This is a genomic window from Actinomycetospora chlora, assembly GCF_039542135.1.
GTDB classification, from domain to species: domain Bacteria; phylum Actinomycetota; class Actinomycetes; order Mycobacteriales; family Pseudonocardiaceae; genus Actinomycetospora; species Actinomycetospora chlora.
Window position 1 is genome coordinate 1 of the sequence record NZ_BAABHO010000003.1, and the last position, 56,628, is coordinate 56,628.

Sequence of the window (56,628 nt, forward strand, 5' to 3'; positions counted from 1 at the left end):
GCGGCGGCGGTCGCCGACGCGGCGGCCGACCCGCCGGCCGAGGTGCCCGAGCCGGCCGGGGACGCCGCTGCGGCGCCCGCCGAGGTGTCCGAGGTCGCCGAGGACGCGGGGGCCGTCGCGGCCGCCCCCGAGTCGGAGGCGGCCGACGAGGCCGCCGAGGAGGCCGCCGACGCCGACGGGAGCGACGAGGGCGACGAGGGCGACGAGGGCGACGAGGGCGACGACGCCCCGGCCGGTGCCGCGCAGGCCACCGCGGCGGCCGGGGACGGGACGCCCGCGGCGGAGCCCGTCGAGGAGCCGCCGGCCGAGCCCGCCGAGCCCGTCGGGGCGGCTGAGCCCGGGCCCGAGGCCGAGCCCGCCGAGGACGCCGAGCCCGCCGAGCCCGCCGAGGACGCCGAACCCGCCGCCGCGACGGAGACCACCGACGGTGGCGACGAGGAGGAGGCGGGCGAGGAGGTCCCGGGGACGGCCGACGAGCCCGCCGCCGACCCGGCGGACGCGGTCGTCGAGAACGCACCGGAGGCCGCGGCCGCCGGTCCCGGCACGCCCGGCGAGGAGGCCGAGGCCGCCGAAGAGGACGGCGCGGCGGAGGCCGCGGAGCCCGCGGAGGAACCGGCCGCCGAGGAGCACGCCCCGGACGACGGCGGCCCGGGACCGTCGCGGAACGGCCCCGCCCGGGGGACCACCCCCGACGACGGCGGCGGCTCGGGGCCGTCGCGGGCGGTCCCGGCGGCGCGCGTGCCCGCGCCGTCGGACGCCGAGACGACGATGGTCGGGCCGCGGGTGTCGGCGAGCGAGGACGTCACGCGCACGGTGCGCCGTCCTCCACCCCCGCCCCCGCGGGCGGCCCCGCCGGGCCGCTGGACGCCTCCGCGCGGGGCGCCCGCACCCGTGCGGCCCCCGGCACCCCCGCGTCCCGCGGCCGCCGCCGGACCGGCCGGCACCGGCCAGCGGCTGGCGGCCGATCCCGGCCCGCTGCCGTTCACGCCCTCGGCGGCGCCCCCGCCGGCGCCGCGGCGCTCGCCGTGGGTGCTGGTGGCGGTGGTGGCGCTGCTGGTGCTCATGGCCGCGGTCGGCGCGGTCGGGGCGTACGCCCTGACGCGGTCGCTGGCCGGGCAGGGCCCGCTGACGGCGTCGCTGGCCCCGGCCGGGCCCGAGGTCGCGGGGACGGTGCTCGTCGCCCACGCCGACACCGACCAGCGCTACAGCGGCACCGGTCTGGGCTTCAGCGCGCTCGTGCCCGCGGGCTGGCAGCAGTTCCGGCTCGAGCAGCCCGGCGGCGACATCTCCGTACGCTTCGTGTCCCCCGACGCCGCGCGCGAGCTGCGCGTCGACCGCGTCACCGGCTTCTACCCCTCACAGCGCGCCACCGACTACGCCGCCCTGCTCGGGCGCCCCGCGAACCTCGGGGTCGACACCAGCACGGTCGGGCCGCTGGAGGCCGTCGGCGCGGCGGCGCCGGGCGGGGAGCCGCCGCAGCAGGTCGTCTACCGCACCACCTCGGGCGGCGACGCCCGCACCACCTGGACCCGCCTGGTGCCCTCGGGCACCGACCTGTGGGTCGTGCGCCTGACCGCCCCGACCGGCGACGACGCCGGTGCCCTCGAGCAGTACCGCGCCGTGGCCGACAGCTTCGCCGCCCCACCACCCGGAGGACCGCGGTGACCGATCTCGAGCTCGTCGCCCCCGTGCCGCCCTCGCCCGAGGAGGCGGCCGCGGAGCTGGCGAAGCGCACCGGCGCGCTGACCCACGACGTCGCCGTCGTGCTCGGCTCGGGCTGGCGCCCCGCCGCCGACTCGTTCGGGCCGCCCGTCGTCGAGATCCCGGTGTCGGACCTGCCCGGCTTCACCCCGCCCGGCGCGCCCGACCACGCCGGGGTGGCCCGGTCCGTGGAGGTGGGCGGGCACCGCGTGCTGGTGCTGCTCGGGCGCACGCACCTCTACGAGGGCCACGGGCCGGCGCAGGTGGTGCACCCCGTGCGCACGGCGTGCGCCGCCGGCGCGCGGACGGTGGTGCTCACCAACGCCGCCGGCGGCATCGACCCGTCGTACGCCGTCGGGCAGCCGGTGCTCGTCGCCGACCACCTCAACCTGACCGCCTGCTCGCCGCTGGTGGGGCCCGCGTTCGTCGACCTCACCGACGCCTACGACCCGGGGCTGCGGGCGCTGGCCCGGGAGATCGACCCGGAGCTCGCCGAGGGCGTCTACGCGGGCCTGCCCGGCCCGCACTTCGAGACCCCGGCCGAGATCCGCATGCTGCGCACGCTCGGCGCCGACCTGGTGGGCATGTCGACGGTGCTGGAGACGATCGCGGCCCGCGCGGCGGGGGCACGGGTGGCGGCGGTGGCGCTCGTCAGCAACCCGGCGGCCGGCACCGTCGACGCCCCGATCGACCACCTGTCGGTGATCGACGCCGTGCACGCCTCGGCGGCCCGTACCGGCGACCTGCTCCACCGCCTCGTCGCCGCCGTCGTGGAGGACCAGGGACGGTGACGCGGCTGCTCGTCGTGCACCACACGCCGTCGCCGACGCTGCACGAGCTGCTCGCCGCGGTGCTCGAGGGCGCGGGGACCGACGAGGTCCCCGGTGACGTCGAGGTGCTCAGCCGGCCCGCGCTGACCGCCGGCGCTGCGGACGCGCTGGCGTGCGACGCGATCGTGCTCGGCACCCCGGCCAACATCGGGACGATGTCCGGGGCGCTAAAGCACTTCCTCGACCAGGCCTACTACCCGTGCCTCGACCAGACCGCGGGGCGGCCGTTCGGGCTCTACGTGCACGGCGGGTCGGACGTCGCGGGCGCCGTGCGGGACGTCCTGCGGATCACCGGCGCGCTGGGCTGGGAGCAGGCGGCCGAGGTGTGCGCGGTGACCGGCCCGGTCGGCGCCGCGGAGCGCGCGGCGGCGTGGGAGCTGGGGGCCACGGTGGCGCTGCGGGCGGTCGAGGGCTGAGCGCGGGCATGCCGCCGCGCCCGCGGGTGTTGGGTGGGGGCATGACATCGCGAGTCGTGCAGTACCGCCGCTTCGGCGGGCCGGAGGTCCTGGAGGTCACCGAGCGCGAGGACCCGGTCCCCGGTGCGGGGCAGGTGCGCCTGGCCGTGCGCGCCGCGGCGGTGAACCCGCTGGACTGGAAGCTGCGGCTGGGGGCCATGGCGAAGGGCGACGCGCCGCCGGAGCCCCGGGTGCCGGGGTTCGACGTCGCCGGCGTCGTGGAGGCGGTCGGCGAGGGCGTGACGGCGTTCGCCGTCGGCGACGAGGTGGCCGGCAGGTCGACCGGCGGCGCCTACGCGGAGAAGGCGCTCGCCGACGCGCGCGCGCTCGTGGCCAAGCCGACCGCCGTGTCGTGGGAGACCGCGGCGTCGCTGCCGGTGGTGACGACGACGGCCTACCGCGTGCTCGACCTGCTCGGGCTCGGCGAGGGCGACCACACCGGCACGACCCTCGTCGTCGACGGCGCGTCCGGCGGCGTCGGCGTGTACGCCGTGCAGCTCGCCGTGGCGCGCGGCGCCACGGTCGTCGGCACCGCGGGCCCGGCCCACCAGGAGGACGTCCGCGCCCTCGGGGCGACGCCGGTGGTCTACGGCGACGGCCTGGTCGACCGTGTGCGGGCCGTGGCGCCGCAGGGCGTCGACGTCGCGCTGGAGACCGCGGGCAAGGGCGCGCTGCGCGACCTCGTCGAGCTGACCGGCTCGCCGGACAAGGTCATCACGATCGCGGACTACCCGGGCTCGCAGGAGCTCGGCGTCGTGTTCTCCTCCGGCGGCGACCCCGACGAGGAGGCCCGCGCGCTCACCGACGCCCTCGCGCGCGTCGCCGACGGCCGCTACCGCACCACCGCGGTCGTCACCTACGCGCTCGACGAGGCCGGCCGGGCCCAGGAGGACAACCAGCACGGCCGGGTCTCCGGCAAGCTCGTCCTGGTCCCCTGATGCCGATGTGAGTAGTTGGGGCCCCGATAGGGGCCCCAACTACTCACGGAGGCGGAGGGCGGCGTCGTAGAGCGCCTTCGTCGAGACGCCGTGGGCGGTGGCGACGTCGCGGGCCGCGTCCTTGAGACGGCGGCCGCCGGCCACCAGCCCGAGCACCTCGGCCGCGAGGTCCTCGGGGGCCGGCGTCACCGGCGTCGCGGGGCCGAGCACGACCGTCACCTCGCCGAGGACGTCGCGCCCGGCGGCCCACGCGGCGAGGTCCGCCAGCGGCCCGCGCACGACCTCCTCGTGGGTCTTGGTCAGCTCGCGGCAGACCGCGCCCGCCCGCTCGCCGCCGAGCTCCTCGACCGCGACGCCCAGCAGCGACGCCAGCCGCCGCGGCGACTCGAAGAACACCGCGGTGCGGGGCTCGGTCGCGAGCGCCCGCAGCCACGTGCGCCGGCGCCCGTCGGCCCGGGGCGCGAAGCCCTCGAAGCAGAAGCGGTCGGTCGGCAGGCCGGAGACGGCCAGGGCCGCCAGCACCGCCGACGGCCCGGGCAGGCAGCGCACGGGCAGCCCGGCCTCGACGCAGGCCACGACCAGCCGGTAGCCCGGGTCGGACACCACGGGCATCCCGCCGTCGCTGACCACCAGCACGGTCGACCCCTCGCGCACCGCCGCGACCAGCCCCGGGACGCGGGCGGCCTCCACGTCGTCGTAGTAGCTGACGACCCGGCCGCCCACCGTGACGCCGAGCGCGGCGGCGAGCCGCGCCAGCCGACGGGTGTCCTCCGCGGCGACGACGTCGGCGCCCGCGAGGGCGTCGCGCAGCCGCGCGGAGGCGTCCCCGGGGTCACCGAGCGGGACACCGGCCAGCAGAAGCACCCCGTGGGACGGCCCGGACACGGCCCGAACCCTACGATCGGTCCCCGTGACGGCCACCATCGCGCGCCCGGCACCCCCGCCGGCCGCCCTCCCGGCGCCGCGGGATGCGCCGGCCGTGGCGCAGCTGCTCGGTCGGCCGATGCCCACCGACCGGCTCCGCGCCGGGATCGTCACGCTCGTCCTGACGCTCGTCGGCGGCGTCGTGCGGTTCTGGGGGCTGGGCTGGCCCACCGACCAGGGCACCCCGATCTTCGACGAGAAGCACTACGTGCCGCAGACGTGGCAGGTGCTGCGCAACGGCGGGTACGAGGACAACCCCGGCTACGAGCTCGTCGTGCACCCGCCGCTGTCCAAGCAGCTCATGGCCGTCGGACAGTGGATCTTCGGGTACGACCCCGTCGGCTGGCGCGTGGCCTCGGCCCTGGCCGGGACCCTGTGCATCCTGCTGATCATCCGGATCGCCCGGCGGCTCACCCGGTCGACGCTGCTCGGCGGGCTCGCCGGCGTGCTGCTCATCGCCGACGGCGTCAGCCACGTCTCGTCCCGCGTCGGGATGATCGACATCTTCCCGGCGCTGTTCGTGCTGGCCGCGTTCGCGGCGCTGCTGGTCGACCGCGACGACGTGCGCTCCCGGCTCGCCGTCGTGGTGGCCGAGGGCCGCATCGGCGCGAGCGTCTACGGCCCGCGGCTGGGCGTGCGCTGGTGGCGGCTCGTCGCCGGCGTCTGCATCGGGCTCGCGCTCGCGGCCAAGTGGTCGGGGCTGTACTACATCCTGTTCTTCGGCGCCCTGCTCATCGGCTTCGACGCGGCCGCCCGCCGCGCGGCCGGGGTGGCGCGGCCGTTCGTCGGGACGCTGGTGCGCGACGTCGCCCCGGCGGTCTGGGCGTTCGTGGCGGTGCCGGTCCTGTGCTACCTGGCCAGCTGGCTGCCCTGGATCGCGAGCGAGACCGGCACCGACCGCCACGCCGTCGGCCAGCAGCTCCCCGTCGGCGGCATCCTGCCGGACTGGCTGCGCGGGCTCGCCTACTACAGCACCAAGGTGCTGGAGTTCCACGCCACGCTCGACACCCCCCGCGGCAACCCGCACCCCTGGGAGTCGAAGCCCTGGACGTGGCCGATGGGGCTGCGCCCGATGCTCTACTACTACGAGTCGGGCACCGGCGACCTCGGCTGCGGCGGCCCGTCGTGCGTCTCGGCGGTGATGCTCATCGGCACCCCGGCGCTGTGGTGGGTCTCGATCCCGGCGCTGGGCTGGTCGATCTGGCGCGTGGTGACGACGTTCGACTGGCGCCACGCCGCGGTGCTCGTCGGCTACGGCGCGGGCTTCCTGCCGTGGTTCACCAACATCGACCGGCAGATGTACTTCTTCTACATGACACCGGTGGCGCCGTTCCTCGTGCTCGCCGTCGTGCTCGCCCTCGGGGAGTTCCTCGGGCGGCGGGAGCAGGGGCTGGAGCGGCGCCGCACCGGCACGCTCGTCGTCGGCGTCTACACCGGGCTCGTCGTGGCGAACTTCGCGTGGCTGTGGCCGGTCCTGGTCGGCACGTGGATCACCGTCGACCGGTGGAACGCGGAGCTGTGGCTGCCGTCCTGGCGGTGACCAGCAGCACGACCGAGAGCGCGAGCAGCCACACGCACCAGACGACGTAGCCGACGAAGTTCGTCAGGCGGGCGAGGTCGACGCCGAGCGGGACGAGCACGCCGGTGGCGACGAGCGCCGCCGCGGCGTACCCGGACCAGCGCAGCCACCCGGTGCACCCGGCCGCGACGAGCACCGTGAACGCCGCGGTCAGCGCGTAGCCGAGCGTCTCGCCGACCACCTGCCCCAGCCAGAAGCCCAGGAGCTCGAACGTGTGCCGGGCGGCGGACGTCGGGTCGGCGCTCAGCGAGGGCACGACCAGCACCCACCGGGACAGCCCGATCACCTGGACGGCGGCGGCCGCGATCCCGAGGCCGGTGATCCAGCGCCCGCGCGTGCCGCCCGCGAGCCGGCCGAGGGCGACGGCGGCGGGCCCGAGCAGGGCGGCCCCGACGACGAGGACGGCGAACCAGCTGGTCACGGCCCCGACGTGCGCGCGGTGCAGCGCGAGGACGTCCCCGGTCGGCTCCGCGAGGATCTGCGGGTAGGCGAACACCGCGCCGAGCGCGGTGAACCCGGCGGCCGCGAGGAGGGCGGCGGCACTCAGCGAGGCCGCGGCGAGGCGGCGGTCGCGGACGGCGCCGGTCGGGGCGGGGGCGGTGGCAGTGGTCATCGGTGGCTCCCTGCGGGTCGGTGGTGCCGACGAGCCTCGCGAGGGGCGCTGACGGAACGCTGACGGTCCTACGCTCGGCGCGTGCTCGAGGTCGCCCTGCTCGGACCCGTGCGGGTGCTCCGCGACGGGGAGCCGGTCGCCGTCCCGGCGGGGCGCACCACCGAGGTCCTGGTGCGCCTCGCGCTGGAGGCCGGGCGCACGGTGCGCGCCGAGCAGATCCTCGACGAGCTCTGGGACGGCGGGAGTGAGGGCCGCAACACGCTGCAGTCCAAGGTCTCGCAGCTGCGCCGCGCGCTCGGCGGCCCCGACGTCGTCGTCCACGACCGGGGCGGCTACCGCCTCGCGGTCGACCCGCACGGCATCGACGTCGGCACGGTCGAGCACCTCGTCGACGAGGTCGCCGCTGCCCGCCGGGCCGGGGACGCGGAGGGCGTCCGCGACCGGGCCGCCGCGGCGCTGGCCCTGTTCCGCGGCGAGGTCCTGCAGGACGCCGGCGACGGGACGTGGCTGGCCCCGCACCGCCGCCGCTTCACCGAGCTGCGGCTCGTGCTCACCGAGGACCACCTCGCGGCCCGGGTCGCGCTCGGGGGCGGCAGCGACGTCGTCGCCGAGCTGGAGGCGCTCACCGCCGAGCACCCGCTGCGCGAGGGGCTGTGGGCCTCGCTCGTCACCGCGCTCTACCGGGCCGGGCGGCAGGCCGACGCCCTCGCCGCCTACGCGCAGGTCCGCCGCCGGCTCGCGGCCGACCTCGGCCTCGACCCGGGCCCGGGACTGCGGCGCCTCGAGGAGCGCATCCTCGCCCAGAGTGCCGCGCTGGCCGGCGTCGACGCGATCGCCGCGTCCGACCTGCGCCCGGGCAACCTGCCGCCCGCCGGGCCCCCGTTGGTCGGCCGGGACCCCGAGCGGCGGGCGCTGCGCGACCTGCTCGCCGGGCACCGCCTCGTCACGGTGGTCGGGACGGCGGGGGTGGGCAAGACGCGGACGGCGCTGGAGGTGGCCCGCGGGCTCGAGCTGCCGGGCGGGGCGTGGCTGGTGCGGCTCGACGGGGCCGGGGCGGTCCCGCGGGCGGTGGCCGAGGCGCTCGGCGTCACCGGCGGCGAGGACGCCCTGCGGGAGCGGTGCGCGGGCGCGGCGTCGCTGCTGCTGCTCGACAACGCCGAGCACGTCGCGGACGACGTCGCCGACCTGGTCGCGCGGCTGCTCGCGGGGGCGCCGCCGCTGCGCGTGCTGGTCACCAGCCAGGTGCCGCTCGGCGTCGACGGGGAGGCCGTGCTCGCCCTGGAGCCCCTGCCCGCGGCCGACGCGGCGGCGCTGTTCGCCGCCCGTGCGGCCCGGCTGCCGCGGCCCGTCACCGTCGACCCGGCCGCCGTCACCGACGTGTGCCGCCGGCTCGACGGCCTGCCGCTGGCCGTCGAGCTCGCCGCGGCCCGGCTCACGACGCTGTCGGTGCCCGAGCTGACCCGCCGCCTGGACGACGCCGTCGGGGGGCGGTTCGCCCTGCTGCGCGACCCCACGAGCCGCGCGCCCGCCCGCCGGCGGGCCCTCGACGCCGCGATCGCCTGGAGCCACGACCTGCTCGACGACGCCGACCGCCGCGGCCTGTGGGGGCTGGCGGTGTTCGCCGAGGGCGCGCCGCTGGCGGCCGCCGAGCACGTCCTCGCGGCGCTGGGCGTGGCGGCTCCCGTCGACGTCGTGGGGCGGCTGGTGCACCGGTCGCTGGTGACCGCCGACGTCGACAGCGACGTCCGCTACCGCCTGCTCGACAGCATCCGCGCCTACGCCCTCGACCGGCTGGCCGACGCCGGGCTCGAGCACGCGGCCCGCGATGCGCACGCCGCGTGGTTCGCCGACGCGGCCGACCACCAGGCGCGCACCGTCCGCGGGCCCGGCCAGGCCGCGTGCCTCGCCCTCGTCCGCGCCGAGCGCGCGGAGATGGACGCGGCGCTGGCCTGGTGCGCGGTGCACGACCCGGCCCGCGGTGTCCGGACCGCGGCCGGCTTCGGCTGGACGTGGGTGGTGCTCGGCGACGGCGCGGCCGGCGCGGCCCGCCTGCGCGGGGCCCTCGCGGCGGACCCGTCGTCACCCCGCGCGCTCGACGTGCTGCTCCTGGCGGGCTGGCTCGAGGCCTCGGCCGGCGACCTCGACCGCGCGGAGGCCGACCTCGACCGGGCCGCCGGCCTCGCCACCGGCGACCGCGTCACCGACCTGCGCCGGCACCGCGCCTTCCTGCGCATCCAGCAGGGCCGGCCGCACGAGGTCCTCGCCGAGGCCGGCGCGGCGACCGACGCGGCGCGGCGGGAGGGCCGGACGTGGGAGACCGCCGCGGCCCTCCTGCTGGGGGCCTACGGGTCGATCGTGCTCGGCGACCCCGCGACGGCGCAGGACGCGGCCACCGAGGCGCTGGGGCTGCTCACCCCGCTCGACGACGCGTGGGGGCTGGTGCACGCGCGGGGGATGCTCGGGGCGATCGCGCAGGCCCAGGGCCGCTGGGACGCGGCCGCCGGCGCCCTCGCCGAGGCCGCCGACGCCTCCGAGCGCTCCGGGTTCCTCGGCCAGGCCGCGCTGCACCGCACCCGCCTGGGCCGGGTCGAGCAGCAGCGCGGCGACCACGCCGCCGCCCTCGCCGTCCTCGACCGGGCGCTCGCCGCCGCTCGCCGCAGCGGCGACCCGCGCGTGGCCGCGACCGCGCGGACCACCCTCGCGCGCGTCCTGCACGACACCGGCGACGACGTCGTCGCCCTCGCCCTGCTCGAGCAGGCCGACCGGTGGTACCGCGAGGCCGGCGGCGGCGAGGGCGCGCTGCTGGCCCGCGGGCTGCTCGCCGTGCTCACCGGCGCCGGGCCCGACGTGCTCGACGACCTCCGCGCGCAGGCCCGGGCCGCGGGCGACATCGAGGCGCTGGCGGTGCTCTACCGCGACCCCTCGTAGGCGTCGCGGAACGCGGGGACGGCGTCGGCGCCGCGGACGGCGTCCGGGCTGATGACCTCCTCGACCGCGCGGCCGCGCAGCACCTGCTTGATCGGGCGCTCCAGCTTCTTGCCCGTCAGCGTGCGCGGCACCGCCGGCACCGCCGCGACGAGGTCCGGCACGTGCCGGGGCGAGAGGTTGCGCCGCAGGCCCGACGCGATGCGCCCGCGCAGGTCGTCGTCCAGCTCGGCGCCGTCGGCCAGCTCGACGAACAGCAGCAGCTCCCCCGACCCGCCGGCGTCGTCCTCGAGGTGCACCACGAGCGAGTCGACCACCTCCGGCATGTCCTCGACGACGTCGTAGAACTCCGCGGTGCCCAGGCGCACGCCGCCGCGGTTGAGCGTCGCGTCCGAGCGGCCGGTGATGACGCAGCTGCCGCGCTCGGTGAAGCGCACCCAGTCGCCGTGCCGCCACACGCCCGGGTAGGTGTCGAAGTACGCCTCGCGGTAGCGCTCGCCGTCCGGGTCGTTCCAGAACCCGACGGGCATCGACGGCATCGGCGCGCGCACGACGAGCTCGCCGAGCTGCTCGACGACGGCGTTCCCGTCCTCGTCGAACGCAGCGACGTCGTGCCCCAGCCCCGCGCCGGACATCTCCCCGCGCCACACCGGCAGCCACGGCCCGCCGCCGACGAAGCCGCTGCACACGTCGGTGCCGCCGCTGAACGGGTTGAGGACGACGTCCGGGCCGAGGTGCTCGTAGACCCAGTCGAAGGCCTCGGGCGGCAGCGGCGCGCCGGTGGTGCCCAGCTGGCGCAGCTCGGGCCAGCGCGGCGGGACGATGCCCTCCTTGCGGCACGACATGAGGTAGCCGGGGCTCGCGCCGAGGAGCTTGACGCCGGTCTCGGCCGCGAGCCGCCACTGCGCCTCGAGGTCGGGCCACAGCGGGTTGCCGTCCAAGAGCACGATCGCGCCGCGGTGCAGCAGCACCGAGATGGTGATGTTCCACATCGCCCAGGCCGTGGTGGTGAACCACAGCGTGCGGTCCCCGGGCTGGATGTCGAAGTGCAGGCCGAACAGCCGCAGGTGCTCGAGCAGGATACCGCCGTGGCCGTGGACGATCGCCTTCGGCAGCCCCGTCGTGCCCGAGGAGAACAGCACGTAGAGCGGGTGGTCGAAGGGCAGGTCGACGAACTCGAGCGGGCCCGGCTCGGCGAGCAGCTCGTCCCAGGCCATGGCGTCCGGCACCGGGTGGGGCCCGTAGTCCAGCCCGACGACGTGCCGGACGGTCGGCAGCCCCGCGCGGATGCGGGCGAGCTCCTCGCGCTGGTCGATCTCCTTGTCGCCGTACCGGTACGACGCCACGGCGAGCAGCACCGTCGGCTCCAGCTGGCCGAGCCGGTCGACGACACTGCGGGCCCCGAACTCCGGCGCGCACGCGCCCCAGATCGCCCCCAGGCTGGCCGCCGCCAGGAACACCACGATCGTCTCCGGCACGTGGGGCAGGTAGCCGACGACGCGGTCGCCCTCCCCGACCCCGAGGCGCACCAGCCCGGCGCGGGCGCGGGCCACCTGATCGCGCAGCTCACCGAACGTCATCTCGCTCGCCCCGCGCGTCTGGGAGCGGGCGATGATCGCGGGGCGGTCGGTGTCCTCGTCGGTGCCGAGCATGTGGGCGGCGTAGTTGACCCGCGCGCCCGGGAACCACTGCGCGCCCGGCATCGCCGACGACCCGAGCACCCGCTCGTAGCCGCCGGGCACGCCGTAGAAGTCCCAGATGGAGCCCCAGAACGCCTCGGGGTCGTCGACCGACCAGCGCCACATCGCCGGGTAGTCCCCGAAGTCCAGCCCCCGCGCCGCCAGGTAGTCGCGGTACGCGCCGATGCCCGTTCCCTCGATCGGGCCCGCCGGGCGCATCAGCGTGGGGTCAGCGGCAGCGCTCATGGCCTGCAGATCGTGCCGTGACCACGGTCTCACCGCGAGGACTTCCCGCGCGTTCGCGATGTGTCCAGGACGCACGAACGCCCGAGCCGACGGCTCGGGCGTCCGGAGTGGGGTGGAGCTGAGGGGAATCGAACCCCTGACCTACTCGATGCGAACGAGTCGCGCTACCAACTGCGCCACAGCCCCTGGTGCGGCGCCAACTCTAGCAACGCCGTCGATCGTGCTCCCGAGGCGGGTCAGGCGCCCGCCGCGCGCCGGTAACCGTAGGTGCGCTCGCCGTCGAGGTCGTGGAACGCGGGGTCGTCGTCGGAGTCGTCGACCAGCTCGAGGTCCGCGGGCACCGGCGGCGGGGGCGTGCGCGGCGCCGCCCAGCGGGGCGCGTCGTCCTCCTCCTCGTATGCCTCGGCGGGGTCGTCGTCGGCGTCGTACTCGGCCTCGATCCAGTCGCGGTGGGCCGCCATGCGGGCGTCGTGCTCGGCCTGCCGGGCCCGGCGGGCCTCGAGCGCGCGGCGCTCGCCGGACAGCCGGGCCGCCCGCCGGGCGCGCACCTCCTCCTCGATGCGCGTCTGGCGGCGCAGGAAGACGAGGTAGCCGACGAGCACGACGTCCGCGGCGACGTGCAGCCACCACATCGCGCTCGAGATCACCAGCGCCGCGAGCGCCGAGAGCACCGCGACCGCGATGAGGCCGAGCGCGATCCGCTGGCGGAACGCGTACCGCGCGTGCGCCGCGGCCGCCGCCGCGTCGGGGTCGAAGCCCCCGCGGCCGGGACGGTAGGGGCGCAGCTCCCGGCCGGCGGGCTCGTCGTCGAGGTCCTCGTCGAGGTCGTCGTAGGCCTCGTCGTCGTACTCGTCGTAGGCTTCGTCGTCGAACTCGTCCTCGTACTCGTCGTCGAGCCCGTCCTCGAGGTCCTCCTCGCCGCGCGGCGCGGGGCGCGCGAGCACCCGCTCCCGGCCGACCGGCCGGCGCGCGTCGGGGGCGAGCTGCTCGTCGGTGAGCGCGTCGGTGTCGGCACGGTCGTCGACGTCGTCGAGGTCCCCGTCGAGGTCGTCGAGGTCGTCGAGGTCGGCGCGCTCGGCGTCGAGGTCGAGCTCGGCGTCCACGGCCTCGGGGGTCTCGTCGGCGCGCTCCGCGAGGGTCGTGCCCGCCGATCCCCCGACCGCTCCGACCGCGGCGCCCCCGGCCCGTCCCTGCGTCTGCGCAGTCGCCACGGCGACCTCCTCCATCAGGGGTGCGCCGACCGTCCGCGGCAGCACCCGGGCGCTCAGATCGGCCTCCGCGGGACGCGGGACCATCTGGCGGCGGCGGGCGACGACGGGCACGAGCACGACCAGCCACGCCAGGACCAGGGCCGCGAACACGACCGAGCTCGGCACCGCACACCTCCCACCCCGCACGACCGCGACGCCCGGATCCGGGCCGTCGCAGGCGCCACGCTAGTCACACGAGTCCCGCGCGCCCCGGAGCCGCGACGGCGTGTCGTGCGCGAGCAGTGACCTCATCCCTCCAGTAGGGGAACCTCGACCCCCGGGGTCCCCGGCCCCCTGCCACTCGACCGGGGGTCAAGTCAAGGTCGACGTCTGGGCTGTGTGGGTGATGTCGTCGGTCTCGGTCACGCGCGCTCGGCCTGGCCCGCGCGCAGGAGCCGCTGCACGAGGCCGTCGGGGAGGACGTCCTCCTCGGTGACGGCGAGGACGAGGTGGTCGCGCCAGTCGCCGTCGACCTCGAGGTAGCGCCGCAGCAGGCCCTCCTCGCGGAACCCGAGCTTCTCCAGCACCCGGCGACTGCGGACGTTCTCGGGCCGCACCGTCGCCTCGATGCGGTGCAGCCCGACCCGCGCGAAGCAGTGGTCGACGGCCAGCGCCACGGCCGCCGTCGCCGCGCCGCCACCGCCGACGTGGGCGCTGACCCAGTAGCCGACGTAGGCCGAGAGCAGCGGCTCGCGCACGACGTTGCCCACCACGACCTGGCCAGCGAACTCGCCGTCGACGAGCAGCGCGAACGGCAGCGCCTGCCCGGCCCGGCCCATCGAGCGCAGCGCGCCCCAGCGGGCCGGCCACTCGGCGAGCGCGTTGCGGTCGGCCCACGGCCCCGGCAGCGTCGGCTCCCACGGCGCGAGGTGCTCCTCGTCGCGCAGGCGGATGCGCGACCAGGCGCCGCCGTCGCGCAGGCGCACCGGTCGCAGCGACACGACGCCGGCGGGCACCCGCAGGGCGCGGGTGCGCGCGGGCCAGCCGGGGTGGCGCCCGGTCGGCCGGGCCCCGCCCCACGGGGCACGGGTCACGCGGGGGATCCTCCTCGCACCGACGCGGCGGCGCTCAGGTGCGCGGCGCGAGGAACGACACCCGCACGGGGGCGTCCATGCCGAGCTCGGTGGTGTCCTCGTCGACGACGATCAGCGCGTTCGCCTCGGCGAGCGACGACAGCAGGTGGGACCCGGAGCTGCCCAGGGGCTGGGCCAGGTAGTCGCCGGTGTGCCGGTCGCGCAGCAGGCGTCCGCGCACGTAGCTGCGCCGCCCGGGCGGCGAGGCGACCGGTGAGAGCAGGGCCGCGGTGACCTCGCGGCGGTGCAGCTCCGCGCGGCCCAGCGCGAGCCGGATCAGCGGCCGGACCAGGACCTCGAACACCACCAGCGCCGAGACGGGGTCGGCCGGCAGCAGGAAGGTCGGGACCTCCTCGGTGCCCAGGCGCCCGAACCCCTGCACGGAGCCGGGGTGCATGGCGACCCGCGAGATGTCGACCGGCCCGAGCGCGGCCAGCGCGTCCTGGACGTCCTCGCCGAGGCGCCCGCCGACCCCGCCGGCGATGACCACGACCTCCGAGCGCGCCAGCGCCGACTCCACGGCCTCGCGCAGCGCCGCGGCCTCGGTCGACGCGATGCCGCGGCGCGTCACCTCGGCGCCGGCGTCGGCGGCCGCCGCGGCCAGCGCGTAGGAGTTGACGTCGACGACCTGGCCGGTGCCCGGCGTGCGGTCGAGGTCGACCAGCTCGTCGCCGACGGCCAGCACGGCGACCCGGGGCCGCGGGTGCACGAGCACCTTGCTGCGCCCCACCGCGGCGAGCAGCCCGACCTGCGCGGGCCCCACGACGGCGCCGCGGCGCACGACCACGTCACCGGGCGCGACGTCCTCCCCGACCCGGCGGACCCACCCCGCCGACGGCACGGGGGTCTTGACGGTGAGGCGCGCCCGGTGACCCGTCCCCCGGGCCGACGGGTCGTCGGCGGCGTCGGTGTGGTCGTAGGGGGCGACGGCGTCGGCGAGCGTCGGCAGCGGCGCGCCGGTGGCCACGCGGACGGCCTGGCCGGGCTGCAGGCGGTGCGCCTGGCGCGAGCCGACGGCGACCTCGCCGACCACGGGCAGCTCGACGGGCTCCTCGGCCGCGGCGCGCACGTCGACGCTGCGCACGGCGAACCCGTCCACGGCCGCCTGGTCGAACCCGGGCAGGGCGCGGTCGGCCGTGATCTCCTCGGCGCACATGAGGCCCTGGGCGGAGGAGATGTCGACCCGCAGGGGCGCCGGGCGCACCGCCGCGTCGAGCACGCGTCGCAGCTGGGCCTCCACCGTCCTCACCGGGTCCGCCTCCGCATGGAGACCATCGTCCTACGGCGAGTGCGCCGCGGCGGGTTCCGACGCGCCCGGGACCGCGGGTCGGCCCTGGCGTGGCACGCGGGACCATGGGCCCATGTCCTCCGTCGACACCTATCTCGACCAGGCCCTGGCCGCCCTCACCGCACGGGACGCCCACCCCGCCGAGGTCGAGGCGTTCCGCCGCCGCCTCGAGCAGCTGGCCGAGCCGGAGAGCGCCGTCGTGCCCGGCGAGGACCTCGACGAGGTCGGGGACCTGCCGACCCTCGACGCGCTGGGCGAGCCCTCCGACGCGGACGCCCGGGCGGCGCTCGACCGGCTCGCGGTGATCAAGCTCAACGGCGGCCTCGGCACGAGCATGGGTCTCGACGGGCCGAAGTCGCTGCTGGAGATCAAGCCCGGCACGAGCTTCCTCGACGCCGTCGCCCGCCAGACCCTGGCGCTGCGCGAACGCCACGGCGCACGCCTCCCGCTGCTGCTCATGGACTCCGAGGGCACCCGCGAGCCCTCGCTCGCCGCGCTGCGCCGCCACCCCGGGCTCGAGGACCCCGAGCTGCCGCTGGACTTCCTGCAGGGCGTCGAGCCGAAGCTGCGCGCCGACACGTGGACGCCGGTGTCGTGGCCCGCCGACCCGCGCCTGGAGTGGTGCCCGCCCGGCCACGGCGACCTCTACACCGCGCTCGCCGCGTCGGGGGCGCTGGAGCGGCTGCTGGCCGCCGGCGTGCGCTGGTGCTTCGTGTCGAACTCCGACAACCTCGGCGCGGTCCCCGACGTGCGCGTCGCGGCGTGGATGGCGGCGCGGGAGGTCCCGTTCGCGCTCGAGGTGGCGCGACGGACGGCGATGGACCGCAAGGGCGGGCACCTGGCGCGACTGCGGAGACGCAGCGGAGCGGAGCTCGACCCGTCGGACAGCGGTGCGCTCGTGCTCCGCGAGACCGCGCAGGTGCCTGACGGCGACGAGTCGTTCCAGGACATCGAGCGGTTCAGCTACTTCAACACCAACAACCTGTGGTTCGACCTCGAGCACCTGCGGGCGCTGCAGGAGGCCGACCCGGCGGCGCCGTACCTGCCACTGATCGTCAACAAGAAGACGGTCGACCCCACCGACTCCTCCTCGACGGCCGTGCTGCAGCTCGAGACCGCCATGGGCGCGGCGATCGGGTCGATCGAGGGCGCGCAGGCGATCGAGGTGCCGCGCAGCCGGTTCGCGCCGGTCAAGACCACCGACGACCTGCTCGTCGCCCGCTCGGACCTCTACGACCTCACCGACGACGGCCGCATGGTGCCCGTCGGGCCCGCGCCGGTGGTGAAGCTGGACACGGGCTTCAAGCTGCTCGGCGACTTCGAGCGCCGCTTCCCCGGGGGCGCGCCGTCGCTGGTGGGGGCGTCCTCGCTGACCGTCTCCGGCGACGTCACGTTCGGGGCGGACGTCACGGTCACCGGCGACGTCGCGGTCGAGGGCCCGCGCCACGTCGCCGACGGCGAGACCCTGCGGGGGTGACCAAGGCCGAGCTCCGGCGGACCCTCCTGGCGGCGCGCCGGGCGCGGACCGCCGAGCAGCAGCGCGTCGACGCGGCACTGCTCGTGGCGTCCCTGCCGGCGGTGGTGGCGGGCGTGCCCGACCCGGTCTGCCTGTTCGTCGCGGTCGGTGGCGAGCCGGGCGGGCTGCCGGTGCTCGAGGCCGCCCGGGCGCTCGGGCGGCGTGTGCTGCTCCCGGTGACGGTCGGCGACGCGCCCCTGGACTGGGCGGAGTACGACGGGCCGGCGTCGCTGGGCCCCGGCCCGCACGGCCTGCGCGAACCCACCGGCCCGCGGCGGGGCCCCGGCGCGATCGCCGACGCCGGCCTCGTCGTCGTCCCCGCCCTCGCGGTCGACCGCCGCGGCGTGCGCCTGGGCCGCGGCGGCGGGCACTACGACCGCAGCCTCCCCCTCGCCGGCCCGGCGACGCGGCTCGTGGCCCTGGTGGACGACGACGGGCTCGTCGCCGACGACCTCCCCGCCGAGCCCCACGACGTCCCCGTCCACGCCGTCTGGCGCCCCTCGACGGGGTTGGCGCCGCTCGGCGGGTGAGGGCACCTCCGGTGCCAGCAACGCGGCATTGCTGGCACCGGGCGCCAGGATCGCCACATCCTCGCCGGCACGACACGCCGACGGCCGCGACGGAACAGCGGTGACGCTCCCGGCGTTGGCACTCGCAGTGCGCGAGTGCCATCTACACTGCGCGGCGGACACCACCACCCCGGACTCGCGGGGCGGACGACATCAGGAGTGCACGTGCCGACCTACCCCTACGCCTGCACCGCCTGCGACCACCGCTTCGAGCAGGTCCAGGCGTTCTCCGACCCCTCGCTGACCGAGTGCCCGGTGTGCGGCGGGCGGCTGCGCAAGGTGTTCTCGTCGGTGGGGATCGTGTTCAAGGGCAGTGGCTTCTACCGCAACGACGCGCGTGCGGGCGCGACGTCGTCGACGTCCTCCTCGTCGGAGAAGTCCGAGTCGTCGTCGGGCGAGTCGAAGGGCTCGGGCGACAAGGGCTCCGGCGAGAAGGCCGCGAGCTCGTCGGACTCCGGCTCCTCGTCGAGCAGCTCGTCCTCGAGCGGCTCCGGGTCGTCCGGATCGAGCGGGTCCTCGGCGACGTCGGGATCGTCCGCGAAGTCGGCCTGAGCCCCACCCCCTGCGAGGGGAGGTCCGGGACGCCGACCCCGAGTCGGCGTCCCGGACCGACCCGACACCCACCCGCTCCCCAGCGGCCGGCGTCGAGGTCCTCGCACTCCGGAAGACGGATCGGGACGCGTCCGGTTGCCGGAGTCACCGGACATCACCCTGATGGGTGACGGCGACGACGTTTCGGTCCTCGGGCGAGTGGCCCTAGAGGGGTCGACGTCGCTCGACGGTGCCCTGCCGGCCGGTGGTCGGCCGGTCGCGCGGACCGCCCTCCTGGGCCGCGAGCAGCGGTGAGCGCGACAGCAGGAAGACCCCGACGGTCATGAGCACCGCGCCGGCGATGCCGCCCACGACGGCGGCCCCGCCGTTGACCTCCTCGCCCAGGAGCCCCACGCCCCAGATTGACGAGAGCAGCGGGTTGCCGAGGATGAGCCCGGGCTGGGACGCGAGCAGCCGCCCGGCCCGCAGCGCGTGCTGCAGCACCAGGAACGCGGCGGGCGCGACGGGGATCAGCAGGTAGCTCTGCCAGGTCGTCACGACCTGGCCCAGCCCGCCCTCGGCGAGGGCCTCGGTCATCGCCTTGACGATCACCGCCACGAACCCGGAGCCGATACCCGCCGCGATGCCGTAGAACGCGGCGCGCCCGACCGGGGGCGACCGCTTCGCGACGGCCGTGGTCAGCCCGAGCAGGCCCATCGTCACGAGCGTGCCGAGGATCCAGACGACCGCGCCCGCGCCGAGCGCGTCTCCCCCGCTGGGCTGCAGCGACACGAGCAGCACGACCAGGCCCACCGACATGACGGCGACGGCGATCCACTCCCGGCGCCGCAGCGCGCCGCCCAGGACGAGCCAGCCGAGCAGCAGCGTGAACGGCAGCTCCATGACGAGCACGGGCTGCACGAGGGCGATCGACCCGAGGCTCAGGGCCGTGGCCTGCAGGGCGACGGCGACCGCGAAGATCGACGTGCCGACCAGCCACGCCGGGCGCTGGACCATGTCGCGCAACGAGCCGGCGCTGATGCCCCGCGAGCGGGCGCTGTCCTGGGCGGCCTTGCGCTGGAGCACGAGGGCGGTCGCGTTGGCGATCGTCGCGAGCAGCACGAGCACCACGGCCATGCCTGCGCCCGCCCACTTCCCACTCGGCGTCCTCGACGCGGCAACCTACCCGCGGCGGCAGGACGCCCTCGCGCCGGGCGGGTCGTGCACACCCGACCGGGGGTGCCTGACCGCTGCCGGCTCCGGACGCCGTCCCCATCCGCCGTTCGCGTCCACAGGTCCGCGAGCAGTGCTGGGCTCCCCGCCGGACCCGCCCCTACCGTCCACGACGTGCGAGGACACGAGGGACGGCGGGGCCGGTCACGGTGGCGCCTGCCGCCGCCGGGGTGGCGGCGGACGGTGGCGCTGCGGCGGGCGGCCGCGGCCCTGCTCGTCGTGGTCGCCGCCGCGCTGCTCGCCGCACCCGGCGTGACGCCGCCGGGGACGCCGGTGCTCGTCGCGGTGCGCGACCTCGCGCCGGGCACCGCGCTCGGTCCCGCCGACGTCGCGGTGCGGCCGGTGCCCGACGAGCTCGTGCCGGCGGGCGCGCTCGCCGAGCCGGCCGCGGTGGCGGGACGCCAGGTGGTCGGTGGCGTGCGGGCCGGCGAGGCCCTGACCGACGTGCGGCTGCTCGGCCCGGCCGCGGCGGTCGCGGCCGCCGGGGTGCCCGACGCCGCGGGGGTGCCGGTCCGCCTGGCCGACGCGGGCGTGGCCGTGCTGCTGACCCCGGGCACGCGGGTCGACCTGGTGGCCGCGGGCTCCCCGGCTGACGCGGGGGCGACCGCCGATGAGGTGCCCGGCGAGCCGGCCGTGCTGGCGGCGGGCGCGGTGGTGCTCGCCGTGCTGCCCGCGCCGGAGCGCACCGCCGGCGCGGCGCCCGTGGTGGTGGTCGCCCTGCCCGCGGGTCTCGCGGCGCGGGTGGCGACGGTGTCGCTGCGCGAGGAGGTCACCGTGACGCTGCGCTGAGGCCCGCCGCAAGATTCCTGCGCCCAGGGTGTCGAGGACGCGGCCGCGGCTCCGTCCCCGGGGTGCGAGCGGCCGGCAGGGGCCGCCACGACCGACAGGGAGATCACCGTGAAGTACCTGATGCTCAAGCACTACCGCGGGGGACCGGGTCACCCGGGCATCGAGTACACGCCGATGGACCGGTGGACACCGGAGGAGGTCGACGCGCACATGCAGTACATGCAGGACTTCGCCGACCGCCTGCGCGAGAGCGGCGAGTTCGTCGACGCCCAGGCCCTCGCCGCCGAGGGCGCGTTCGTCCGCTTCGACGGCGAGGGGCGCCCGCCGGTCACCGACGGGCCCTTCGCCGAGACCAAGGACCTCATCGCCGGCTGGATGATCATCGACGTCGAGTCCTGGGAGCGGGCGACGCAGCTCGCCGCCGAGCTCTCCGCGGCGCCGGGCGCGGGCGGCGAGCCGATCCACGAGTGGCTCGAGGTCCGGCCGTTCCTCACGGGCACGCCCGGCTCGACGGACTGACGGTCGTGGACGAGTCGCTGCTGCGGGAGCTCGTGCCCGCGGTGATCGGTGTCCTCGTCCGGCGCGGGGCGGACTTCGCGTCGGCCGAGGACGCCGTGCAGGAAGCCCTGATCCGGGCGCTCGGCGCCTGGCCGGACGACCCGCCGCGCGATCCGAAGGGCTGGCTGGTGGCCGCGGCGTGGCGCCGATTCCTCGACGCCGCCCGCGCCGAGGCGTCGCGGCGCGGGCGGGAGGACACGGTCGAGGCGGAGCCGCCCCCGGGCGAGGCGCCCGGCACGGACGACACGCTGCGGCTCTTCTTCCTCTGTGCCCACCCGGACCTGCCGCCGGCCGCGGCCGTGGCGCTGACCCTGCGCGCGGTCGGCGGCCTGACCACCCGGCAGGTCGCGGCGGCGTACCTCGTCCCCGAGGCGACGATGGCCCAGCGCATCAGCCGGGCGAAGAAGCGGATCGGCGACGTCCGGCTCGACCGGCCCGGCGATCTCGCGACCGTCCTGCGCGTGCTCTACCTCGTGTTCAACGAGGGCTACGGCGGCGATCTCGACCTCGCCGCGGAGGCGATCCGCCTCGCCCGCCAGCTCGCCGCGCTCACCGATGAGCCCGAGGTCGCCGGCCTGCTCGCGCTGATGCTGCTCCACCACGCCCGCCGCGACTCCCGCACCGGGACCGGCGGGCGGCTCGTGCCGCTCGCCGAGCAGGACCGCGCGCGCTGGGACACCCGGCTCATCGCCGAGGGCGTCGCCGTCCTGCAGGCCGCGCTGGCCCGCGACCACCTCGGCGAGTACCAGGCGCAGGCCGCGATCGCCGCGCTGCACGCCGACGCCCCCAGCACCGGCGAGACCGACTGGGTGCAGATCGTCGAGTGGTACGACGAGCTGCTGCGCCTCACCGACTCGCCGGTGGTGCGGCTCAACCGCGCGGTGGCCCTCGGCGAGGCGGACGGGCCGCGGGCCGGGCTCGCGGCACTCGCCGAGCTCGATCCCGGGCTGCCGCGGCACACCGCCTCGCGCGCCTACCTGCACGAGCGCGCCGGCGACCTCGACCTCGCCGCCGAGCTCTACGCCGCGGCCGCCCGGCTCGCCCCGAGCGTCCCGGAACGCGACCACCTCACCCGCGAGGCCGCCCGGGTCCGGGCACGGGTACCGCGGTGAGCGCCTCAGGGACGGTCGTGGTGCGGCGGCCGCTCGGCCTCGTAGCGGCGGCGGTCCGCGTCGTCGCCGGGGTCGGGCGCCCCGTCGGCCGCACCGCCCGGGTCGCGCTCGTCCGCCGACGACACCACGTCGTCACCGAAGATCGCGGCCCGGCGGGCCGCGCGACGCCGGGCCTCGTCGTCGGGCCCGTCCTCCGACCCGTCGCCGGGCGGGGAGCTCAGTGCTCCTCCATCCCCGACAGCTCGGCGACGACGTGCGAGATCATCGGGGTGAGCGTGGCCATGCCGTCGCGCACCGCGGCGCGGGAGGACGCGAGGTTCACCACGAGGGTGCTGCCCGAGACGCCGACCAGCCCGCGCGAGAGCCCGGCGTCCACCGCGCCGGCGGCGAGCCCCGAGGCGCGGATGGCCTCGGCGATGCCGGGGATGGGCCGGTCGAGGACGCCGGCGGTGGCGTCGGCGGTGACCGCGCGCGGCGAGACGCCGGTGCCTCCGACGGTGACCACGAGGTCGACACCCCCGATGACCGCGGTGTTCAGCGCGTTGCGGATCGCGACCGACTCCCCCGGCACGACGATCGTCCCGTCGACCACCAGGCCCGCCTCGCCGAGCAGCTCGGTCACCAGGGGCCCGATCGTGTCCGACGTCTCGCCCCGGCTCACCCGGTCGTCGACCACGACCACGAGCGCCCGTCCCAGCAGCTCCTCCTCGCCGCCGTGCAGCGGCTGGTTCGTCATGGCGCCCAACGTAGCCGGGCACACCGGGCACGGCGTCGGCCCGGTGGCACACCCGCCCGGACGAGCACCGCCCGGCCGGTTAGCGTGCGCGGGTGCGCGTTCTCCTCACGGGCGGGGCCGGGTTCATCGGCTCGCACATCGCCGACCTCCTGGCCGAGCGGGGCCACACCCCCGTACTGCTCGACGCGCTGCTGCCCCAGGCGCACGCCGAGGGCAAGGCGCCGCCGTGGCTCGACCGCTACGAGCTGGTGCGCGGCGACGTCCGCGACGCCGGGCTGCTCGACCGGCTGCTGCCGCAGGTAGACACGGTGTGCCACCAGGCCGCGATGGTCGGGCACGGCGTCGACCCCAACGACGCGCCGGACTACGCCGAGAACAACGACGTCGCCACGGCCGTCCTGCTCGCCGCGATGTACCGCTCGGGGCACCGCGACCTCGTGATGGCGAGCTCGATGGTCGTCTACGGCGAGGGCCGCTACTCGTGTCCCGAGCACGGCGTGGTGCCCCCGCCCGCGCGCCGGCAGGCCGACGTCGACGCCGGCCGCTACGACCTGCCGTGCCCGCACTGCGGCCGTGACCTCGCCGGCGAGCTGGTGCCCGAGGACGCCCCGCTCGAGCCGCGCAGCACCTACGCCGCCACCAAGCTCGCGCAGGAGCACCTCGCCGTCGCCTGGGCGCGCGCCACCGGCGGGCGGGTGTGGGCGATGCGCTACCACAACGTCTACGGCCCGCGGATGCCGCAGAACACCCCGTACGCCGGCGTCGCGTCGATCTTCCGGTCGTCCCTGGAGCGCGGCGAGGCCCCGCGGGTGATGGAGGACGGGCGCCAGCGGCGCGACTTCGTGCACGTCTCCGACGTCGCCGCGGCCAACGTCGCCGCGCTCGAGACGCCGGCCGAGGACGGCCGGTGCGTCCCGCTCAACGTGTGCTCCGGCGAGGTCCGCACCATCGCCGACCTCGCCACCACGCTCGCCGGCGCCATGGCCGGGCCGGCGCCGCAGATCGTCGGCGGTGCGCGCCCCGGCGACGTCCGCCACGTCACCGCCGACCCCGCCCGCGCGGCCGAGCTGCTGGGCTACCGCGCCCGCACGTCGTTCGCCGACGGTATCGCCGCCTTCGCCACCGACCCGCTGCGCGACGCCGTCGGCTGATCAACGGGGAGTTCGCGCGCGTAGAAGCAGCGAGATACCCGTTCGCTGCTCGTTCCGCCGCCTACCAGACCGTCGCGAGCAGGCTGTTGATCACGAGCGCGAGGGCCGCCTGGGCGAGCAGCCACCAGCGCCACGAGGGCCGGGGCAGGAGCACCACCAGCGGCACGGTCCACACCGCGAAGGGCAGCCAGATCCGCTCCACCTCGGACTTCGACAGCCCCGAGAGGTCGGCGGCGAGCACCGCCACGAGCCCGCAGGCGGCGAGGGCCACGACGACCAGCGGGGCGGCGCGGGGGCGCCAGGCGGCGCGGCGCAGGCCGGCGATCACCGCGGGGCCGAGCACGAGGACGAAGGCGGCGAGGTTGCCCCACACCCAGTACTCGTACGGCCGGAGCAGCCCGTACTCGCCGGGCTGGTAGTAGCGGACCTGGACCTGCTCGTAGCCCTCCCACCACCAGAACCCGGCGGCGGCGAACGCGGCGACGACGGCGGCGACGCCGAGGCCGCCGGTGACCAGGGGCGCGACGCGGCGCACGAGCAGGGCGATGACGACCGGGATGAGCCCGGTGAGCACCAGCCCGTAGGACAGGAACAGCGAGAGCCCGATGACCACGCCGCCGGCCAGGCCCAGCAGGTGCCCGCCGATCCCGCGGCGCACGGCGCCGAGGGCGAACAGCGCGACGCCCCAGGCGAGCACCGCGGCGAACATGCCGTCGGCGGAGACGCCGACCCAGATGGCGGCCGGGGCCAGCACCCCGAACGGCAGGTAGGCGCGGGCCAGGTCCCGGTCGCCCAGCGCGGCCAGCGTGATCGCGACGGCGACGACGGCCGACGCCCCGACGAGGATGGTGACGCCGCCCGCCCAGCCGCCGCCGGGCAGCCCGACCCGGTCGAGCAGGACGTAGAACAGCGTCGCGGCGGGCGGGTGGCCCGAGGCGTGCGTGACGAGGGTGTCGGGGGTGATCCCGGCGATGCGGTCGGCGAACGTCTGGAGGAAGAGCGCGATGTCCGGGGTACGTGGGATTTCCACGAGGTACTCGGTCGGGGTCGCCAGCCGCTCGGCGACGCCAACGATCCACCCGTCGATCGTCGCGAGCGCGAAGGTCCACGCGAGCGACGCGACGTAGGCCACGGCGAGCAGCGGGCCGAAGCGCAGCCGGCGGGCCACGGCGGGGCCACCGAGAGCGACCAGCAGCGCCACCACGATCGCCGGAACCGTCCCCGGCCCCACCCGCGGCAGCCACGCGGCGAGCAGCGGCGGCCACCCCACGAGCACCGGCACCCCGGCGTCGATCAGCGCCCATCCGACCACGGACGACGCCGTGACCAGCAGCGCAGCGGCCACGACGGCGATCAGGTCGCCCCGGAGGCGGAAGGGCGGGCGGGTCGGCGACGGCGGGTCGCCGGCCGCTCCCGGGCGGTTCCGCAGCTCGGTCGTCATCAGCCGGGACGGTACGGGCGCCCGGTGATCCCGGCGTGAGGAGGGCCGGTTGTCGGCTTGCGGTGCTCCGTACGGACCACGAGGAAGCCCGCCACGACCGTGGCGGGTCCCCCGGCACGGTGACGCCCCCCGAGCGGCGGACACACGCCCGACCTCATAGCGTGACCGGGATGGAAGGTCACGAGGAGCATTCCGGACGCGTCGACGTCGTGCTCCCCTGTCTCGACGAGGCCGAGGCGCTGCCCGGCGTCCTCGCCGCGCTGCCCGACGGGTTCGACGCCGTCGTCTGCGACAACGGGTCGACCGACGGGACGCCCGAGGTCGCACGGGGCCTCGGCGCGCTGGTGGTCCACGAGGCGAGGCCCGGCTACGGCGCCGCCGTGCACACCGGGCTGGAGGCGACGCGCACCGACGTCGTGGCGGTGATCGACGCCGACGGTTCGCTGGACCCGGCCGAGCTGCCCGCGATGGTGCGCCTGCTGCACGACACCGACGCCGACCTCGTGGTCGGGCGCCGCGTCCCGCAGGCCCGCGGCGTGTGGCCGTGGCACGCCCGCGTCAGCAACCTCGTGCTCTCCGGGCTGATGCGCACCCGCGGGGTCGCCGTGCGCGACATCGCCCCGATCCGCGTCGCCCGCCGGCAGGCCCTGCTCGACCTCGGGATCACCGACCGGGCCTTCGGCTACCCCCTCGAGCTGCTCATCCGCGCCGGTGCCGCCGGCTGGCGGATCCGCGAAATCGACGTCGCCTACCGGCCGCGGGCCGGCGGGCGCTCGAAGGTCTCGGGCTCGGTGAAGGGCACCGTGCGCGCGGTGCGTGACATGTCGGCCGCGCTGGCCCGCACCCGGACCTCCCGGACACCGTCCACCGCCGGTGACGCACCAGGCAGCGTGCGATGACCCGAGGGGCCGAACCGATGCCGCGCCCCGGCGCGAACGCGCCCACCATGCGGACCCCTGTGCCCGTCACGACGGTCGACCGCGTCGTCCTCGTGCTCGCGAAGGCCCCCGTCGCGGGGCGCGTGAAGACCCGGCTCACCCCCGCCGCCACGCCGGCGGGCGCGGCCGAGGTCGCGGCCGCGGCGCTCCTCGACACCCTCGACGCGGCGCTGGCGGTGCCCGGCGCGCGGGTCGTCGTCGCCCTCGAGGGCGACCCGGCCGACGCCGCGTGCCGCGACGAGCTGGGCGACGCCCTCGCCCGCACCCTCGTCGTGCGCCAGCGCGGCGACTCGCTGGGCGAGCGCATCGCGGCCGCCCACGCGGACGTCGCCGACGCGTTCCCCGGTGCCGTCAGCGTGCAGATCGGGATGGACACCCCGCAGGTCGACACCGCCCTGCTCGCCGACGCGCTCGACCTCGTCGCCACCGACGCCGGTGCCGCCCTGGGCCTCGCGCTCGACGGCGGCTGGTGGGCCCTGGCGCTCGACGATCCCCGGCGGGCGTCGCTGATCACCGAGGTCCCGACCTCGCGCGACGACACCGGCCGCCGCACGCTCCACGCCCTGCGGGCGGGGCACCCGGGCCTCGTGCTCGAGCTGCCGCCCCTCTCCGACGTCGACACCCCCGACGACGCCGTCGCGGTGGCCGACCTCGTGCCCACCGGCCGCTTCGCCCGCGCCGTCGCGGACGCGCTCCCCCTCCCCGGAGGCCTCCCACGATGACCCAGACGTCGCCCCGCCTGGCACCGACCGAGCTCGGTGCCGTGTTCGACGCGGCGCTCGCCGGGCACAGCCAGCGGCTGGTGCGCGGTGACGGGGTGGTGCTGCCGCTGGCCGTGCAGCGCTGGCACGACGACGCCGACGGCGACGACGGCTGGCTGCTCGAGCGCTGCACGGGCGCCACGCTCGACCTCGGCTGCGGCCCCGGCCGGCTCGTCGTCGCGCTCGCCGACCGCGGGGTGCCCGCGCTCGGCGTCGACGTGTCGGTGCAGGCCGTCGAGCGGTGCCTCGAGCGCGGTGCCGCCGTGCTGCACCGCGACGCCTTCGAGCGCCTGCCCGGCGAGGGCCGCTGGGACCACGTCGTGCTCGCCGACGGCAACATCGGCATCGGGGGCGACCCGGTGGCCCTGCTGCGCCGCTGCCGCGCCCTGCTCGCGCCGGGCGGCACGATCCTGCTCGAGCTGGAGCCCGGGGCGGGCCTCTGGTGCGGCGCGGCCTACCTGGAGAGCGCCGGGGACGACGCGCTCGCGCTCCTCGACACCGACGGCCCCTGGTTCCCGTGGGCGGTGCTCGGCCCGCACGCGGTGGACGAGGTCGCCGTGGAGGCGGGGCTCGTCGTGCGCGAGCGGGCCGAGGGCACCCGGTCGTTCGTGGCGCTGACCCCTGCCTGAGGCTCAGCGCCCGCCGATCACCCGGCTGCCCAGGGTGACGGTGACCTGACGCGTCCCGCCGGGCGCCTGCAGGGTCAGCGTCACGGTCTGGCCCGGCGCCCGCGACTGGATGGCCGCGACGAACGCGTTGGCGTCCTCGATGACCCGGTTGTCGACGCCGACGACGACGTCCCCGGGCGCGATGCCGGCGGTCTGCGCGGGCGAGCCCGACTGGACGTCGGCCATCGCGGCACCGCGCGGCTGGGCGTCGGCCACCCCGACGCCGATGACGGCCTGGGTCGCCTGCCCGGTGTCGACGAGCTCGGTGGCGAGCCGGCGCGCCTGGTTCACCGGGATGGCGAACCCGAGGCCGATCGAGCCGGCCTCCTGCCCCCCGGTGCTGCTGCCCGTGACGCTGGCGATCGCGGTGTTGACCCCGATCACCCGGCCCTGGGCGTCGACGAGCGGGCCGCCGGAGTTGCCGGGGTTGATCGCGGCGTCGGTCTGGATGGCGTCGAGCACGCTGCTCTGGCCCGAGCCCGAGCCCCCGGCCTCGACGGGTCGCTGCAGCGCGCTGACGATGCCGCTGGTGACCGTGCCGGACAGCCCCAGAGGGGACCCGACGGCGACGACGGTCTGGCCCTGGACGAGCTGGTCGGAGTTGCCGAGCGTGGCCGGCCGCAGGCCGCTGATCCCGCTCGCGCGCACGACCGCGATGTCGGCGGCCGGCGCGGTGCCCACGATCTGCAGCGGCGCGGACCGGCCGTCGGAGAAGACGGCCTCGAGCCCGCCGCCCTGGCCGGCCTGCAGGACGTGGTTGTTCGTCATGATCAGCCCGTCGGCCGAGAGCACGATGCCGGAACCCTCGCCCGCCGCGCCGCGGATCTGGACCGCGCTGGGCAGCACGGTGGCCGCGACCTGCTCGATCGATCCGGGCGGGCCGGGCGGCGGCGCCTCGTCGGGGACGGGCTGGTCGAGCGCGGTGCCCTGCGACGACGTCGACCCGCCGCCCGAGAGCCCACCCACGACGGCGGCCCCGAGCGCACCGCCGATCAGGCCCGCCACGAGCGCGAGCGCGACGATCGCGAGGGTGCCCGGTCGGCGGCGCCCGGACGAGGACTGCTCGCCGGGACCACCCGGTCCGCCGGGACCGCCGGGTCCCCCGCCCCAGCCGCCGCCCGTGTCGCGGGGGAAGCCGCCGGGCGGCGTCGCGGGCCCGGCCGCGGCGCTGCCCCAGCCGTACCCGCCGGAGCCGCCGGGGCCCGGGGGTGCACCCTGCGGCGCCGTCGCCGGGTACGACGTCGGCTGGGACGTCGGTGCGGGCCCGAAGGCCGCGGTCGCGTGCGCGGCGCCGGTCGGGCTCCCGAGGCCGTGCGGCGGGCCCTGCGGCGGGCCCTGCGGCTGCCCCTGCTGCTGCCCGTGCTGCTGCCCCTGCTGCTGGGGCGGCACCTGCGTCACCTGCGTCGGGGCGCTGTAGGGCGTCGCGCCCTCGGTGGTGGTCGCGGTGGCCGGGGACGCGCCGTCGTACTCGCGGCCCGTGCCCTCGGCCCAGCGCACGCCGCCGGGACCGGCGGGCCGGGCGCCGGCGTCCCCCAGGGAGCCCGTCGGGCTCTCGGCCGGGCCCGCGACGGCCGACGTCGATCCGGGCGACGGGTCGGTCCCCGGGGTGCCGGAGCCGTCCGGGGCGGCGGAGGCGGCGTCGTTCTCGCTCATGTCCCCAGCCTCCCGCATCGCCCTCGCGCCCGCGCCGACAGGCGCCCGCGCCGCCCACCCGCGCGACGGGGGAAGCTGGTGGGGTGGACCACCGAGCAACGGAGCCGTCGGCCGGCGGCGCGCCGCCCGTCGACGACGGTGCCACCGGGTCGGCCGGGTCGCCCGAGCCGGCCGCCAACGGCCGCACCGTCCCCGACCCGCCGGCCACCCCGGCGACCGGCCAGGTCACCGACGACCGCGAGGACGGCCGCGAGGACGAGGAGGACCGGCCGGGGCTGGTCCGCCACGTGCTGCAGGGCATCCCGCTGCGCCGGCGCGTGGGCATCCTCGTCTCGGTCGGCGGCGGGCTGCTGGTGGCGCTCATCGCCGTGGCCGTCTTCTTCACCGCTCAGCGGGCGCTCTACGACCAGCTCGACGAGAGCCTCGTCCAGCGCGCGACGGTCGCGGCGTCCGGCGACCTGGCCGACCCGGCGATCCTGCTGCGGGTGTCGTCCGACGCGCTGGCGGCCGGCGAGGTCCGGGTCGCGATCGTCACCTCGGACGCGGAGTTCGTCACCCTGCGCGGCAACAGCCCCCCGCTGGGTGCCGCCGAGGTCGCGGCCGCGCGCCAGGACCCGCCGACGTCGGTGCGCACCGGCGTCGCCGACGGCGAGGTCTACCGCGTCGTCGCCGTGTACGCCGGCGAGAACCGGGCGCTGGTGCTGGCCCAGGAGCTGGCCCCCACCCAGCAGACGCTGCGCAAGCTCGCCGTGGTGCTGCTGGTGGCGGGCGCGTCGGGCGTGCTGCTCGCCGTGCTGGCCGGGGTCGCCATCGCCCGGGCCGGCCTGCGCCCGGTCGAGCGGCTGATCTCGGCGACGGAGCGCGTCGCGCGCACCGGGGACCTGCGCCCGATCCCCGTCACCGGCGGCGACGAGCTCGCCCGCCTGACCTCGAGCTTCAACGCCATGCTGGCCGCGCTGGCGTCGTCGATCGAGCGACAACGCCGGCTCGTGGCCGACGCCGGGCACGAGCTGCGCACCCCGCTGACGTCGCTGCGCACCAACCTCGAGCTGCTCATGGCCTCCCAGCGCGCGGCCGACCAGCCCGGCGGGCCGACGCTGTCGGCACAGGACCGCGCGGAGCTCGAGGCCGACCTGCGCGGCCAGGTCGACGAGCTCGCCAACCTCATCGGCGACGTCGTCGAGCTGGCCCGCGACGACCCGCCGGAGGTGGCGGCCGAGCCCCTCGACCTCGCCGACGTCGTCGAGCGCGCGCTGGACCGGGCCCGGCGCCGCGGGGTGGCCGAGAACGTGGCCTTCGACGTCGACCTGGCCTCCTGCGAGGTCACCGGGGACGCGAACGCCCTCGAGCGCGCGGCGCTGAACCTGCTCGACAACGCCGCGAAGTGGAGCCCGCCCGGCGGCCGGGTCCGCGTGACGCTGCGCGCGGGCGTCGCGCCGGAACGTCCGGGCACCGCCGTCCTCGAGGTGGCCGACCAGGGCCCCGGCATCGCCGACGAGGAGCTCGACCTGGTCTTCGAGCGCTTCTACCGCTCCCTGGACGCCCGCACGATGAGCGGGTCCGGGCTCGGGCTCTCGATCGTCGCCCAGGTCGCCGAGCGCCATCGCGGCGGCGTGTCGGCGGGCCGGGCGCCCGAGGGCGGGGCGCTGCTGCGGTTCTGGATGCCCCGTCGCTGACCGTGTTCGGGTCTGTACGAGTCGCTGTGACGCGGCTTACGGTCGGCTTGGATACAAGGAAGCCGACAGGAGAGAGCCCCGTGAGCAGACTGCGCTTCGGCACGTTCCTGGCCCCGTTCCACCGCGCCGGTGAGAACCCGACCCTGGCCCTGCAGCGCGACCTCGAGCTCATCGAGCACCTCGACCGCCTGGGCATCGACGAGGCCTGGATCGGCGAGCACCACTCGGCGGGCAGCGAGATCATCGCGTCGCCCGAGATCTTCATCGCGGCCGCCGCCGAGCGGACCCGGCGGATCAAGCTCGGCACCGGTGTGACGTCGGCGAGCTACCACAACCCGCTCTGGGTGGCCGACCGCATGGTGCTGCTCGACCACCTCACCCGCGGGCGCTCGATGCTCGGCGTCGGCCCCGGCTCGCTGCCGAGCGACTCGTCGATGATCGGGCTGAACCCGACCGACACGCGCGAGCTGCTCGACGTGAACCTCGACATCATCATGCGACTGCTGCGCGGCGAGGTGGTCACCGAGCAGACCAAGACCCACAACCTCGTCGAGGCGCAGCTGCAGCTGCGGCCCTACACCGAGCCGTGCTTCGACATCACCGTCGCGGCCGTCGCGTCGCCCACCGGGCCGCGGATGGCGGGCCGACACGGCGTCGGCCTGCTCTCGATCGGCGCGACGCTGACCCCCGACGGCTTCGACGCGCTCGCCCACCACTGGAACGTGGTCGAGGAGCGCGCCCAGCACTACGGGCAGCCGACGCCGGACCGCAGCAAGTGGCGCCTGGTCGGGCTCATGCACATCGCGGAGACCAAGGAGCAGGCCTACCGCGACGTCGAGTACGGGATCGAGAACTGGTTCCGCTACTTCCAGAAGACCGCGGCCTTCCCGCAGATGGGGGTCGAGGGCGGCGACGTCAAGGAGATGATCGACTTCATCAACGAGGCCGGCATCGGGGCGATCGGCACGCCCGAGGACGCGCGCGCGCAGGTGCAGCGCCTGGCCGACCAGTCCGGCGGGTTCGGGGCGATGCTGCTGCTGGGCCACGAGTGGGCCAACCCGGCGGCCACGAAGCGGTCGTGGGAGCTGCTCGCCCAGGAGGTCCTGCCGCACTTCCAGGGCACGACGTGGGGCGGGCGCTCCCACGCCGAGTCGACCCAGGCCGCCAAGGAGCGCGCGGGCCTGCGCCGCGACGAGTTCGCGGCCACCCAGCTCGAGGCCGTCGACCACATGACCAAGAAGTACGAGGCCGAGGTCGCCTCCAAGGGCTGACCGGTACGTGCGTGATCTTCTGAGCTATCGCTCAGAAGATCACGCACGTAGGGATCACGGCGGGGTCTCGCGCAGGACGTAGCCGACGCCGCGGACGGTGTGGATGAGGCGCGGCTCGCCCTCGGCCTCGGTCTTGCGGCGCAGGTAGCCGACGTACACCTCGAGGGCGTTGCCCGTGGTCGGGAAGTCGTAGCCCCAGACGTCCTCGAGGATGCGGCTGCGCGTCAGCACCCGGCGCGGGTTGGCCATGAACAGCTCGAGCAGCGAGAACTCGGTGCGCGTGAGGCTGATCGGCCGCTCGCCGCGGCGCACCTCGCGCGTCACGGGGTCGAGCGAGAGGTCGCCGAAGCGCAGCGGCTCCGGGTCGGGCGTGCCGAGCGTGCGCTCGTCGGGCGTCGTGCGGCGCAGCAGCGCGCGCAGCCGTGCCAGCAGCTCCTCGAGCGCGAACGGCTTGGCCAGGTAGTCGTCGGCGCCGGCGTCCAGGCCCGCGACGCGGTCGGACACGGCCTCGCGCGCAGTGAGCACGAGCACGGGGATGTCGTCGCCCGCGTTGCGCAGCCGGCGGCACACCTCCAGCCCGTCGACGCGCGGCATCATGACGTCGAGCACGAGGGCGTCGGGCCGCTGACCGTCGCCCGCGAGCGCGTCGAGCGCCTGCTGCCCGTCGGCGGCGAGCTCGACCTGGTAGCCGTTGAACGCCAGGGACCGGCGCAGGGAGTCGCGCACGGCCCGGTCGTCGTCCGCGACGAGGATCCGCATGGGCACAGTGTGAGGGGACGGCCTGAGACCGCCCTGAGACGCTGTCCAGCCGGCGGCCCGCCGGGACCGAGACCTGATCGACATCACCGACACGCAACCGCGGTGCGTCCCCGGACGTCTCGCCCAGACGAGGATGTCGGGGCAGGATCTCCCCGGAACGGGAGAAGGAGGACGGTGTGGCGCAGACGCAACGCACGCACGGCGTGACCGGCCGGACGGGGGCGGTCCCGATCGTGGTGCTCGCCGCGCTGCTCGCCCTGCTGGGCGCGTGCGCGTCACCGGCCCCGGCCGCACCGCCGCCGCCCCCGACGCCGCCGGTGGCGCTGGCCGCGTCGATCGGGACGGGGCCCCTCGCCCCGGGCGCGACCGGCGTCGCACCGGCCGAGCCGCTCGTCGTCACGGCCGCCGACGGCCGCCTCACCGCGGTGACGGTCACGCCCACCGGCGGCGCCGCCCTCGCCGGCACCCCCGACCCGTCGGGCACGCGGTGGACCAGCGGCGCCCTGGCCTACGACACCGAGTACCGCGTGCAGGCCACCGGCGTGGACGCGCAGGGACGGCCCGGCGCGCCGCTCGAGCAGACCTTCCGCACCGTGGCCCCCGAGGACACGGTCGAGACCGCGAGCATCCGCCCCAGCGACGGGCAGACCGTCGGCGTCGCGATGCCGGTCTCGATCACGTTCACCGACGCCGTCACCGACCGGGCCGCTGTCGAGCGCCGCGTGTCGGTGCGCACCTCGGTGCCCACCGAGGGCTCGTTCCACTGGATGTCCGACGAGCAGCTCAACTGGCGCCCGAAGGACTACTGGCGGCCCGGCACGCAGGTCACGGTCGACGCGCGGCTGGTCGGCGTCGACACCGGCGGCGGCGTCTACGGCGGCGAGGACCGCTCGTTCTCCTTCACCGTCGGCCGCGACCAGCGCGCCCGCGGCGACGTCAACGCCCACACGCTCGTGCTCTACCAGGACGGCCGGGAGCTGCGGACGCTGCCCGCGTCGTACGGGCGGGCGCAGTACCCGACGCAGTACGGCGTGCACGTCGCGTTCGAGAAGCACGAGGTCAAGCGGATGCGCTCGGACACGTGGGGCGGCCCCGGCGAGGGCCAGCCCGGCTTCTACGACGAGAACCTGCCGTTGGCCGTGCGCATCTCCAACAACGGCGAGTTCGTGCACGTCAACCCGGACACCGTGCGCCAGCAGGGGCGCAGCAACGTGTCACATGGGTGCGTGAACCTCTCGCCCGCCAACGGCGAGTTCTTCTACAACTGGGTGCAGATGGGCGACCCGGTGGAGATCGTCGGCTCGGAGCGGCCGCTGACCACCCGCGACGGCGACATCGCGGACTGGACGATCCCGTGGGACGAGTACCGCCAGGGCTCGGCGCTCGCCGCGCCCTGACGGTCCCGCGTCCCCGGGCTCGGAACCGCCTCAGAACTCCACGCGGACGAGCCCGAGCACCTCGGCGCGCCAGTCGGCGTAGGCCTTGCCGATGGCCTGGCGGTCGCCGGTCTGCTCGGGCACGTCCCCGCCCGACCCGCCCTCGGTGATCTGCTTGGCGATGTCGGCGCCGCTCCACTCCGGGCCCGCGGTGCGCACCCGCAGGTGCCCGGGCGCCCGCTCGGCGCGCAGGGCGTGGGCGAGCACGCGCATGAGCGCGGTGCGCGCCTCCTGGTCGTCCGGGGCGTCGATGTCGACGTTGGTCTGGCCGCCGACGAGGATCACCGTCGCCGAGTCCTGCAGCTGCGGCAGCACCGTCTCCGCCGCGCGGAAGCGGGACAGCAGGCCCTCGGAGAGGAACTGCTCGACGCGCGAGACGAGGCTCCCGCTGCGGGGGGTCATCGCCACCGGCAGCTGCACGTACGCGTCGAAGGTGGTGCCCGCCACCGCCTCGCCGAGCCGGTCGAGCGTGTCCACCACCGTGGTCTCCGCCCCCGTCGCGCGGATGGCCTCGGCCACCTCGCCCAGTCGCTCGCCGCCCCCGGTCACCAACACCGTCGTCATGGGCCGGAACCTTAATGGGGCCCGGACGAATCCCGCCCCCCGTACAGCGCCACGACGGCCCCGGCCGCCCGTGCCATCTCCGCGCGGAGCGCGGGTGGTTCGAGCACCTCGACGGCCTCCCCGTAGCCGAGCAGCCCGGCCCGCGCCGCGAGCAGCGACCGGAACGGTGCGACGAGGATCTCGCGGCCGTCGGGCGCGGTGCCCTCCTGCCGCCACGGGCCGGCCAGCACGGCCAGCGCCACCCGGCGCAGCGTGGGCGCCCACGCCGGGTCGACGAGCACGCGCGCCACGACCTCCTCGGTCGACGTCTGCAGGCGATCGCGCAGCTCCGCCCAGACCTCGGCGAGGTCGCGCTCGTCCGGGCGCCGGGCGGGCTGCCCGGTCGCCGCCACGTCGCGCACGCGGCTGACGCGGTACATCTTCGGCCGGCCGCGGTGGGCGGCGATGAGGTACCAGGTGCCCGCCTTGCTGACCAGGCCGTACGGGTCGACCGTGCGCCAGGTGGCGACGGCGGCGTCGCCGGTGGCGTAGCGGATGCGCACGCGCTCGTCGGCGACGAGCGCGGCGTCGAGCGCGGGCAGGGCGGGCAGGTCCTCGGGCGCGCGCCGCCAGCCCTGGTGCTCGACGAGCAGCCGGCGCCGGGCGCGGTCGACGCCCTCGCGGCGCGCGTCCGGCACGGCCGCGAGCAGCTTGCGCGACGCCGACGCCAGCGCCGTGCCCAGCGCCGTACCGCCTCCGGGCCCGTCCGCGGACGCCCCCAGCGCCACCAGCGCGCGCAGCTCGTCGTCGGTCATCCCCGTGACGTCGGTGCGGTAGCCCTCGACGAGGACGACCCCGCCGCGCCGGCCGCGCTCGCAGTACACCGGCACGCCGGCCGAGGACAGGGCCTCGACGTCGCGCTGCACGGTGCGCACGGAGACCTCGAGGCGCCGCGCGATCTCGGGCGCGGGCAGGCGGCCGTGGGTCTGCAGGAGCAGCAGCGTGGCGAGCAGGCGGTCCGAGCGCACGCGACGAAGAATGCCTCAGATACACGACAGCACGTGTCGTGTATCGGGTCGCATGCTCTCCCCCATGACCGCTCCGACCACGGGCACGGCCCACCGACTCACCCCACTCGGGCCCTTCGACCTCGAGCGCACCCGCGCGTTCGTCGGCCGGTGGGCCCCGATCACCCGCCACACCCCCACCCCCGAGGAGCCGCTCCGCCTCACCGCCCCCCTCGACGGCGACCACCGTCCCGTCGCCTTCGCCCTGCGCCAGGCCACGCCGGACGGGCCGGTGGAGGTCGAGGTCGCCGGCGCCGACGGCGCCGAGCACGTCGCGCTCGCCCAGGTCACGCGCATGCTCTCGCTCGACCACGACGCCCGCGACTACCCCGACGTGGGCCGGCGGCTCCCGGCGATCGGGCGGCTGATGGCCGGGCAGCCCGGCCTGCGCCCGACGCTGTTCGGCGGGCCGTACGAGGCCGCCGCCTGGGCCGTCGTCTCCGCGCGGATCGGCGAGCGCCAGGCCGGCACCGTGTTCCGGCGCCTCGCCGCCGCCCACGGCGAGGTGCTCACCGTCGCCGGCGCCGAGATCACGACCTTCCCGCGCCCCGAGGCCCTGCGCGACCTCCGGGAGCTGCCCGGGCTCCCGGCCGAGAAGGTCCGCCGACTGCACGGCGTCGCCGAGGCCGCGCTCGCGGGCGAGCTCGACGTCGAGCGGCTGCGCGCGCTCGGGCCCGCGGGCGCCCGCGCCGCCGTCAAGCGCATCCGCGGCATCGGCGACTTCTACGCCTCGCTCGTGTGGCTGCGCGCGTGCGGCGTGGTCGACGAGTGGCCCGAGAACGAGCCTCGCTGCCGCGCCGCCCTCGCGCGCCTCCACGACCGCCACCCCGACGACCCGCTCGACGACCTCGTCGAGCAGCTCCGCCCCTACCGCACCTGGGTCGCGCTGCTGCTGCGCGTGGCACGCCCCGACGACAACAGCTGACCGTCCCCCGAGGAGGAGACACACGATGACCGCCCCCGACCCCCGCCCCCTGCTGACCCGCGCGCTCGACCAGATCGGCACGCTCATCGCCGGCACCGCGCCCGAGCACCTCGACCGCCCGACGCCGTGCGACGGCTGGGACGTGCGCGCCCTGCTCGGCCACCTCGTCGGCGTCCACCGCCGCATCGCCCACGTCGGCGCCGGCGGCCACTTCTCCGACGTCCCGGCCGACCCGGCCGCCGGCGTCGTCGACGACCCGGCGACCGCGCTCGCCGCCGCCCGCGCCGACATCGACCGCGTGTGGGGCCTCGACGGGCGCGACGACACCGTGCTCGACCGCGAGCTCACCGTGCCCTGGGGCACGATGCCCGGCCGCTTCGTCGGCTTCGGCTACGTCCAGGAGCTCACCGTCCACGCCTGGGACCTCGCCGCGGCCACCGACCGCACCGGCGAGCTCGACGAGGATCTCGCGGCCGCGACCGAGGAGACGTCGCACCGGATGGTGCCGGCGGAGCCGCGCGGCGGGCCGATCCCGTTCGGCCCACCGGTGCCGGTGGCGGACGGCGCCGCGCCGTACACCCGCCTCGTCGCGTGGCTGGGCCGCGAGCCACGCCTCGCTGTCTGATTATCAGACAATCCGGTCAGTCGCCTGGCGTGAACAGCGCGTGAAGGCGACGATCCGCGGATGGCGCTGTCGACGGGGGCGGTGGAGCCCACGAGCCCGGCCGGAGCGATCCTCGAGCGACTGCCGGTGAGCGGGTGGCACCGCCGGTTGGTCGTCCTGGTCGGGATCGGCACGTTCTTCGACCTCTACGAGGTCTTCCTCGGCGGGGTGCTCGCCCCGATCCTGGCGAAGGAGTTCGCCCTGGGGTCGGCGGGCAAGGCCGCGGTCGTGGCCAGCGGCTTCCTGGGCATGTTCGTCGGCGCCAACGTGCTGTCGGTGCTCGCCGACCGCCTCGGGCGCCGCCGGGTGTTCCTGCTCAACCTGCTGACCTACTCGCTGTTCTCGGTGGCCGCGGCGTTCTCCCCGGACATCGGCTGGTTCCTCGTGCTGCGCTTCCTCGCGGGGATCGGGCTCGGCGCCGAGCTCGTGCTGGTGGACACCTACCTCGCCGAGTTCCTGCCGTCGCGCTCCCGCGGGCGGTACACCGCGTGGGCCTACACCGTCGGCTTCCTCGGTGTCCCGGTCGCCGCCCTGCTGGGCGGCAAGCTCGTCGCCGCCCAGCAGATCGGCGGCATCGACGGCTGGCGGTGGCTGCTGCTCGCGGGCGGGCTCGGCGCGGTGTTCGTGCTCCTGCTGCGGCGGCTGCTGCCCGAGTCGCCGCGCTGGCTGGAGTCGCAGGGACGCGACGACGAGGCGGTGGAGGTGGCCCGCGGGGTCGCCGCGCGGGTGGGCCACCCCGTCGACCCGGCCGACGTGCCGGCGCCGCCGCCCGCGGCGGCCCGCTCGGCGCCCCGCTCGACGGCGTCGGTGCTGCGCACGGCGCTGACGGGCCGCTACCGCACCCGCATGATCATGCTGCTGATCTTCCAGGTGCTGCAGACCGTCGCGTACTACGGCTTCGGCACGCTGGCGCCGCTGGTGCTGGTGGCCAAGGGCTTCGACATCACCGAGTCGCTCGGCTACGCGGCCCTGACCTTCGCCGGCTACCCGATCGGCTCGCTGATCTCGGTGCCGCTGGTCGAGCGCTTCGAGCGCAAGTGGCTGATCGTCGGGTCGGCGATCGCGATCGGCGTGCTGGGCATCGTCTTCGCGGCCGCGGCGACGCCCTGGCTCATCGTCCTCGCGGGGTTCCTGCTGACCTCGGCGAGCAACGTGTTCTCCAACGCGTTCCACATCTACCAGGCCGAGATCTTCCCGACGGCGATCCGCTCGACCGCCAGCGGCGTGGCCTACTCGCTGTCCCGCGCGACGTCGGTCGTCATGCCCTTCATCGCCGTCCCGCTGCTGGCCACCGCGGGCCCGGTCGCCGTCTTCGGCGGCGCCGCGTTCCTCATCCTGCTGCTCTGCCTCGACGTGGGCATCCTCGGGCCGCGCAGCACCGGCCTCGCGCTGGAAGAGGTCGACTGATCGGACGCGTCCCGCCGCGACCCGGAGTTCGTTCCGGGCACGTATCATCTCGGTGACGGGCAGTGACCCCACGGGGCCACGCGCGGGGGACGACGGACGGGGTGGCGTGGTGGCGGCGAGGTCGGGAGCAGTGCCGGCGGGCCCACGGCGCCGGGAGCGCCTGACCCCGCCCGCGGACCTGGTCGCGGCCCCCGGCTACGGGGCGCGCCGGGTGTACCAGGCCTACCTCGCGGCGTGGAACCGCCACGTCGACGCCGTGCTGACCGGCCCGCAGTTCGCCGTGCTGTCCGCCGTGCGCGCGTACCCGGACGCCGACCAGACGGCGCTGGCGAGCGCGGTCGCCCTGGACACGTCGACCATGGCCGACGTCTGCCGGCGCATGGAGCGCCGCGGCCTCATCGCCCGCCACGAGTCGCCGCACGACGCGCGGGCCAAGGTCCTCACGCTCACCGACGAGGGCGCCGCGGCGCTGGCCGAGACCAACCGCCGCGCCCGGGCCCTCGACGAGGCACTGCTCGCCGGCTGCCCCGCCGACCAGCGCCCCCACCTGGCCGCGCTGCTCAACGACCTCGGACGCCAGTGGGAGGACGTCGCGGAGCGCGACGACCTCTAGCCCGCCACGCGACCAGGACGCTCCTCCGGACGGTCCAGTACCGCGCCGTCGATCTGTCACGGCCACGTTTCGGGACGTGCTCGGGTATTGCGTCCTCGGATAGTACGTGCTCGGATTTACCGCACACCGAGCACACACCCGGGAGGGCGGTCCGATGGCGAGCCAGTCGTTCGAGGTCACCATCGTCGGCGGAGGGCTGGGCGGGCTCTGCGCCGCGCTCTCGCTGCGCCAGCGAGGCCTGCACGTCACCGTCGTCGAGGCCGCGCCGGAGCTCGGCGAGATCGGCGCCGGCATCCAGACCGCGCCCAACGCGAGCCGGATCCTCATCGGTCTGGGGCTGCGCGCCCGGCTCGAGGCGATCCGCACCCAGCCCGAGGACCAGGTCCGCCGCCGCTGGGCCGACGGCAGCATCATCGCCCAGCTCCCCCTGGGTCAGCGGGTCATCGACCAGTACGGCGCCCCGTACTGGCACTACCACCGCGCCGACCTGCACCGCGTCCTGCTCGACGCCTGCACCGACCCCGACGTCCCTGGTCCCGTGGTCCGCCTGGCCACCGGTGCCAAGGTCGTCGAGCTCGACCGCACCGACCCGCGGCGGCCCGCGGCGATCAGCGAGGACGGCCGCCGGTTCGACGGCGACGTGCTCGTCGGCGCCGACGGCATCCGCTCGGCGGTGCGCGACCTCGCCGGGTTCGACGACACCCTCGTGTTCTCCGGCGAGATGGCCTACCGGGCGCTGATCCCCGGCGAGCTCGTCGCCGCCGACCCGGCCACCCGCTTCCTCATGGATCGCTACCACTCGACCATCTGGTACGGCCCGGACAAGCACCTCGTGCACTACGTCATCCGCGGCGGCCAGTACCTCAACGTCGTCGCGATCGTGCCGTGCTCCGAGACCATCGCCGCCGACTGGAGCGGCCCGGCGACCCCCGAGCAGCTCGCCGCGGACTTCGCCGACTGGGACGACCGCGTCCCCACGGTGCTGTCCAAGGCCAAGCCCGAGGACGTGTCGCTGTGGGCGATGTACCGCCGCCGCCGCGACCCGGTGTGGATCGACGGCCGCGTCGCCCTGCTCGGCGACGCGTGCCACGCGATGCTGCCCTACCAGGCCCAGGGCGCCTCCCAGTCGATGGAGGACGCCGCCGTGCTCGCCGAGGAGCTCGGCCGCGTGACCCGCGACGGCATCGACGGCGCGCTCGTGCGCTACGTCGACCGCCGGGCCAAGCACGCCGGGATGGTGCAGGACGCGTCGCTGCAGAACATGGCCTTCTACCACCTGCCCGACGGCCCCGAGCAGCGCGAGCGCGACGAGAAGCTGCGCCGCTTCGACGGCGAGTCCGACGTCTCCTACGACTGGCTGTGGCACGGCAGCCCGTTGCAGGACCACGACACCGAGTCCATCCACTACCAGTTCGCCCGCTGACGCGCGGACCACGAACACCGACCACGCGAAACGGGAGCGGCATGCGCACCGGAGACCAGATCGTCCAGGACCTGCCCTGGCGCTGGGGCGTCCAGGGGAAGATCTTCCTCATCGGCGGCCTCGGCTACATGTTCGACGCCTGGGACGTCGCCCTCAACGGGTTCCTCACCCCGCTCGTCGGCACCGAGTTCGGGCTGACCCCGGGCCAGAAGGGCCTGGTCGCCACCGCCAACCTCATCGGCATGGCCGTCGGCGCGGTCGCCTGGGGCACCGTCGCCGACCGCATCGGGCGCAAGAAGGCCTTCAGCATCACCCTGCTGGTCTTCGCGCTGTTCTCGGTGCTCGGGGCGCTCTCGCCCAGCATCGGCTGGTTCCTGCTGCTGCGCTTCCTCGCCGGCGTCGGCCTCGGCGGCTGCATCCCGGTCGACTACGCGATCGTCAGCGAGTTCTCGCCGCGGCGCTCCCGCGGCCGGGTGCTCGCCGCGATGGACGGGTGGTGGCCGATCGGCGCCACCCTGGCCGGCGTCTCCGCCACGCTGCTGGTCCCGGTGACCGGCAACTGGCGCTGGATGCTCGTGCTGATGATCCTGCCGGCGCTGCTGCTGTTCTGGGTCCGCCGCGGGGTGCCCGAGTCGCCGCTGTACCTGTCCCGCAAGGGCCGCGAGACCGAGGCACGCGCCGTCATCGACGACATGGTGGCCCGCACCGGCGCCACGCCCGAGCCCTACGCCATCCCCGCACCGGTGGTCGAGGACACCCGCGGCGGCGCGTGGGCCGCGGCCGTCGACCAGCTGCGCCGCGTCTGGGCCTTCAACCCGCGGGTCACCGGCGTCGCCTGGTCGCTGTTCATCGCGGTCATGCTCGTCTACTACGCCGCCCTGAGCTGGATGCCGTCGATCCTCAAGGCCCAGGGCTTCGGCGAGATCGCGGCCTTCGCCTCGACCACGCTCATGAACGCCCTCGGCATCGTCGGCGTCGCGCTGTCGGTGCTGGTCGTCGACCGGTTCGGCCGCAAGCGGGTCATCGCGATCGCCGGTCCGGTGGCCGCCGCGACCCTCGTGCTGTTCTCCCTGCTGCTCGGCTCGCCCACCGCGGCCGTCGTGGCCATCGGGGCGTTCGGCCTGTTCGCCCTGGTCGTCATCCCGGTCATGTACGCCTACGTCTCCGAGCTCTACCCCACCGAGCTGCGCGCCTCGGGCTTCGGCTGGGCGTCGTCGTCGAGCCGCGCGATCACCGGGTTCGCCCCGCTGCTGTTCGGCAGCGTCCTGTGGCCCGTCCTCGGCCTGCCGCTGACGTTCACGCTGCTCGGCGTGCTCGTCGTCGCCGCGGTGGTCTTCATGTGGGTGGGCGCCCCGGAGACCGCGGGCCGCGAGCTCGACCGCATCACCACCGACGTGCCGGACGCTCCCGCCGAGAGCGACGTCGAGCGGGCGCAGGCCTGACGTGAAGCCCGCCGCGTTCAGCTACCACCGCGCGCACGACGTCGCCGACGCCGTCGGGCTGCTGACCGAGCTGGCCGCGGCGGGCGGGGACCCCAAGGTCATCGCCGGCGGGCAGAGCCTGATGCCGATGATGACCTTCCGGCTCGCCCGCCCGTCGGCGCTGGTGGACCTCGGCCCGCTGCGGCGGGTGCCGTCGATGGCGGCGATCAGCTCGGACGGGGACCAGCTCACCCTCGGCGCCCTGGTCACCCACCACGCCGTCGAGACGGCAGCGCTGCCGGACGGGTTCGGGGTGCTCTCCCGCGCGATGCGCTGGGTGGGGCACCTGCCGATCCGCAGCCGCGGCACCGTCGCCGGCAGCCTCGTGCACGGCGACGCGACCGCGGAGTGGTGCCTGCTCGCGCTGCTCCTCGACGCGGTCGTCGTGACCGAGGGCCCCGGCGGGCGCCGCGAGATCCCCGCGGCGGAGATGTTCCACGGCTTCTACGCCACGGCGGTGGAGCCCGACGAGGTCGTCGTCGCGGTGCGGTTCACCCGGCCCGCCCCGCACGCGGCGCTCGCCGAGTTCGCCCGCCGGCACGGCGACTTCGCGATCGTGGACGCCGCGGTGGCGCTCGACGTCGCGGGCGACACGGTGACCGGCGGGCGGGTCGTCCTCGGCGGCGCCGCGCCCGCACCGGTACGGGTCGCCGAGGCCGAGGCGGTGCTCGCGCGCGGCGGCCCGGCCGGGGACGCGCTGTTCGCCGAGGTCGCCGCCGCGGCGGCCGCGGCGATCGACCCGCCGGACGACGCGCAGACCACCGCCGCCTACCGCCGGCGCCTGACCCGCACCCTCGTCGCCGACGCCTGCCGCGAGGCCGCGGGAGGGGCACGGTGACCGCCACCGAGCCGTCCACGGCCGGTCCCCGGTTCGACGGGCGCCGGGGCCGCTGGGTCGGTGCCTCGGTGCCGCGCCACGAGGACCCGCGCCTGCTCACCGGCCGCGGGCGCTTCGTCGACGACATCGCCCTGCCCGGGATGCTGCACGCGGGCTTCGTGCGCTCGACCGTCGCGCACGGGCACCTGACGCGGGTCGACCTCACCGCGGTACGCGCGGTCCCGGGCGTCGTCGCCGCGTACGACGCCGCGGACCTCGCCCTCGGTGACGTCGTGGCCCTGCTCGACCGGCCCGCCGAGGAGTTCACGCCGACGGCGATGCCGGTGCTGGCGCGCGGGAAGGTCCGCTTCGTCGGCGAGCCGGTGGCGATCGTGATCGCCCGCGACCCCTACGCCGTGGAGGACGGGATCGAGGCCGCCGTGGTCGAGATCGACGCCCTCGACGCGGTGGTCGACGAGGAGACCGCGCTGCGGGCGTCGGCGACGGTCCACGACGAGGCCCCGGACAACGTCCTGCTCGACGTGTCGATGTTCGACACCCCGGGCGTGGACGCGGCGTTCGCGGACGCGGCGCTGACGGTCGAGGTCACGACGCGCAGCGGGCGCCAGAACGCCCTGCCGCTGGAGACCCGCGGCGCGGTGGCGTCGTGGGACGCCCGGGACGACCAGCTGCTGGTGCAGACCTGTAGCCAGGTGCCGCACCAGGTCCGGACGCTGGTCGCGCGCTGCCTGGACGTCCCGGAGCGCACGGTGCGGGTCACCGTCCCGGACATGGGCGGCGGCTTCGGGCAGAAGTGCGTCGTCGGCCGCGAGGAGATCGCCGTCGCCGCGGTGGCGCGCCGGCTGCACCGCCCCGTCAAGTGGATCGAGGACCGGCGCGAGGCGCTGACCGCCGGGTTCCTGGCCCGCGAGCAGCGCTACCGCACGCGCGCGGCGTTCGACGCGGACGGCCGCATCACGGCGCTCGACGTCGACGTCGTCTGCGACATGGGCGCCTACTCCTGCTACCCCTTCACCGCGGGCATCGAGCCGCTGATGGCGTCGGCGGAGTTGCCCAGCGTGTACCGCGTCCCCGCCTACCGCGTGCGCGGGCGGGCGCTGACCAGCAACAAGGCCCCGACCGCCCCCTACCGCGGGGTCAGCCGCCCGCAGTACGTCGTGGCGATCGAGCGCGTCATGGAACGCGCCGCGCGGGAGCTCGGCCTGGACCCGGTGGAGATCCGGCGCCGCAACGTCGTCACCGAGTTCCCCTACACCGGCGTCAACGCCGTCACCTACGACCCGGGGACCTACCGCGAGTCGCTCGACCTCGCCGAGGCGACGATCCGCGACGAGGGCTGGTACGACGTCCGCGACGCCGGCGACCGCCACGTCGGCATCGGCTACTGCTGCTTCTCCGAGCGCACCGGCTACGGCTCGGAGGCGTTCGCCAAGCGCCGCATGACCGTGGTCCCCGGATTCGACCTCTCCGAGATCCGCATGGACACCACCGGCGCGGTGGTGGTCACCAGCGGGACGATGAACCACGGCCAGTCCCACGAGACGACGTTCGCGCAGATCGTCGCCGACCGGCTCGGCATCGACCCGGGTCGGGTCAAGCTGCGCCAGGGCGACACCGAGCGCATCGCCTACGGCTGGGGGACGTTCGCGTCCCGGTCGGTGACGATCGGCGGCTCGGCGGTCGCGCTGGCCGCCGAGCGGCTCGGCGAGCGCCTGCGCCACATCGCCGCGCACCTGCTCGACACCCGCCCCGAGAACGTCGATCTCGACGGGGACGGCGGGGTGGTGGTGCTCGACGACCCGGCGCGACGGCTGAGCTACGAGGACATCGCCGACGTCGCCTACCTGCGCAGCCACCTGCTGCCCAAGGACGTCGAGCCGGCGCTGACCGCGACGGCGAGCTTCGACGTCCCCGGCGACGGCACGTTCTCCAACGCGACCCACGCCGTCGTCGTCGAGGCCGACCCGGGCACCGGCGCCATCCGCATCCTGCGCTACGTGTGCGTCGAGGACTGCGGGGTCGTCATCCACCCGCAGGTGGTCGACGGCCAGTGCCGCGGCGGGATCGCGCAGGGCATCGCCGGGGCGCTGTTCGAGGAGGTCACCTACGACGCGCACGGCGAGCCGTCGGCCGCGTCCTTCATCGACTACCTCGTGCCGACGGCCACCGAGATCCCCCACGTGTCGATCACGCACCTCGAGACGCCGTGCGCGTTCACCGAGAACGGGGCGAAGGGCGCCGGCGAGGGCGGCACGATCGGCGCGCCCGCCGCCGTCCTCAACGCCGTCAACGACGCCCTGCGCCACACCGGCGTCGAGCTGGACACCACCCCGATCCATCCCCGCACGGTGCTGGACGCCCTGGAGGGTCCGTGAACGATCCGCATCTGCTGACCCTGACCGTCAACGACACCGAGCACGAGGTCGTCGTCGAGCCGCGGCGCACGCTCGCCGACGTCGTGCGCCACGACCTGCGCCTCACCGGCACGCACGTCGGCTGCGAGCACGGGGTGTGCGGGGCGTGCACCGTCCTGCTCGACGGCGCCCCGGTACGCGCCTGCCTGGTGTTCGCCGTGCAGGCCGAGGGCGCCGACGTGCGCACGGTCGAGTCGCTCGACCACGACGGCGCGCTGTCGGACCTGCAGCAGGCGTTCAGCGACCACCACGGGCTGCAGTGCGGCTTCTGCACCCCGGGCTTCCTCATGCTCGCCGAGGGTGTGCTGGGCGAGCAGCCCGACGCGTCGCGCGAGGACCTCCGCGAGGCGCTCTCGGCGAACCTCTGCCGGTGCACCGGCTACCAGACCATCGTCGACGCGGTGCACGCAACGGCGTGCTCGAGGCGGGAGGCCCGCGCGTGATCCTGGACAACCACCTCGACGTCCCGGCGGCGCCGGACGACCTGTTCGCGCTGCTGAACGACGTGGAGCGCGTCGCGGGCTGCCTGCCCGGCGCGGCTCTGGAGGGTCGCGACGGCGAGGCCTACCGCGGTCGCGTGAAGGTCAAGGTCGGCCCGATCAGCGCCGCCTACGCCGGCACGCTGCGGTTCACCGAGGTCGTCCCGGAGAAGCGGATGCTGCGGCTGTCGGCCCGGGCGTCGGACGCCCACGGCGCCGGCGACGCCGAGGCCGACGTCGTGCTCACGGTGTCCGAGACCGTCGAGGGCTCGACGCTCGACCTGCACACCGACCTGCTGGTCCGGGGCAAGATCGCCCAGTTCGGCAAGGGCGCGATCACGACGGTCTCGGGCCGCCTGCTCGACCAGTTCGCCCGCAACCTCGCCGGCGAGCTCGCCGGCGGGTCGGGCACCTCCGGTGCGAGCAACGCGGCATTGCTGGCGTCTGGTGCCAGGATCGCCACATCCTCGGTGCGCGACACGCCGGCGGAGGACCCGGTCGACGGCCTCGCCATGCTGCTGCCGTCCGGTGCCGGGCGCTGGGCCGCCCTCGCCGGCGCGGCGGCGGTCGGCGTCGTCCAGGGCTACCTGCTCGGACGCCTGCGCGGGCAGAAGGAGCTCATCCGGGAGTTGCGCCGTGCCCGCTGACACCGACGCCGTCTACGCCCGCGCCGGGTTCGGCGCCGCCGTGCCCTGCGGGACGCGGCCCGCGCTGGTGGTCGTCGACCTCACGCGCGGCTTCACCGAGCCCGCGTTCCCGTCGGGCTCGGACCTGACCGCCGAGGTCGAGGCCACCAACCGTCTCGTCGAGGCCGCCCGCCGCGGCGGCGCGCCGGTCGTCTGGACCGTGATCAGCTACACCCCCGCCGAGGCCGACGGCGACGTCGTCGCCTGGCTGCGCAAGGCGCCCGGCATGCGCGCCCTGCGTGAGGGCAGCGACGCCGTCGCCCTCGACCCGCGCCTCGACCACCGCCCCGGGGACCCCGTCGTCACCAAGAAGGGCGCGTCGGCGTTCCACGGCTCGCCGCTCGCCACGCTGCTGGCGAGCCTGCACGTCGACACCGCCGTCGTCTGCGGCGCCACGACCTCCGGCTGCGTCCGGGCCACCGCCGTCGACGCCGTCCAGTCCGGCATGGACACGCTCGTCGTCGCCGACGCCTGCGGTGACCGCGCGCGGGCCCCGCACGATGCGGCACTGTTCGACCTGCAGGCGAAGTACGCCGATGTCGTCGCCCTCGACGACGCCGTCGCCTACCTCGACGACCCCTTCCGGAAGGCCGACCGGTGACCGAACCCGCGAGCCAGCGCATCCTGTCCCAGCCGGCGCTCGCCGACCTGGGCGAGGTGCCGGCCGACAGCCGCTGGATCCGCTCCCGCGGCCCGATGCTGCACCTGCTCGACTACGGCCCGGAGGGCCGCCCGCCCCTGGTCGTGGTCCCCGGCATCACGAGCCCGGCGATCAGCATGGACTTCGTGGTGCGCGGGCTCACCGACCTCGTGCGCCCGGTCGTCCTCGACGTCCGCGGGCGCGGCCTGTCCGACAACGGGGACGCCTACGACCTCGACACCTACGCCCGCGACGTCGAGGCCGTAGTGCGCGGGCTGCGCCTGGAGCGCCCGATCCTGCTCGGCCACTCGATGGGCGCGCGCGTCGTCGCCGCCACCGCGGCGGCCGGCCGGGTCGGTGTGCGCGGCTCGGTCCTCGTCGACCCGCCGATGAGCGGCCCCGGTCGCGGCCCGTACCCGACGACCCTCGAGGCCTTCCTCGGCCAGCTCGACCAGGCCCGCCGCGGGACGACCGCCGACGAGGTCGCCGCGTCCTGGCCCCGCTGGCCGCGCCGCGAGCAGGAGCTGCGCGCCCGGTGGATGGGCTCCATCTCGCGCGACGCGATCGTCGCGACGCACGCGGGCTTCGAGTGCGAGGACTTCTTCGCCGTCTGGCCGCACGTCCCCGCCCCGACCGTGCTGATCCACGGCGGCGACAGCCCGGTCGTCACCGCGGCCGGGGCGGAGGAGGCCGCGAAGGCGAACCCCGAGGCGTCGGTCGTCGAGGTCCCGGGCACGGGCCACATGGTCTTCTGGGACGACCCCGCCGCCGCCCTCGCCACCACCCGCGACGCCCTGCGCGCCCTGATCTGACCGGAGGGCCCCCTCGCTCGATCTACTCGAGCGAGGGGGCCCTTCGGTCACAGAGCGGCGGCGACTCAGGCCACGCGCGTGAGCGCTCCCGGGTCGACGCGGGTGCCGTCGAGCAGCGCGCCGGCGCCGGGCACGCGGGTCTCCAGCCCCAGCGACGACAGGATGCGGAACGTCGTCGCCGTGGCCGCGGAGAGCACCGGGATGCCGACCTCGTCCTGCACCGGCTCGATCGACGGCAGCGACGGCATCTGCACGCACGCCGAGAGCACGAGGGCGTCGGCGCCCGACACGTCCACCTTCCGGTGGTGCTCGCGCAGGTCCGCGGGGTCGAGGCGGGCCACGGCGAGGTTGTCGGGCACCTCGAGCGACAGGGAGTCCACGACCTCGACGCCGGCGTCCTCCAGGTACGCGACGACGGCGGCCGTCAGCGGCTTCATGTAGGGCGTCACGATCGCAACGCGCCTCGCCCCCAGCGCGGCGATGCCCGACAGGAGGGCGCCCGCGGACGAGATCACCGGTGCCTCGGCGCCCTCGGCGCGCAGCGCGGCCGTGATGTCGTCCTCGGCGGTGCAGTGGAACCCCGGCCCCTGGGCCATGATCGCCACCAGGCAGGCGGTGGCGACGACGTCCGGGCGGGCGTCGGCGAGCTCGGTGGCGGCGCGGGCCGCCTGCTCGTTCATGGCCTTGAGCTGCTCGGGCGTCACGTGCTGCATGCGCGCGCGGGCGGCGTGGAAGACGAACCGGTCGTCCGGGAGGACCTGCTCGCGCGCGGCCAGCATCCGCGGCAGCTCGGTCTCCATGGTGAGGTTGGAGCTCGGGACGATCATCCCGATGTGGTGATCGGTCACCGCGTCGCCACCGGCTTCATCTCGGGGATGGTCAGCTCACCCTGGTCGACCACGAGCTCGTCGTCCAGGTACAGCGAGTTGCCGCGCATGGGGATGTCGAAGTGGCACGGGGTGTCGTTCGGGCCGCCGAGCTCGTTGTTCGGGCCGATCGAGAACATGACGTTGCCGTAGAAGCTGCGCAGCTCCATGCCCATGCCGCCCGGGAACTGGGTGAGGCCGTGCCAGTGCGCGCGCTCGTCGAGACCCCAGCCGACGTGGCTCATGCCGTAGCCGCGGGGGTCGTCGAAGCTCCGGATGTACGACGACAGCAGCTCGGCGTCGAGACCGCCGCGGATGTCGCGGATGAACCCCTGCTCGATCCGGAGCGTCACCGGCGTCTGGACGTAGGTGTTGAACGGCAACAGCACGTCGCCGGGCGAGAGCACGATCTGCCCGTCGACGCCGTCGTCGGCACCGCCGGTGAACACGAACGCCGCCGGCCAGTGGTCCCAGCGGCCGGGGGTGTCGGTGTAGCCGTACTCGCTCATCGTCGGGTAGACGCCGAGGCGGTAGGTGACGTCGGTGCCCGCCGGGCTGGTGATACGCATCGTCTGCGCCTTGGCCAGCAGGTCGGCGCCGTACTCGACGCGCTCACGCAGCTCGGTGGTCGGCATGAGGCGGGCGAGCAGCTCGGGCGGTTCGACCGCGGTGAGGATGCGGGTGCCGGCGTCCTGGATCGCGAACTGCTCGGGCGAGAACAGCAGGAACGTGCAGTCGACGAGCATGTCGACCGACTTCAGCGCCTCGACGGCCAGCGGGATGTCCCCGAGCCCCGAGTCGCCCACGGCCCAGGCCCCCGACGCGCTCGCGGGCGGCGGCAGGCGCAGGTGGAAGGTGGACGCCCCGAGCTGCTGGGCGGCCCACAGGAACGCGTCGGCGTACTCGCCGCGCTCCGCGCCGCGGGTCAGCACGGCGACGGTCTCGCCCTCGTGCACCCCGGAGAGCTGCAGCTGCTGCCGGCAGATGTCGTTGAACAGGTTCTGGTCCATCGGTCGACCACCTCCGACCTCAATCCGAGCACGTACTATCCGAGCACGCAAGGTCTGCAACGCAATCGTCACCGCGGCTGGTCCGCACAGCCCAGGGCCTACGCTGCCCCGGTGGCTCCGGAGGACGAACGCATCGCCCTGTTCCTCGACTACGAGAACCTCGCGATCGGGGCGCGCGACGGGCTCGGGGTGTCGCCGTTCGACTTCGGGCCGGTCGCCGACGCGCTGGCCGAGCGGGGCCGGGTGGTGACGCGGCGGGCGTACGGCGACTGGTCGGCGTTCGACGAGGACCGCCGCCTGCTCGCCCGCGCCCAGGTCGAGCTGATCGAGATCCCGCAGCGCATCGGCGGCTCCCGCAAGAACGCGGCCGACATCAAGATGGCGGTCGACGCGATCGAGCTCGCCTACGAGCGCGGCTTCGTCACCACGTTCGCCATCGGCACCGGCGACTCCGACTTCACCCCGCTGATGCACAAGCTGCGCGAGATGGACAAGCGCGTCATCGGCATCGGCGTGCAGTCGTCGACGTCGAAGCTGCTGCCCGCGGCGTGCGACGAGTTCCTCTTCTACGACCGCCTGCCCGGGGTCGAGGGGCGCCCGGTACCGGCGCGGCCGTCCCGCCGCCGCTCGAGCCCCCCGGCCGTCGCCCCCGAGCCCGTGGAGCCGGAGCCCGAGGTCGAGGACCCCGGCCCCGCGACGTCCGATCCCGACCTCGCCGCCGTCGTCACCAGCACCCTCTCGGGCCTGGCCCGCGCCACCGACGGGCCGGTCCGGGCCTCGACGCTGAAGCGCGCGATCCTGCGCAAGGACCCCACGTTCGACGAGGGCGACCACGGCTTCCGCGGGTTCGGTGAGCTGCTGCGCCACCTCGAGCACCGCGGCGTCCTCACCCTCGCCCCCGGCACGGCCGCCGGCGACCCCGAGGTGGCGTTCCCCGAGGACGCCTCGGCCGAGGACGAGGCGTTCGCCCTCTTCGCGACGACCGTGCGCGACCTGGAGGACCAGGCCGGCGCTCCGCCCCAGCTCTCGGGGCTCAAGGACCAGATGCGCAAGCGCGAGCCGGGGTTCTCGGAGAAGCGCTACGGGTTCTCCAACTTCCTGGCCTTCGCCCGCGCCGCCCGCGCCCGCGACCTCGTCACGATGGACTGGGACGACGGCCGCGGGGACTACCAGCTCTCGGTCTACTGAGGGTCAGCGGTGCTGGCGGCGGCTGCCGCCGTGCCAGTCCTCGGTGACGCCGACCTGGTCGGTGCCGACCCCGAACGAGGGCAGCTGGGGCTGCTCGCGCAGGCTGCGCTTGAGCTCGGCGAAGCCCGGGAAGCGGGCGAGCCCGACGGCGTGGTCCCACAGCTCACCGGCCTGCTCCTCGGTCGGCATCCGGCTGATCACCGGGCCGAAGAACGCGAGCCCGGCGGGCGGGTCGACCTGGATGATCGGCGTGCCGACGTCGCGGCCGGTCAGCGCGAGCGCCTCGTCGGTCTCGGCCTGCACGACCTCGTCCCAGGCGGTGTCGCCCGCCGCCGCGACGAGCTCGGCGGGCAGGCCGGCGCTCGCGAGCACCCGCTCCAGGAACGCGTCGCTGCCCTGCTCCTGCCGCGCCGCCGCGGTGTCGGGCACGGGCTCCCGCTCGAAGACGTGGTTCCCGAACGCCCACTGCAGCCGGTCGAGGGCCTCGACCCCGTGCTCCTTGCGGGTCCGCGCCGCGACGCGCAGCCCCCGCAGCCCCGCGAGGTGGCCCGCCTCGTACTCGGGTGGGAACTGCGCGTCGTAGTCCACGCCGGCGTTGACCAGCCGCAGCGAGATGAACCGCCACTCGATGGCGAGGTCGCGCTGCCCGGCGACGAGGCGCAGCCACTTGCTGGTCATCCAGCAGAAGGGGCAGATCGGGTCGAACCAGAGTCGGACGTCCACCCGACCGACCCTAGGCCTCAGCCGGCGACGCGGCGGGCGAACGTCGCGTGCCCCGGCCCCTCGAGCTCGTCCAGCGCGTCGGCGCGCCCGGCGGCGGCCATGAGCAGCGCCTCCCCCGGCCCGGTCACCTCGGGTCCGCTGCCCCGGCTCCAGTCGACGTCGGTGGCGACGAGACGCAGCCCGCGGATGCGCGACGACGCCCCGACGGGCGGGGCAACCATCGCGTAGTCGAGCACCTCGCGCAGCCGGTCGGCGGGGATCGTGCGCGGCAGGCCCAGCGGGCGGCGGATGTCCTGCTGGTGGATCGCGCCGTCGGTCAGCGCGATCCGGCCGCCGAACATCGCCGTCAGGCCGTGGGGCGTCTCGTAGCGGCGCACGAGCTCGACGAGGCCCGCGGGGCTGTGGTCGCGCAGGGCGTCGACGGCGCGCTGGTTGGCGCGGTCGGGCCGGAACCCCGACGCGGCCAGGTTCGCGGCGAACCCGCCGAGGCCCATCGCGTCGTAGCCGATCACGTGCGCGACGACGTCGCGCACCGCCCATCCGGCGCACAGCGTCGGGGCGTCCCACTGCTCGGGCGCGAGGCCCGCCAGGAGGTCGGCGAGCTCGGCGCGCTCCTCGCGGGCCATCGACCGGGTGTCCGCCACGGCCCGCAGCGTGGCACCGCGGAGCCCGTGCGGGAAGGCCTCAGCCCGCCGCGCGCCGGGGCGTCAGCGGCACGCCCGCGTGCCGGGGACCGGAGCGCGCTCCGGGGGCCGCCGTTCGGCGGGGCGCGACGGCCGCGAGCAGCCCGACGAACGCCTCGGGCCCGGTGTCGGCCGGCCAGCTGACCGTGCCCTCCGCCCGCCCTGCCAGCACCTCCGCGCGGGGCAGCGTCCAGATCCGGCCCACGTCGTCGACCCACCCGGCGCCGACGGCGACGAACGCGCCGGTCGTGGTGACCAGCTCCTCGACGCCCGGCCCGAGGACCCGGCGCTGCACCGCCGACGGCGGGCCGGCCGTCCCGGCGACGCCCCCGTGGATCGGGGCCACCCGCCCGTCGGCCGTCCACAGCGCCGCGTCGCGGCCGTCCCACCGCACGAGCGTGTCCCCGGCACCGCCGTCGAGGAGCTCGACCTCGACCGCCGGGCACGGCTCCCGTGGCTCCCGGCCGGCGAGCAGCACCAGCAGGCCGTCGTCGAGGGCACGGAGGCGGTCGACGTCGAGCGCCGTCACGAACCACTCGCCCCACGCCATCGCCACCGCGCCCACGGTGACCCCGAACGCGATCGCGGCGTACTCGGTCGTGAGGCACCACCACGCGACCGCCGCGATCGCGAGGACCAGCCACCCGGCGGCCGCCGCCCGCTTGCGTCGCACCCGGCGGCGCTCGGCCTCGAGCAGCCCGGGGACGACCGGGCGTACCAGCAGCCGGTCGAGCCACGGCCGGGTCAGCTCCGTCATGACAGTGACCCTAAGTCACCATCAAACCCCGCCCTACTCGGCCGAGCGAGTGACGGAGTCCTGGAGTCGGCGCATCCCGGCGAGCCAGCGCTCGTAGTCGTCGGCCTTGCGGCGGAAGAAGGTCAGCACCTCGGGGTGGGGCAGGATGAGGAACTCCTCGCGCGCGATGCCCGCGACGACCGCGTCGGCCACCGCCTCGGGGCTCAGCACCTCCCCCGCGGCGCGCACCGCGCCCGTTGCAGCGGCGGACATCCCGCCCTCGTCGGCTCCGGTGTCGAGCATCGCCGTCGCCACGCCCATCGGCGCGAGCGTGCTGACGCGGACGCCCCGGGCGCCGTAGGTCACCGAGAGCCACTCGGCGAAGGCGACCGCCGCGTGCTTGCTGACCGCGTAGGGCGCCGAGCCGATCTGGGTGAGCAGGCCCGCCGCCGACGCCGTCGCGACGAAGTAGCCCTCGCCGCGCTCGAGCCATCCGGGCAGGAGCACCTTCGCGGCCGCGATGTGGGCGCGGACGTTGACGTCGAGGACGGTGTCCCAGACGTCGTCGGGGGTGTCCACCGGGTCGGTGCCCGCGGCGACGCCCGCGTTGGCGAGGAAGACGTCGACGGGCCCGATCTCCCGCTCGACCTCGGCGACGAGGGCGGCGGTGGCGTCGGCGTCGGTGACGTCGAGGGGCCGGGCGAGCGCGGCGATCGGGGCGTCCGGGACCCCGACGTCGGTGGCGACGACCCGTGCCCCCGCCCCGGCCAGGGCCGTGACGAGCGCGCGGCCGATGCCGCCGCCGGCCCCGGTGACGACGGCGACGCGGTCGGTGAGCTCCATGGGCCGGAGGGTGTCAGACCCTCTCGATGATCGTGGCGTTGGACTGGCCGCCGCCCTCGCACATCGTCTGCAGGCCGCGGGTGCCGCCGGTGCGCGCCAGCTCGTGGACGAGCTTGGTGGCGAGCACCGCGCCGGTCGCGCCGAGCGGGTGCCCCATGGCGATGGCGCCGCCGTTGACGTTGGTGCGCTCGAGCGGCGCGCCGGTCTCCTGCGCCCACGCGAGCACGACGGGCGCGAAGGCCTCGTTGCACTCGAACAGGTCGATGTCGTCGATCGTCAGCCCGGCACGGCGCAGGACGTCGCGGGTCGCCGGGATCGGGCCGGTGAGCATGAAGACCGGGTCCTCGCCGACCACCGACAGCGTCGTGATCTTCGCGATCGGCGTCAGCCCGTGGGTGTGCAGCGCCGCCTCCGACGCGACCAGCAGCGCCGCTGACCCGACCGAGACCTGGCTGGACACCGCCGCCGTGAGCTCGTAGCCCTCGCGCAGCGCGGGCAGCGTGGACATCTTCTCCACGTTCGCGTCGGGCCGGATGCCCTCGTCGCGGTCGAGGCCGTTCAGCGGGGCGATCTGGCCCGTGAACCGGCCCTCGTCGGTGGCCCGCGCCGCGCGGCGGTGGCTCTCGACGGCGAACTCCTCGAGCTGCGGGCGGCGCAGGCCCCACTTCTCGGCGATGAGCTGCGCGCCGCGGAACTGGCTGATCTCCTGCTCGCCGTAGCGCCCGATCCAGCCCGGGCCCTCGCGCCGCGTGCCCATCTTCTCGAGGACGGCGGCGTTGGCGTCGATGGGGACGATCGCCATGTTCTCCACGCCCGCGGCGATGACGAGGTCCTGCGTGCCCGAGAGCACGGCCTGCGCGGCGAAGTGCAGCGCCTGCTGCGACGACCCGCAGGCGCGGTTGATCGTCACGCCCGGGACGTGCTCGGGGAAGCCGGCCGAGAGCCAGGCCGTGCGCCCGATGACCCCGGCCTGCGGACCGAGCTGGCTCACGCAGCCCATGAGGACGTCCTCGACGGCGCCGGGGTCGATGCCGGTGCGCTCCACCAGGGCGGTCAGCGCGTGCGCGCCGAGGTCGGCGGGGTGCACGTCGGCCAGCGCGCCCTTGCGCGTCCCGACCGGCGAGCGGACGGCGTCGACGATGTAGGCCTCGGTCACGGCCACGGGACCTCCTCGGCGAGGGTCGGGAACGGGTCGATTCTCGCCCACCGCCCGCCGAATCGGGGTGTCTCACCGGTGATACGCTGTGTGGCGTGGACGACGTCACGATCCGCGAGCTCCGCAACGCGGGCGGCGAGGTGCTCGCCCGCGTCGCCGCCGGCGAGTCGCTCACGGTCACCCGCGACGGCGAGCCGGTCGGTGAGCTCCGACCGCTCCCCCGCCCGCGTCTGACGCGCGAGGCGCTGCTCACGCGGTGGCAGGCGTTGCCCGTGCTCGATCCCGCGGCCTTCCGCGCGGACGTCGACGGCGTCGCCGACCCGTCGCTGTGACCGCCGCGGCCGACGCCGACGGCCTGCTCGACACCAGCGCGGTGATCGCCCTCCCGCGCCTGCGGGACCCGGCGCTGCTGCCGCGCACGCCCTGGATCTCCGCCGTCACGCTCGCCGAGCTCTCGGTGGGCCCGCTCGTCGCGCGCACCGAGGCCGAGCGCGCGGCCCGGCAGGCGGTGCTCCAGCAGGCGGAGGCCGACTTCGACCCGCTGCCCTTCGACGCCGCCGCCGCGCGCGCCTTCGGCCGGGTCGCGGCCGCGCTGCGCGGGGCGGGGCGCACGCCGCAGGCGCGCAGCTACGACGCGATGATCGCCGCCGTCGCCCTCTCCCGCGCGATGCCGCTGTACACCGCGAACCCGGGCGACCTGCCGGAGCTCGACGGTCTCGTCGTCGTGGCCGTGCCGGCGGGGTGACGGCCGCCCGAGCCTCAGCCCGCGGCGCGGGCCTCGCGGACGAGGCGGCGGGCGCGGGCGACGTCCGGCGGGGCGGGGATGTCGGGCAGGATCGTCGTGGCCTTGTAGAGCGCCCGCAGGGCGAGGGTGACGCCGAGGTCGGTGGTGGGCAGGCCCGGCAGCCCGTACATCCTGCGCGCCCAGCGGGGCAGCGTGGCGAACGAGATCGCGGCGATCGACGAGAGCGTCACGGCGATGCCCGTCGGCGCGCTCGGCTGCGGGGTCAGCAGTCCGCCGACGCCGTGGCGGGCCTCGTCGGTGAGCCGCAGCTGCGGGCGGAGGCGGTCGAAATAGGCGGCGAGCTCGGCCCGCGACGCCGGCACGATCGCCGGGTCCAGGCCGACGACC

55 protein-coding genes, 1 tRNA gene and 1 pseudogene (1 of these 57 only partly in view) are annotated in these 56,628 nt (G+C 76.1%); 34 read left to right on the plus strand and 23 right to left on the minus strand.

All coding sequences use genetic code 11. The features are described from left to right. The 4 genes and pseudogenes from ABD994_RS02245 to ABD994_RS02260 form a co-directional block, all read left to right on the plus strand. Positions 1-1,665 (plus strand): annotated as a pseudogene (locus tag ABD994_RS02245) (hypothetical protein); the annotation flags it as partial. Further along, positions 1,662-2,492: a purine-nucleoside phosphorylase gene (locus ABD994_RS02250; RefSeq protein ID WP_345410742.1), complete on the plus strand. Its 831-nt coding sequence runs from the start codon at positions 1,662-1,664 to the stop codon at positions 2,490-2,492. The pseudogene ABD994_RS02245 and the gene ABD994_RS02250, both read left to right, overlap by 4 nt. After that, positions 2,489-2,947 (plus strand): flavodoxin family protein, encoded by a 459-nt coding sequence (locus ABD994_RS02255; RefSeq protein ID WP_345410743.1) that lies wholly within the window; start codon positions 2,489-2,491, stop codon positions 2,945-2,947. The genes ABD994_RS02250 and ABD994_RS02255 overlap by 4 nt, the downstream gene beginning before the upstream one ends. A gap of 41 nt (positions 2,948-2,988) precedes the next feature. Next, positions 2,989-3,924 (plus strand): quinone oxidoreductase family protein, encoded by a 936-nt coding sequence (locus ABD994_RS02260; protein WP_345410744.1) that lies wholly within the window; start codon positions 2,989-2,991, stop codon positions 3,922-3,924. Positions 3,925-3,963: 39 nt separating this feature from the next. Here the strand turns inward: ABD994_RS02260 and rsmI are convergent, their stop codons facing one another. Continuing rightward, positions 3,964-4,848, minus strand: a complete 885-nt coding sequence (rsmI, locus tag ABD994_RS02265; protein ID WP_345410745.1) for a 16S rRNA (cytidine(1402)-2'-O)-methyltransferase — start codon at positions 4,846-4,848, stop codon at positions 3,964-3,966. Between rsmI and ABD994_RS02270 the strand changes: the two genes are divergently transcribed. Further along, positions 4,835-6,388: a dolichyl-phosphate-mannose--protein mannosyltransferase gene (locus ABD994_RS02270; RefSeq protein WP_425550006.1), complete on the plus strand. Its 1,554-nt coding sequence runs from the start codon at positions 4,835-4,837 to the stop codon at positions 6,386-6,388. The genes rsmI and ABD994_RS02270 overlap by 14 nt on opposite strands. Here ABD994_RS02270 and ABD994_RS02275 read toward each other — a convergent pair. Further along, complete coding sequence (locus ABD994_RS02275; protein WP_345410746.1) at positions 6,339-7,040, minus strand: DUF4386 domain-containing protein; 702 nt, start codon at positions 7,038-7,040, stop codon at positions 6,339-6,341. The two genes, ABD994_RS02270 and ABD994_RS02275, sit on opposite strands and share 50 nt — an antisense overlap. Positions 7,041-7,121: 81 nt before the next feature. Here ABD994_RS02275 and ABD994_RS02280 point away from each other — a divergent pair, with 81 nt between their 5' ends. Further along, positions 7,122-9,968, plus strand: a complete 2,847-nt coding sequence (locus tag ABD994_RS02280; RefSeq protein WP_345410747.1) for an ATP-binding protein — start codon at positions 7,122-7,124, stop codon at positions 9,966-9,968. On the opposite strand, the gene ABD994_RS02285 is transcribed toward ABD994_RS02280, so the two are convergent. The 5 genes from ABD994_RS02285 to glp all read right to left on the minus strand — a co-directional run bounded on the left by ABD994_RS02285 (position 9,950) and on the right by glp (position 15,462). Next, complete coding sequence (locus ABD994_RS02285; protein WP_345410748.1) at positions 9,950-11,890, minus strand: acetoacetate--CoA ligase; 1,941 nt, start codon at positions 11,888-11,890, stop codon at positions 9,950-9,952. The genes ABD994_RS02280 and ABD994_RS02285 overlap by 19 nt on opposite strands. A 113-nt stretch (positions 11,891-12,003) precedes the next feature. Continuing rightward, a tRNA-Ala gene (locus ABD994_RS02290) sits at positions 12,004-12,076 on the minus strand. Between the two features lie 50 nt (positions 12,077-12,126). Further along, positions 12,127-13,266 (minus strand): divisome protein SepX/GlpR, encoded by a 1,140-nt coding sequence (sepX, locus tag ABD994_RS02295; RefSeq protein ID WP_345410749.1) that lies wholly within the window; start codon positions 13,264-13,266, stop codon positions 12,127-12,129. 236 nt (positions 13,267-13,502) lie between these two features. Then, complete coding sequence (locus tag ABD994_RS02300; protein ID WP_345410750.1) at positions 13,503-14,174, minus strand: GNAT family N-acetyltransferase; 672 nt, start codon at positions 14,172-14,174, stop codon at positions 13,503-13,505. Positions 14,175-14,208: 34 nt separating this feature from the next. Continuing rightward, on the minus strand, positions 14,209-15,462 hold the full coding sequence (gene glp / locus ABD994_RS02305) for a molybdotransferase-like divisome protein Glp (protein WP_345410751.1): 1,254 nt from the start codon (positions 15,460-15,462) through the stop codon (positions 14,209-14,211). Between the two features lie 112 nt (positions 15,463-15,574). On the opposite strand from glp, the gene ABD994_RS02310 reads away from it, so the two are divergent. From ABD994_RS02310 to ABD994_RS02320, 3 genes are all read left to right on the plus strand, one after another. Next, on the plus strand, positions 15,575-16,978 hold the full coding sequence (locus ABD994_RS02310; RefSeq protein WP_345410752.1) for a UTP--glucose-1-phosphate uridylyltransferase: 1,404 nt from the start codon (positions 15,575-15,577) through the stop codon (positions 16,976-16,978). Further along, the gene (locus ABD994_RS02315) at positions 16,975-17,547 is read left to right on the plus strand and encodes a 5-formyltetrahydrofolate cyclo-ligase (protein ID WP_345410753.1); all 573 of its coding nucleotides are present in this window, start codon (positions 16,975-16,977) and stop codon (positions 17,545-17,547) included. The genes ABD994_RS02310 and ABD994_RS02315 overlap by 4 nt, the downstream gene beginning before the upstream one ends. Positions 17,548-17,751: 204 nt before the next feature. Continuing rightward, a complete protein-coding gene (locus ABD994_RS02320; protein ID WP_345410754.1) occupies positions 17,752-18,138 on the plus strand; it encodes an FmdB family zinc ribbon protein in 387 nt (128 codons plus the stop codon). 204 nt (positions 18,139-18,342) lie between these two features. On the opposite strand, the gene ABD994_RS02325 is transcribed toward ABD994_RS02320, so the two are convergent. Next, positions 18,343-19,254, minus strand: coding sequence for a DMT family transporter (locus ABD994_RS02325; protein WP_345410755.1), 912 nt, complete (start codon positions 19,252-19,254; stop codon positions 18,343-18,345). A 210-nt stretch (positions 19,255-19,464) separates the two neighbouring features. Between ABD994_RS02325 and ABD994_RS02330 the strand changes: the two genes are divergently transcribed. The 3 genes from ABD994_RS02330 to ABD994_RS02340 all read left to right on the plus strand — a co-directional run bounded on the left by ABD994_RS02330 (position 19,465) and on the right by ABD994_RS02340 (position 21,809). Then, entirely contained in the window at positions 19,465-20,139 is a 675-nt protein-coding gene (locus ABD994_RS02330) for an SAF domain-containing protein (RefSeq protein WP_345410756.1), read from the plus strand. Between the two features lie 120 nt (positions 20,140-20,259). Beyond that, positions 20,260-20,658, plus strand: a complete 399-nt coding sequence (locus ABD994_RS02335) for a YciI family protein (RefSeq protein ID WP_345410944.1) — start codon at positions 20,260-20,262, stop codon at positions 20,656-20,658. Between the two features lie 5 nt (positions 20,659-20,663). Then, on the plus strand, positions 20,664-21,809 hold the full coding sequence (locus tag ABD994_RS02340; protein WP_345410757.1) for an RNA polymerase sigma factor: 1,146 nt from the start codon (positions 20,664-20,666) through the stop codon (positions 21,807-21,809). A 5-nt stretch (positions 21,810-21,814) separates the two neighbouring features. Here the strand turns inward: ABD994_RS02340 and ABD994_RS02345 are convergent, their stop codons facing one another. Together ABD994_RS02345 and ABD994_RS02350 are read right to left on the minus strand one after the other, a co-directional pair. Continuing rightward, on the minus strand, positions 21,815-21,937 hold the full coding sequence (locus ABD994_RS02345; RefSeq protein WP_345410759.1) for a hypothetical protein: 123 nt from the start codon (positions 21,935-21,937) through the stop codon (positions 21,815-21,817). Positions 21,938-22,026: 89 nt separating this feature from the next. Next, complete coding sequence (locus ABD994_RS02350) at positions 22,027-22,545, minus strand: MogA/MoaB family molybdenum cofactor biosynthesis protein (protein ID WP_345410760.1); 519 nt, start codon at positions 22,543-22,545, stop codon at positions 22,027-22,029. Positions 22,546-22,637: 92 nt separating this feature from the next. Between ABD994_RS02350 and ABD994_RS02355 the strand changes: the two genes are divergently transcribed. Continuing rightward, positions 22,638-23,696 (plus strand): NAD-dependent epimerase/dehydratase family protein, encoded by a 1,059-nt coding sequence (locus tag ABD994_RS02355; RefSeq protein WP_345410761.1) that lies wholly within the window; start codon positions 22,638-22,640, stop codon positions 23,694-23,696. A gap of 61 nt (positions 23,697-23,757) precedes the next feature. Here ABD994_RS02355 and ABD994_RS02360 read toward each other — a convergent pair whose 3' ends face one another. Next, on the minus strand, positions 23,758-25,137 hold the full coding sequence (locus ABD994_RS02360; RefSeq protein ID WP_345410762.1) for a hypothetical protein: 1,380 nt from the start codon (positions 25,135-25,137) through the stop codon (positions 23,758-23,760). Between the two features lie 170 nt (positions 25,138-25,307). Here ABD994_RS02360 and ABD994_RS02365 point away from each other — a divergent pair, with 170 nt between their 5' ends. Genes ABD994_RS02365 through ABD994_RS02375 form a run of 3 tightly spaced genes read left to right on the plus strand, consistent with a single transcriptional unit; the run spans position 25,308 to position 27,465 of the window. Beyond that, complete coding sequence (locus ABD994_RS02365; RefSeq protein WP_345410763.1) at positions 25,308-26,036, plus strand: glycosyltransferase family 2 protein; 729 nt, start codon at positions 25,308-25,310, stop codon at positions 26,034-26,036. A gap of 59 nt (positions 26,037-26,095) precedes the next feature. Continuing rightward, positions 26,096-26,797 carry a TIGR04282 family arsenosugar biosynthesis glycosyltransferase gene (locus ABD994_RS02370; RefSeq protein WP_345410764.1) on the plus strand — a complete coding sequence of 234 codons (702 nt, stop codon included), beginning with the start codon at positions 26,096-26,098 and terminating at the stop codon, positions 26,795-26,797. Then, positions 26,794-27,465 carry a class I SAM-dependent methyltransferase gene (locus ABD994_RS02375; RefSeq protein WP_345410765.1) on the plus strand — a complete coding sequence of 224 codons (672 nt, stop codon included), beginning with the start codon at positions 26,794-26,796 and terminating at the stop codon, positions 27,463-27,465. The genes ABD994_RS02370 and ABD994_RS02375 overlap by 4 nt, the downstream gene beginning before the upstream one ends. A gap of 3 nt (positions 27,466-27,468) precedes the next feature. On the opposite strand, the gene ABD994_RS02380 is transcribed toward ABD994_RS02375, so the two are convergent. Next, a complete protein-coding gene (locus ABD994_RS02380) occupies positions 27,469-29,157 on the minus strand; it encodes a S1C family serine protease (RefSeq protein ID WP_345410766.1) in 1,689 nt (562 codons plus the stop codon). 83 nt (positions 29,158-29,240) lie between these two features. Between ABD994_RS02380 and ABD994_RS02385 the strand changes: the two genes are divergently transcribed. Then, positions 29,241-30,833 (plus strand): HAMP domain-containing sensor histidine kinase, encoded by a 1,593-nt coding sequence (locus ABD994_RS02385; RefSeq protein WP_345410767.1) that lies wholly within the window; start codon positions 29,241-29,243, stop codon positions 30,831-30,833. Between the two features lie 80 nt (positions 30,834-30,913). Next, positions 30,914-32,104, plus strand: coding sequence for an LLM class flavin-dependent oxidoreductase (locus ABD994_RS02390; RefSeq protein WP_345410768.1), 1,191 nt, complete (start codon positions 30,914-30,916; stop codon positions 32,102-32,104). A 54-nt stretch (positions 32,105-32,158) separates the two neighbouring features. On the opposite strand, the gene ABD994_RS02395 is transcribed toward ABD994_RS02390, so the two are convergent. Then, positions 32,159-32,863: a response regulator transcription factor gene (locus tag ABD994_RS02395; RefSeq protein WP_345410769.1), complete on the minus strand. Its 705-nt coding sequence runs from the start codon at positions 32,861-32,863 to the stop codon at positions 32,159-32,161. Positions 32,864-33,039: 176 nt separating this feature from the next. On the opposite strand from ABD994_RS02395, the gene ABD994_RS02400 reads away from it, so the two are divergent. After that, positions 33,040-34,260, plus strand: coding sequence for a L,D-transpeptidase (locus ABD994_RS02400; protein WP_345410770.1), 1,221 nt, complete (start codon positions 33,040-33,042; stop codon positions 34,258-34,260). 30 nt (positions 34,261-34,290) lie between these two features. Here ABD994_RS02400 and ABD994_RS02405 read toward each other — a convergent pair whose 3' ends face one another. Then, positions 34,291-34,863: a hypothetical protein gene (locus tag ABD994_RS02405; RefSeq protein WP_345410771.1), complete on the minus strand. Its 573-nt coding sequence runs from the start codon at positions 34,861-34,863 to the stop codon at positions 34,291-34,293. A gap of 11 nt (positions 34,864-34,874) precedes the next feature. Next, the gene (locus tag ABD994_RS02410) at positions 34,875-35,870 is read right to left on the minus strand and encodes a helix-turn-helix transcriptional regulator (RefSeq protein ID WP_345410772.1); all 996 of its coding nucleotides are present in this window, start codon (positions 35,868-35,870) and stop codon (positions 34,875-34,877) included. A 64-nt stretch (positions 35,871-35,934) separates the two neighbouring features. Between ABD994_RS02410 and ABD994_RS02415 the strand changes: the two genes are divergently transcribed. The 12 genes from ABD994_RS02415 to ABD994_RS02470 all read left to right on the plus strand — a co-directional run bounded on the left by ABD994_RS02415 (position 35,935) and on the right by ABD994_RS02470 (position 48,291). Beyond that, a complete protein-coding gene (locus tag ABD994_RS02415) occupies positions 35,935-36,834 on the plus strand; it encodes a DNA-3-methyladenine glycosylase family protein (protein WP_345410773.1) in 900 nt (299 codons plus the stop codon). A gap of 25 nt (positions 36,835-36,859) precedes the next feature. Further along, entirely contained in the window at positions 36,860-37,459 is a 600-nt protein-coding gene (locus tag ABD994_RS02420) for a TIGR03086 family metal-binding protein (RefSeq protein WP_345410774.1), read from the plus strand. Positions 37,460-37,519: 60 nt separating this feature from the next. Continuing rightward, positions 37,520-38,905, plus strand: coding sequence for an MFS transporter (locus tag ABD994_RS02425; RefSeq protein ID WP_345410775.1), 1,386 nt, complete (start codon positions 37,520-37,522; stop codon positions 38,903-38,905). A gap of 130 nt (positions 38,906-39,035) precedes the next feature. After that, positions 39,036-39,518: a MarR family winged helix-turn-helix transcriptional regulator gene (locus ABD994_RS02430; protein WP_345410777.1), complete on the plus strand. Its 483-nt coding sequence runs from the start codon at positions 39,036-39,038 to the stop codon at positions 39,516-39,518. Between the two features lie 154 nt (positions 39,519-39,672). Continuing rightward, positions 39,673-40,941, plus strand: coding sequence for an FAD-dependent monooxygenase (locus ABD994_RS02435; RefSeq protein WP_345410778.1), 1,269 nt, complete (start codon positions 39,673-39,675; stop codon positions 40,939-40,941). A 41-nt stretch (positions 40,942-40,982) separates the two neighbouring features. Beyond that, complete coding sequence (locus ABD994_RS02440; RefSeq protein ID WP_345410779.1) at positions 40,983-42,383, plus strand: MFS transporter; 1,401 nt, start codon at positions 40,983-40,985, stop codon at positions 42,381-42,383. A gap of 1 nt (position 42,384) precedes the next feature. After that, positions 42,385-43,260, plus strand: a complete 876-nt coding sequence (locus ABD994_RS02445) for an FAD binding domain-containing protein (RefSeq protein WP_345410780.1) — start codon at positions 42,385-42,387, stop codon at positions 43,258-43,260. After that, on the plus strand, positions 43,257-45,635 hold the full coding sequence (locus ABD994_RS02450) for a xanthine dehydrogenase family protein molybdopterin-binding subunit (RefSeq protein WP_345410782.1): 2,379 nt from the start codon (positions 43,257-43,259) through the stop codon (positions 45,633-45,635). The genes ABD994_RS02445 and ABD994_RS02450 overlap by 4 nt, the downstream gene beginning before the upstream one ends. Next, entirely contained in the window at positions 45,632-46,117 is a 486-nt protein-coding gene (locus ABD994_RS02455; protein ID WP_345410783.1) for a (2Fe-2S)-binding protein, read from the plus strand. The genes ABD994_RS02450 and ABD994_RS02455 overlap by 4 nt, the downstream gene beginning before the upstream one ends. Then, positions 46,114-46,800, plus strand: coding sequence for an SRPBCC family protein (locus ABD994_RS02460; RefSeq protein WP_345410784.1), 687 nt, complete (start codon positions 46,114-46,116; stop codon positions 46,798-46,800). Before ABD994_RS02455 ends, ABD994_RS02460 begins: the two co-directional genes overlap by 4 nt. Continuing rightward, positions 46,790-47,440, plus strand: a complete 651-nt coding sequence (locus ABD994_RS02465; RefSeq protein ID WP_345410786.1) for an isochorismatase family protein — start codon at positions 46,790-46,792, stop codon at positions 47,438-47,440. The genes ABD994_RS02460 and ABD994_RS02465 overlap by 11 nt, the downstream gene beginning before the upstream one ends. Further along, positions 47,437-48,291, plus strand: a complete 855-nt coding sequence (locus ABD994_RS02470) for an alpha/beta fold hydrolase (protein WP_345410787.1) — start codon at positions 47,437-47,439, stop codon at positions 48,289-48,291. The genes ABD994_RS02465 and ABD994_RS02470 overlap by 4 nt, the downstream gene beginning before the upstream one ends. A gap of 65 nt (positions 48,292-48,356) precedes the next feature. Here ABD994_RS02470 and ABD994_RS02475 read toward each other — a convergent pair whose 3' ends face one another. Both ABD994_RS02475 and ABD994_RS02480 read right to left on the minus strand, forming a co-directional pair. Next, entirely contained in the window at positions 48,357-49,139 is a 783-nt protein-coding gene (locus tag ABD994_RS02475; RefSeq protein ID WP_345410788.1) for a maleate cis-trans isomerase family protein, read from the minus strand. Next, positions 49,136-50,167 carry a 2,5-dihydroxypyridine 5,6-dioxygenase NicX family protein gene (locus tag ABD994_RS02480; protein WP_345410789.1) on the minus strand — a complete coding sequence of 344 codons (1,032 nt, stop codon included), beginning with the start codon at positions 50,165-50,167 and terminating at the stop codon, positions 49,136-49,138. Before ABD994_RS02480 ends, ABD994_RS02475 begins: the two co-directional genes overlap by 4 nt. Positions 50,168-50,278: 111 nt before the next feature. Between ABD994_RS02480 and ABD994_RS02485 the strand changes: the two genes are divergently transcribed. After that, entirely contained in the window at positions 50,279-51,355 is a 1,077-nt protein-coding gene (locus ABD994_RS02485; RefSeq protein ID WP_345410790.1) for an NYN domain-containing protein, read from the plus strand. Positions 51,356-51,358: 3 nt separating this feature from the next. Here the strand turns inward: ABD994_RS02485 and ABD994_RS02490 are convergent, their stop codons facing one another. The 5 genes from ABD994_RS02490 to ABD994_RS02510 are packed head-to-tail and all read right to left on the minus strand — an operon-like array spanning position 51,359 to position 55,496. Continuing rightward, the gene (locus ABD994_RS02490; RefSeq protein ID WP_345410791.1) at positions 51,359-52,078 is read right to left on the minus strand and encodes a mycothiol-dependent nitroreductase Rv2466c family protein; all 720 of its coding nucleotides are present in this window, start codon (positions 52,076-52,078) and stop codon (positions 51,359-51,361) included. A 17-nt stretch (positions 52,079-52,095) separates the two neighbouring features. Next, positions 52,096-52,722 carry a maleylpyruvate isomerase family mycothiol-dependent enzyme gene (locus ABD994_RS02495; protein ID WP_345410792.1) on the minus strand — a complete coding sequence of 209 codons (627 nt, stop codon included), beginning with the start codon at positions 52,720-52,722 and terminating at the stop codon, positions 52,096-52,098. A gap of 40 nt (positions 52,723-52,762) precedes the next feature. Continuing rightward, entirely contained in the window at positions 52,763-53,518 is a 756-nt protein-coding gene (locus ABD994_RS02500; protein ID WP_345410793.1) for a hypothetical protein, read from the minus strand. 33 nt (positions 53,519-53,551) lie between these two features. Continuing rightward, positions 53,552-54,340, minus strand: a complete 789-nt coding sequence (locus ABD994_RS02505; RefSeq protein WP_345410794.1) for an SDR family oxidoreductase — start codon at positions 54,338-54,340, stop codon at positions 53,552-53,554. Positions 54,341-54,353: 13 nt separating this feature from the next. Continuing rightward, a complete protein-coding gene (locus tag ABD994_RS02510; protein ID WP_345410945.1) occupies positions 54,354-55,496 on the minus strand; it encodes an acetyl-CoA C-acyltransferase in 1,143 nt (380 codons plus the stop codon). 95 nt (positions 55,497-55,591) lie between these two features. On the opposite strand from ABD994_RS02510, the gene ABD994_RS02515 reads away from it, so the two are divergent. Then, positions 55,592-55,828, plus strand: a complete 237-nt coding sequence (locus ABD994_RS02515; protein WP_345410795.1) for a type II toxin-antitoxin system Phd/YefM family antitoxin — start codon at positions 55,592-55,594, stop codon at positions 55,826-55,828. Next, the gene (locus ABD994_RS02520) at positions 55,825-56,241 is read left to right on the plus strand and encodes a type II toxin-antitoxin system VapC family toxin (RefSeq protein WP_345410796.1); all 417 of its coding nucleotides are present in this window, start codon (positions 55,825-55,827) and stop codon (positions 56,239-56,241) included. Before ABD994_RS02515 ends, ABD994_RS02520 begins: the two co-directional genes overlap by 4 nt. Before the next feature lie 14 nt (positions 56,242-56,255). Here the strand turns inward: ABD994_RS02520 and ABD994_RS02525 are convergent, their stop codons facing one another. Further along, positions 56,256-56,628, minus strand: the 3' end of a protein-coding gene (locus ABD994_RS02525) for an oxygenase MpaB family protein (RefSeq protein WP_345410797.1). 452 nt of this gene lie beyond the right edge of the window; 373 of the gene's 825 nt are visible here — the last part of the coding sequence; its start codon lies off the right edge, out of view — the gene reads right to left on this strand; its stop codon occupies positions 56,256-56,258.

Excerpts from the sequence above, each read along its gene's own strand:
- ABD994_RS02260 (WP_345410744.1), top strand. The coding sequence starts at position 2,989 with ATGACATCGCGAGTCGTGCAGTACCGCCGCTTCGGCGGGCCGGAGGTC.
- rsmI (WP_345410745.1), bottom strand. The coding sequence starts at position 4,848 with ATGGTGGCCGTCACGGGGACCGATCGTAGGGTTCGGGCCGTGTCCGGG.
- ABD994_RS02275 (WP_345410746.1), bottom strand. The coding sequence starts at position 7,040 with ATGACCACTGCCACCGCCCCCGCCCCGACCGGCGCCGTCCGCGACCGC.
- ABD994_RS02285 (WP_345410748.1), bottom strand. The coding sequence starts at position 11,890 with ATGAGCGCTGCCGCTGACCCCACGCTGATGCGCCCGGCGGGCCCGATC.
- ABD994_RS02310 (WP_345410752.1), top strand. The coding sequence starts at position 15,575 with ATGTCCTCCGTCGACACCTATCTCGACCAGGCCCTGGCCGCCCTCACC.
- ABD994_RS02325 (WP_345410755.1), bottom strand. The coding sequence starts at position 19,254 with ATGGCCGTGGTGCTCGTGCTGCTCGCGACGATCGCCAACGCGACCGCC.
- ABD994_RS02335 (WP_345410944.1), top strand. The coding sequence starts at position 20,260 with ATGCTCAAGCACTACCGCGGGGGACCGGGTCACCCGGGCATCGAGTAC.
- ABD994_RS02350 (WP_345410760.1), bottom strand. The coding sequence starts at position 22,545 with ATGACGAACCAGCCGCTGCACGGCGGCGAGGAGGAGCTGCTGGGACGG.
- ABD994_RS02360 (WP_345410762.1), bottom strand. The coding sequence starts at position 25,137 with ATGACGACCGAGCTGCGGAACCGCCCGGGAGCGGCCGGCGACCCGCCG.
- ABD994_RS02365 (WP_345410763.1), top strand. The coding sequence starts at position 25,308 with ATGGAAGGTCACGAGGAGCATTCCGGACGCGTCGACGTCGTGCTCCCC.
- ABD994_RS02375 (WP_345410765.1), top strand. The coding sequence starts at position 26,794 with ATGACCCAGACGTCGCCCCGCCTGGCACCGACCGAGCTCGGTGCCGTG.
- ABD994_RS02380 (WP_345410766.1), bottom strand. The coding sequence starts at position 29,157 with ATGAGCGAGAACGACGCCGCCTCCGCCGCCCCGGACGGCTCCGGCACC.
- ABD994_RS02395 (WP_345410769.1), bottom strand. The coding sequence starts at position 32,863 with ATGCGGATCCTCGTCGCGGACGACGACCGGGCCGTGCGCGACTCCCTG.
- ABD994_RS02405 (WP_345410771.1), bottom strand. The coding sequence starts at position 34,863 with ATGACGACGGTGTTGGTGACCGGGGGCGGCGAGCGACTGGGCGAGGTG.
- ABD994_RS02415 (WP_345410773.1), top strand. The coding sequence starts at position 35,935 with ATGACCGCTCCGACCACGGGCACGGCCCACCGACTCACCCCACTCGGG.
- ABD994_RS02420 (WP_345410774.1), top strand. The coding sequence starts at position 36,860 with ATGACCGCCCCCGACCCCCGCCCCCTGCTGACCCGCGCGCTCGACCAG.
- ABD994_RS02425 (WP_345410775.1), top strand. The coding sequence starts at position 37,520 with ATGGCGCTGTCGACGGGGGCGGTGGAGCCCACGAGCCCGGCCGGAGCG.
- ABD994_RS02435 (WP_345410778.1), top strand. The coding sequence starts at position 39,673 with ATGGCGAGCCAGTCGTTCGAGGTCACCATCGTCGGCGGAGGGCTGGGC.
- ABD994_RS02440 (WP_345410779.1), top strand. The coding sequence starts at position 40,983 with ATGCGCACCGGAGACCAGATCGTCCAGGACCTGCCCTGGCGCTGGGGC.
- ABD994_RS02480 (WP_345410789.1), bottom strand. The coding sequence starts at position 50,167 with ATGGACCAGAACCTGTTCAACGACATCTGCCGGCAGCAGCTGCAGCTC.
- ABD994_RS02500 (WP_345410793.1), bottom strand. The coding sequence starts at position 53,518 with ATGACGGAGCTGACCCGGCCGTGGCTCGACCGGCTGCTGGTACGCCCG.
- ABD994_RS02505 (WP_345410794.1), bottom strand. The coding sequence starts at position 54,340 with ATGGAGCTCACCGACCGCGTCGCCGTCGTCACCGGGGCCGGCGGCGGC.